Genomic DNA, 57,116 nt, shown 5'->3' with positions numbered 1-57,116 from the left:
TGTCTGAAGCAGAACGTGGTTATGTGCGAAATGAACATTTAGGTTTCGTGTACCAGTTCCATCACCTGTTGCCAGAATTTACTGCGCTGGAAAATGTGGCGATGCCACTAATGCTACGTAAAGGCACTAAATTTAAAGATGTCAAACCGCAAGCGGAATATTTGCTGGAACGTGTTGGCTTAAGCCATCGTCTTACTCATAAGCCGGGTGAACTATCTGGTGGTGAACGTCAGCGTGTTGCGATGGCTCGTGCCTTGGTGGGTAAGCCTAAACTGATGATGGCGGATGAACCAACGGGTAATCTGGATCGTAAAACGGCAGTGAAAATTTATGAATTGCTCAGTGAATTACGTCAGGAATTTAATATGGCGATGCTGATTGTGACCCATGATGAACAGCTGGCAAAATCAGCAGATCATATCCTGCATATGCAGGATGGCCTATGGGTCAATGATTAAACACATCAACAAAATATTGGAATAATCCTGTTTGATTGAAGCTCACTTCGGTGGGCTTTATTATTGCCTGTAAGAAAAATAATAATGAAAAAATGATGCTGCTTTGGATTTGTGTGGGCTGGATTTTAGGCCTTACGACAATGGGGTGGGGAAAGACCGAATATTATATTTCGGCGGGTTTTGCCTGTCTGATTATGTTGCTATGGATAGCCATCTACCGCATTTTTCTTTCCAGAATACATCTGGTTTATATCCGTTTTTTCATTATTCTTTTATCAATAGGCTTAAGTTTCATCTTGGGACAAGGCTATGCCAATCAGGCTTTGGATCAGCGATTACAGCGAGTTGAACGAGAACAAAAGCCACAAGAAGTGATTGTTCATATTTCTCGGCTGAATAAAATCAGTCCTTATAGTATCCAGCAACCGCTCACTGTATTAAAAGCTGATGGAACAACGGTGCAATGGCTGGGAACACTGAAACATGAAGGTCCGGTTCAGGCAACTTATCTTGATAAAGAGCCTTTGGCTTTAGGGCATTATTACCGGTTGTTTGGCGAAATTCGTCCAGCTCATGCCTATGCCACTCCGGGTGCCTTTGATGTTGAGAAATGGTATCTGGAGCAGAATTATATGACTGGGTTTCGTATCCGGCAGATTCAACCTTTAACTCAGCAAGAGCTCTATGCACTCGGTTTTTCTTCACATCTCAGGCAACAGCAGAGCTTAAGTTCCCAGTTTTTACTCTGGATTGAGCGGAAACGGCTCGAGCTCAGACATTTTATTTATCGGCAACCCCTTAATAATAAAGGCTTAACATTAGCTTTGCTGACAGGAGATGAAAGTCTACTGAATCCAGAAACTGAACAACAGTTTCGCCGTTTTGGCATGAGCCATTTATTAGCGATTTCTGGACCGCATGTTGTGATTTTTGCCCTGATTTTTTGCGCCAGTTTACAGTTTCTGGTTGCCAAATTTGTGCCACATCTCTATCTGAAATGGCCCAAACAATATTTTCTAAGTCTACCCTTTCTCTTGTGTGTTTTGCTGTACTGTGCTTTTGTGGGGTTTGAAATTCCTGCACTGCGGACATTGCTGATCTGCGTTATTGTGACTATATCGATTTGGTTCAGGCTGCATATTCAACCATTGAAACTATTGATCCTGAGTGCAGCAATATTATTGTTGTTTGATCCCTTTAGTATTTTATCTGCTGCCTTCTGGCTGTCCTATGGCGCCTGTTTTGTTCTGTTAAGAATTTATCAGACTCTAGAACGACAACCACTGGGTGAGGTTCAGAATTTAAAGCAACGGTTATTCTTTGCTGGCAAGATTCTGGTGGAATCACAGTGGAAAATTTTTATAGCCCTTTTTCCGTTGATGATTATTTTCTTTAAGCAGATTGCCTGGATTGCGCCAATCAGTAATCTGTTTGCGATCCCTTGGATTGGCTTGCTGATTGTGCCGCTAGATATTATCGCAGCTTTATTTTTCTTTATGGCTGAACCGCTGGCTGCTTTGGTCTTTCAAATAAATAACTTGTTTATTAGTGGCTTATTAGGCTTGCTAAATTTTCTTGATCATTTATTTTCACCTGAATTAATTTCTGTCGCGATGACACCGTGGATGCTATTGCTTAGTATTCTGATACTTTTGATTCTCTTTATGCCACAAGGTCTAGTTCCAAAAGCATGGGCTGCTTGCGGGATTTTTCCTATGATTGCATTGCCATTTTATAGCCATCCATTTCAACTGGCTGTCTTAGATGTAGGGCAAGGTCAGTCGATTTTTGTCCGCCAAGGTCAACACAGCATGTTAATTGATACGGGTGGGAATTATGATGAAAACCGTTTTAGTGTGGGGGAGCAGATCATCCTACCATTTTTATCTGTGCAAGGTGTTTCCAGACTAGATCAGCTGATCTTGACCCATTTGGATCAGGACCATAGCGGTGCCTATCTGCATATTCGTGACCGGCTAAAGGTAAAAGAAATTCTGTCTAGTGAACGACCTGAACTGAATACAAGTATGAAATTTCAATACTGTCGGCAAGGGCAGACCTGGGACTGGAATGAAAAGATTTATTTTCAGATCTTGTCCCCAAAACCTGAAGCATTGAATTCTATTTATGCGAATAAGAATGAAAATTCTTGTGTGATCCATCTTCAGGTCAAGGATGCTTGGCCTTATCAAAACTTTTTATTGATGGGAGATGGTGGTTGGGAAACTGAATATCAATTATTACAACAATATGCCGATTTAAAAGTGGATGTGCTGGTCTTGGGGCATCATGGCAGTCAGCACAGCTCATCCTATCAGTTTTTGCAGCATTATCGTCCACAGTTAACAATAGCATCAGCTGGACGCTTTAATCGTTACGGACATCCTAGTAGCCTGACTCAGGCTAGATTAAATGATCTGAATATTCCCTTACTTAATACAGCACAGCAGGGAAGTGTTGAATTTATCTTAAATAGTAATAATAAAATGCAACTAGAAGCCTATCGAGACAAGTATAAATGGCTAAAACACAAATCGGCTAGATTTCAGCCTGAGTAGAAGCAATAGGATTTTGTTTTGTTTCTAGAGCAAGCTGTGCTTGTTTATCTTGGTAAGCTTTACGGAGATCATTGATTTTTATCAAGGCTTCTTCATGTGGAATATTATAAATATTACCTAGCAAATGATGGGCTTTAAAACGTTTATAGCTCCAGTGATAATGTTCTGGATAACGCTGGATCAGCTCTTCCATTTTTTTAAAGATAATTTCCGTACCTTGATTTGCTGTGGCTGTATAAATTTGCTCATCCAAGGGTTCTATAAACATGTCAAACCCACCATTATGGTTACGCATGGCATAGAGGAACAGGCACTTGGCCTTGGTTTTCTGAATCAGTTTGGCAGTAAGATTACTGGAACTGAGTGGGACACCAAAGAAAGGAATATATTCACCCCCGACATTTGGTGTATGATCTGGCAAAATCACAGTAGTACCGCCTTGCTTTAAGGCTTTAAAAATCTGACGAACTCCACTTTCATCAGTCGGCAGTAAGCTTGCCTGTTCACGGCTACGTGCTTCACGTACAAATTCATCGGCAGCAGGATCTTTGACTGGCTTATACATGATGCTCATTTGGGTATACTGGGCCATATAAGCATTCATGATTTCCCAGGTACCAAAATGTGGAACGACCAATACCAATCCTTTTTGAGCGGATAAAGCTTCTTTAAGTAGACCTTCACCTTCTACTTTATGGATACGCTCAATATTCTTTTCATTACTACTTCCCCAAATATTGAAAAACTCGAAATAAGACATCAGCTCATTGCGGATTGCAGCACGCGTTACCCTTTCGCGTTCTTCTTCTGAAAGTTCAGGTAAACTGATTTTCAGATTGAATCGAATCTGTTCAGAGGTTTTAGAGGTCTTTAATAAATTTACAATGCCTGCAAGACTGCTTGCCATGAATCGCATGACAGGAAGCGGAAGTCGGCTGACAAATTTAAGCAAACCATAGGTGGAATTGTTTGAGCTTGATGCAGACATTGAGGTTAAGTGAATCACAAATAAGGAATAATAGAAAATTATTATAGGATAAAACGATCCATTTAGACAGAATTACCTCAATCAGTGTATATAATGGGCATAATATAATTATGTGTTGGATTGTTTATGTCCGATTGGCCACCAAAACCTGATAATCAAAAACAAACTACACCACAGCCTCAACAACCGACAGGCCCAGAGTGGAAACTGCTGGAAAAAGCAGTACTTGCTTCAGTAGAAGAACAGCGACGCGCCCGTCGTTGGGGGATCTTTTTTAAATTCCTGACTTTTGCTTATTTGTTGTTTATTATTCTGCTAATGGGTAAAAGCTGTAGTACCAGTTCGACGGATGTCAGTACCACCTCGGGTGAGCATCTCGCAGTGATTGATATTATAGGTACCATCGCAGCCGATAAACAAAGCGTAAATAGCAACAACACGATCAAGTCGCTGAAAAAAGCTTATGCCAATAAACAGGTCAAAGCTGTCGTATTGAATATCAACTCTCCGGGCGGTTCACCGGTACAGTCTGATGAAATCTGGCAGGAAATCCAGTATCTGAAAAAACAGTATCCGCAGAAAAAACTTTATGCAGTGATTGGTGATACAGGTGCTTCAGGTGCTTACTACATTGCTTCAGCAGCAGATGAAATTATCGTCAATCCATCGAGTCTGGTCGGTTCGATCGGGGTAATTATGCCGAACTATGGTGTGAATAACCTGATGCAGAAATTGGGTGTGGAAGACCGCACGATGACCTCAGGTGAAAACAAAGCAATTTTATCCATGACCCAACCAGTCGATGCTGCTCAAAAGGCACATGTTCAGGGGGTGCTGGATAATGTCCATGCTCACTTTATCAATGCGGTGAAACAGGGGCGTGGTGCCAAGCTGAAATCGAAAGATCCAGCTATTTTCTCTGGCCTGTTTTGGACGGGTGATCAGGCAGTTAAACTCGGTATTGCAGATCGTACCGGTAGTTTGCAGACACTGAAACGCGAGCTAAAAACTGAAAAAGCCCTAAATTACACCATTGAATATAGTCCATTGGAGTCTGTTCTTGGTCGTATGGGTGCTTCTTTCGGTGAAGGTATTGCAACCTCTGTTGCACAAAAACTCAGCACAGAAAGTCAAGCTAAAATGCAATGAAGCCACTGATTCATTTTGCGCACGCCAATGGGGTACCTTCTCGCGTCTATCAGAAACTTTTTGATAGCTTAAAAGGTGAGTTTGATATTATCTATGTGCCACTTTTGGGTCCAGACAAACGTTATCCGATCGATAATCACTGGAAAAGCCTCACCCAGCAGGTAGTGGATAGTATCGTCCGTCAAGCTAAAGGTCGACCGGTCATTGGATTGGGGCATTCATTAGGTTCGGTGTTAACTTTTCAGGCAGCTTTAAAACAGCCTGAACTGTTTAGTCAGGTGGTTATGCTGGATCCTCCGATGATTATGGGTAAGGAAGCATTTGCTTTGCATATTGCCAAGCTATTCAAGCTTAGAGCACTGGATCAGATGTCTCCGGCAGGATTGTCCAGACGCCGTCGTGATCATTGGGAATCACGTGAACAGGCAGCTGAATTATTGCGTCCTAAAGGTTTCTATCAGGATTTTGATCCAGATTGCTTTCAAGCCTATATGGACTATGCGTTAGTTGAAGACCGAGTGCGGGGCGGAGTGGAGCTTACCATCCCGAAAATGGACGAAGTAAAAATTTTCCGAACCAATCCATCGCTATGGTGGCTTCCTCAAGCCAAACCTCAAGTACCTGTACAGCAGATTGTTGCGAAAAAAGGGCCATTTTTAGCACGCAATTTTCCACAAAAAATGCAGAAAAAGTTTGGGATTCCTTTTGAAGTGTTTCAGGGAGGACATATGTTCCCGCTGGAGCAACCATTGGAAGTCGCGGAACTGATTAAACAGCTAATTCAAAAGCAGTCTTAAAGTATTCTGTTTTGACATCCTCTCCGACCTAAAGGACGGAGATTCCTCCTGCGAGACGCCCATGTCCGAGCGCAAGAATATTCAGTGCTGAGTTTATATCTCTATCGTGGAATGTACCGCACTCCACACACTGCCATTCTCTTATTCCAAGTCCTGCTCTACCTTTCAGACTACTGGAGCGTGAGCCGCAGCACGAGCAAGTTTGGGTGGTATAGGCTTCATTGACTTCTTCATACCATACCCCTGCGTTCTCGCATTTATACTTGAGCATGGTTCTTAAGGTCGTCCAACCTGCATCGAGTACAGACTTAGCTAATTTTGTCTGTGCCAATGCTTTGGCATTCACATTACCAACGAAGATGGCTGCATGTTCATTCACCAGTTTATGACTGAATTGATGCAGCATATTTTGACGTAGATTTTTGATCTTGGCATGAATCGCTTTGACACGTTTTTTATTTCTTGCTCTTTGAGCAATACCAAGTTTTTGTTCATATTGACGATAGATTTTAGGCGCTTTGAACTTTACACCATCTGAGCAAGTCGCAAGGTCTTTGAGTCCTAGATCAATGCCAATTGAGGTTTTAGCGGTGGTTTTCTCTGTTTTAATTGAATCAACCACAAGACATACATACCAACGCCCTCGGCTATCCTCGACAAACGAGCCTGTTTTAACATTGTATTTACTTAGTCCGTAACTATCCCATAGCATGAATTGATGCTTGCCGTATTGGACATACCCATCGGCATATTTCACCGCCACTTTTTTAAATGGAATCCAACCGAGAGAACGTCTAGCATTTTTTTTGTTACTGACACGCCATTTTAGCTTGGCTTTTTTAAATTGCTTTCTTCGAGTAACTAATTCTTCCGCAACTGCCTGTATGGTTTGGCTGTGCAAATTGCACTCTTTTGATGTACCTTTCGTGTATTTAGCAATATCGTAAGCTGAAAAGAATTGTTGTTTTCTTTGCAAGTGTTTAAAACACAAATCATTGACATAGTTCCAGACAAAATTAACTTCAGATGCCAATTGGTCTAGCACCTTGCAATGTTTGTCTTTTATGCGTAATTTAAGTGTCTTCATCACTAAAATATATTTGGTCTATGGATAATAGTCAAGAGATTAGAACAGGTCGTCACTGTGTTTTTAATATGCACGTTCATTTAGTCTTTGTGGCTAAATATCGTAGAGATGTTTTTACCAAAGCTATGCTCGAAACTATGAATGAAGTATTCAAGCGCATTTGCTTAGACTTTGAAGCTAAGTTGGTAGAATTTGATGGTGAGCATGATCATGTTCATTTACTTGTGAACTATCCACCAAAAGTAGCTATTTCTAGCTTGGTTAACAGCCTAAAAGGTGCATCTAGTCGTATTTTAAGAACTAAACACCCTGAAATTAAAAACAAATTATGGGGGAATGCTTTGTGGTCGCCTAGTTATTTCGCTGCATCGTGTGGAGGTGCTCCCATTGGGATTATTAAACAATATATCCAACAACAGCAAACACCGCATTAGCAATCCTAGCTAATCCCCACAAGGGGGACTAGCGGATTGCAGCCTTATATCCCCGCCCTGAAGGGCGAGGTTTTACGGCTAAAGGGATAAATAAAAAACGCATCCTCGGATGCGTTTTTTATGCAGTTTAAAACTTAAAATTTACAGAACTGTACCGGCTCATGCATCGGCTGACCGCGATAAGTCACCCCAGTTTCCGTATGCTGAATGGTACCTGTACAGATCCATTCCACCACTTGAGGGTAAATCAGATGTTCAAGTACATGTACTCGCTGCGCCAAGCTATGTGCAGTATCCTGATGGGATACTTTTAACACGCCTTGTGCCAGTGCCTGACCAGCATCCAGTTCTGCTGTCACATAATGTACGGTACAGCCATGCAGGACATCACCAGTATTCAGTACCCGTTGATGGGTATGCATGCCTTTGTAGTTTGGCAATAGGGAAGGATGGATATTGACCATTTTCCCTTCCCAGGCTTTGACAAATTTTTCACTTAAAATTCGCATAAAGCCTGCCAGTACTACCAGATCCACATTCCAATCTAACAGTTGCTGATGCATGACATCATCAAAAGCTTCGCGGTTTGGATACTGTTTGTGTTCAATCACCGCAGTCTGGATCCCAGCCTGTTGGGCACGGGTTAAGGCATATGCTTCAGGCTTGTTGGAAATTATCCCGACAATTTGCCCTGAGAGATTGGCATCAATCAGGGCCTGCAGGTTGGATCCACTGCCTGAAACAAGAACAGCAATTTTAGTCATGCGATTATGCGAAGATCACGCGGATTTTTTCATCAGCGCCTTCTACAGACTCAGCATTGTCCACAATGTGACCCATTGCCCATGCTTTTTCGCCTAAGTTGTTTAGCACTTCAATGGATTTATCCGCATCAGCGGCATCTACAGCCAGTACCATGCCCACGCCACAGTTGAAGGTGCGGTACATTTCAAACTGTTCTACACCACCTTCGCGTTGTAACAGTTTGAACAGTTCTGGCCATTCCCAAGAAGATTCATTAATCACTGCTTGAGCACCATTTGGTAGTACACGCGGTAGGTTGCCTGGCAAGCCACCACCAGTGATGTGTGCCATGGCATGCACATCAACCTGTTTTAGCAGTTTAAGAATCGATTTGACATAGATACGGGTTGGTTCCATTGCTGCATCAGCAAGAGGACGCCCATCTACGAGCTGGTTTAAATCAACATTCTTCACTTCAAGAATTTTACGTAGCAGCGAGTAACCGTTAGAGTGAGCGCCTGAAGAAGCTACACCAATCAGTACATCACCTGCTTTGACTTTAGAACCATCAATAATTTTGCTTTGCTCAACGACACCGACACAGAAACCTGCCAGGTCATAGTCTTCGCCTTCATACATACCTGGCATTTCAGCAGTTTCACCGCCTACCAATGCACAGCCTGCAAGCTCACACCCTTTACCGATACCAGTCACGACATTTGCAGCAACATCAACATTCAGGTGACCCGTTGCATAGTAGTCCAGGAAGAACAGTGGTTCAGCACCACACACCAGAAGATCGTTCACACACATTGCTACCAGATCCTGACCAATGGTGTCATGACGGTTTAAATTCAGTGCTAAACGTAATTTTGTACCAACACCATCGGTGCCAGATACGAGAACAGGCTCTTCATAACCTTTAGGGATTTTACAAAGTGCACCAAAGCCACCTAGGCCGCCCATAACTTCAGGACGGGAAGTACGCTTTGCGACAGATTTGATACGGTCGACTAACGCGTCGCCCGCTTCAATATCGACACCTGCATCTTTGTAGCTTAAACCAGTGTTTGGGGTAGAAGTTGAGTTGCTCATAATGAAGTCTCCGCATTCGCGGCGCTGATTATACCTGAATATACGAAACTCTTATGTTATTTATGCCCTAAAATGTTATCTTTATTAAAATATTTTACTTTTTATAACGATTAATAGAGAAAAGGCGAGATTAGATGGTAGATCGTACCTTACGTCGCATTTTTATCCTGGCTGGTATTGCCTTGATTGCGTGGGTGTTATACCTGCTGAAACCTGTGGTCATTCCGTTTGTTGGTGCATTTTTGCTCGCTTATCTCTTTAGTCCTTTAGTTAATCGCCTACATCATATTGGTCTGCCGCGTTGGCTCTCTATCAGTATTGTTTTTATTGGGATTGGTGTGGTTTTAACTTTAGCAATGTGGTATCTGGTGCCATTGGTGTGGAAACAGCTCATGTATGCGCGTGACAGTATTCCAGCCGGAATTCACTGGATTAATTATACATTTTTGCCTTGGTTATCTAGCACTTTTAATCTGGTTCCAATGGAAATCGATACTGCACAGATTTCTGATATGGTGATGGATTATGTGCAAACTAACTATAGTGCTGACAGTATTCAGGCCGTGGCACTGAAACTGGCTCAATCTGGGATTAGCTTTATTCAGGTTGGTGGAACCATTGTTCTGATTCCGATTATTGCTTTCTATTTCTTGCTGGACTGGGAGCGCATGCTCGATAGCTTACGCCGTCTCATTCCACGACCTTATGAAAAAAGCACAATGGAAATTGTGGGTGAATGTCATGAAGTCCTGGGTGCCTTTGTGAAAGGCCAGTTTTTGGTGATGGTTCTACTTGGGGTGGTTTACGCGGTCGGTTTGCAGCTAATAGGTCTGGAAGTTGGTCTAATCATCGGTATGGTGGCTGGTCTGTGCAGTATTATTCCTTACCTCGGTTTTGCCGTAGGTATCATCGCAGCGATGGTTGCGACCTTATTCCAATTTGGCATCGACTGGTGGCAATTAGTGCTGGTAGGGATCGTGTTTATGGTTGGACAGGCCGTAGAGGGTTATATCCTGCAACCATTTTTGTTGGGTGATAAAATTGGTCTATCACCGGTTGCTGTAGTATTCGCGGTATTGGCTGGTGCGCAATTAGCCGGTTTCTTGGGTATGCTGATTGCTCTGCCGGTCGCAGCTGTAATCGTTGTATTACTTCGTCATGCACGTGAATTCTATGAAAAAAGTGCGATGTACGGCCAACAGGCTATGGTAGTACAGGATGCTTCTACCGGATCAGTGAATATCGAAACCTCAGACATGAATGTAGATGTTGAACTGAAACCATCCGAAGTGAAAACACTGCAAGCTGATGAAAAACCGAGTAAGATTGAAGAAAACTAGCTTAAAGATGGATAGGCCAAATAATAGATATGCGTCAATTGCAACTTGATATTGAACCCCAGCTCGATGCCCGAATCAGTGATTTTTCGGGTCCCGGATGGGGACATGTGATTGATGCAATCCGTCAGTTACATGCAGGCCTGATTAAACAGTTTTATGTTTATGGTGGAGCAGGTACGGGGAAAAGTCATCTGCTCTCTGCGATCTGTGATTCGTATCTGGAAGTAGGTAAAACTGCAATTCAGGTTTCCTTGCTCGAACTCTTGGATGCACCAACTGAAGCGATTACTTCATTAGACCGATATGATCTGGTTGCTTTGGATGATATTGAGGCCATTAGTGGTGTACCACACTGGCAAAAAGCAGTTTTTCATTTGATTAATAACAATAATGAGGGGGGAGGGCAATTGGTCTTTTCTTCTCGTGTAGCACCGATTGAGCTGAAATTGGAACTTCCGGATTTACAGTCACGTTTGACACAAGCAGTGAGTACCCGTGTACCGAATGGCAGTTTATATGCGGACCGTTTTGCTTTAGTGACTTCTGTACTTGATCGACGTGGAATTCATTTAGATCAGCAAATTCTTGATTACTTATTAAATCATGGCCCTCATCAAACTTCGGTTCTTTTACAAACTTTAGAGCAGATTATTCAACTACTTAAAGGGGAAAAATTGAAGGTCAGCAATGCGAATTTGCGCCAGATTTATGCTTTGATTGATGAATATCGTTAATAAATAAAAATCTTGAGTAATTAATCAAATTATGACAAATTAGAGCAAAATAATTTAAATTTCGCCAGGATAGGCGATGTTTTGAATAAAAAATAAAGAATTTAAAAACAGGAGAAAGTCATGCTCAAGAAGAGCTTAGGCATTGGTTTGCTATGCATGATGGGGCATGCTTACGGTGCTGACATTGTTGTTACTACGACTGAAGATATTGTTAAGGATGATAAGGAATGTTCACTTCGTGAAGCTATTGAATATGTGAATCTCGGTTTGGCCAAAGAAGGTTATATGGGCTGTGGTGGGGAAAATTCAACAGCAAATATTTTACTTACAGATAAAAAAAACTACCTCCTGAATAAACATATAGAAATTAAAAAATCTCTAAATATTAAGTCCGTTGATGAAGATAGTAATGTAGTGACAGACCGTAACCGTGTTCAAGGTCTATACAATGCACGCATTAAGATGAAGGGAAAGGATAATATTTTCCGTATACTAAGTGGAGATGACTTTGTTTCAGTGACATTTAAAGAACTTGATTTAGAAGGGTGTGGGCAATCAAGTTGTGCTGTAGAAGGGGGGATAGTCTATAACAAAGGTAAGGCAACATTTGAGTATGTGAAATTAAGCCACGGCAATGCATCTAAAGGTGGTGCGATTTATAATGTGGGTAATTTCGGAAATTATCTAGGTTCCATTGAGGTTCGCAGTAGTTTAATCATTGAAAATGAAGCGACCGAAGGTGCTGTGCTCTATAGTGAACATCCGAGCTATTCAATTCAACAAAGTGTCATACGTAAGAATAAAACGACTGCTTCAAACAGTGTAAACATATTTACTAAAGCCCCTTTTTCAGCTTTAAATCCTGATGATTTACGAGTAGGCGCAGCTCGTATTGTAAGTAGTACTCTGGTACAAAATACAGGAAATATTTTAAATCTGGTCGATGGTATTATAGCGAATAATCTTACAATTGTTGATAACCAAGGTGCAGGGGTGCTTTTACAAGCACCATATGCTAAGGCATATCTAGCAAATAGCATTATTTTAAAAAACCATCAGGACTGTGTTTTTAATAATGATAAATCTTTAATACAAAATAACTTGACTAGTATAAGTTGTGGTGATGGTAGCAATGAAGCACCAAACCAAATTTATAAAGGGACACAACTAATCGCAACTAAAGATGGTAGCAGTCAAGGTAGCTGTTTAAGTTTAAGAGAGAATAATCGTTCAGAATTGTGTCCATTTGAAACAGCTGAAAATACATTTTTAGGTTATATGCGTCCCCGTATCTTATTAAATTATAGGTCAATTAAAGAATCACCAATTGTGAATGCTGGTAGTTCAACAATAGCAGAAAATGTATTATCTTGTGAGTCTTCCGATCAACGAGGCACGAACCGGTCCTTTAATAATGCAGAATGTGATAGAGGTGCGATTGAAATTATAGTCCCAACATCTGGTCAGTTGACAGGTCAGGATTTAAAAGCTGGAGAAATTGCAAAATTTTCTATTGCAAAATTTTTAGGGGATAGCGATCTGATTCCCAAAGAAGAATGTAATTCCATTATTGGTAAGAATCCAAATAATGAGCCGTGGCAAGATGGTTGTTTGCGTATAGTACAAACCAAAACTCCATCAAAAGGGTCAACACAAATCGATATTCATGGCAATTTAGTGTATACCCCAGATTCGGCTTGGCATGGTGCAGATATTTTTGAAGTGCAAGTAGTTACGAGTTCGACACGCTTTAACGTCTCAAAACCATATTTACCTATCACAACACAAATTGTGCAAGAACCCGATAATAAATTTGAAGATAAGACAGTAAAAACATCGGGCGGTTCATTAGGTATATTGGGAATACTAGGATTACTGAGCTTAATTAGCTTACGTGGTTTGCGTAAAAATTAAGGATAAAATAATGCAAAATTATAAAAAAGGAATATTAGCGCTAGCTGTAGTTTCGGCAATGAGTTTGATGGCAGCTGAGGATAAAACTATTCGGGTCACAACATTGGTAGATGAAGATGGGGAAAATGCCAGTGCTTGTTCATTACGTGAAGCAATTAAAACTGCAAAATTAGACAAATCATATGGTGGTTGTAATGTTGGTCGCACACTTCGTTTAGATGGAAGTGCACCTGACCAAATCCAGCTCAAAGCCGGTACTTATAAAATTGACCGTGAACTCGTTGTTGAATCTGCAATCAACATTTATGGTGAAAGCGCATTTAATTATACAGAGCGTAGCCCAATTACCCTACTTTATCCAAAAAAAGAAGCGCTTAAAACAGTCATTGATGCACAAGGCAAATCCCGTATTTTTAATACGGTTGAAAGCCAAGCTGCTCTAAATGTTTATCAGATTTCTATCCGAAATGGACGAGCTGTCAAGAATTCAAATGTAGTCAATAGTGGAAATGGTGGTGCTTTATATGTTGCAGGGCCACTTGGTATTTATAGCAGTGAAATTATCGGTTCATCTGCCGATGTGAATGGCGGTGCCATTTATGCGATAAGTCAGAATGGACAAAAGACAGTTACCATTAATGACAGTCGTATTGAAAAAAACAAGGCTCAACAATTCGGCAGTGTATTTGCAATGGAATGTAGCGCCAATTTAGCAAATACAGAGTTGGGGTTGCAGGTATCCAATTCAAGCCTTATTCGTAATGGTGCACTATCAGATCAAAGTATTTTTGATTTCTGTGGTTACGCTACAAGCAGTTTCTTAAATTCGACAATTGCTCAGAACCAGACAGGGGGCTATGTATTTAATTTTGTGAATAGAGCAGATAAACCCCTTCATTCAAGTTCTAATTTAAGTTTAAGCAGTAATACCATTGTTGAGAATACTGCGAAATCAGTATTGTTCTATGACAACGTCGGTGCAAAGCTTTTAAGTTATAACGTGCTCGCGTATAACGCTGGAAAATCTTGTGAATATGCTTTAAATGGAGGCAATCCAAGTCTAAATCAAAATATTCTTTTCGCACATGTGCAAAATGCTTTCGAATTAACAGGCAAGTCTCAATGTGTATTACCAGAACGATCATCAGAACAGACTGCAACGCAGCTTATTGACTTATCTGCTGTCAGCATGAGTAGTGTACTCAGTAAGTTCTTGGAACCTGCGGTAGATAATCGATATCTTGGTATTTACTATCCACGTGATAATAAAACGGCAAATGATTTAGTGGATGTGAAAGGCGAAGGTTGTGAAGCAACAGATCAACGTGGTATCAGCCGAGATGTAGGTATGTCTCTGAGATTGAACCCCGATCAGGCCAATAGCTGTGAGATTGGTGCGGTTGAAATACGTAATTTAATGGCAGGTGATGTTGAAGACTTAAAAAATTCATCACATATAGAGCTGATGGACTTTTATCAATCCAATATCGATGAATTGGAAGCATTAATTGAAGATCAAAATACACCAAAAGAAGAATTGGCAGGATTAAAAGAGGAGCTAAAAGAGTATCAGGATCTCAAATCCTATACGGAGAAGTTCCGAAAATATCGTGCAATTTATATTGATCCATTTAAACAGTCGACTTTACAAGAAGCTTTTGATGGTTCAAACATTAAAGTTACAGCATTAAATGCCTCGAATTATAATGTAAGTACGAAAGTACTAGGTGTGGGTGCACTTGCAGGTGAAGGGAATTCCTTAAAATTAGATGGCTATGAGGACCCTGCGCTGAAGTGTGAATGGAAAACGGGCCTTAATCGTATAATGATGTATCGTACGGATGGCAAAGTTACCAGTGCAACCGATCAGGAATTCTGTACTTATACCTTAGTTGATAAAAATACCAATGCGAAAAGTTCAGGTGTTCTTGCAGCATCTTTTGTCAACATTGCACCGATTGCAAAAAATGATTTTTACAAAATTAGCCCTGATAGTGGTTTAACGATTACAGTTAATCCTTTAGAAAATGACAGTGATGAAGGGGATGGTGATCGTAGCACAGCACAAGGAAAGCCAGCCTTTTATAAAGACAAAGATGGTAAGGAAATTCCAATCCGTATTGTCAGTTTACCTTCTGGTGTAACTTTGAAAGCTGAGCGTGAAGGGCCATGTCCTGGTGACTATCAGCGAGAAACTTGCTATGGCGGCAAGCTTACTTTTAGTGTAAATAATAACCTGAGCCAGTTTAGCTATAGCATGGACTATAATGTCTTTGATGCAGATGAAATGATGTCAAACACAGCAACAATTGTATTAGAGAATACTGCAAAAAATACGAATACTTCATCTAGTGGTGGCGGCTCATTTGGCATCTGGGGATTATTTGGATTGTTGGGCTTAGCTGGATATCGTCGATTCAAAAATTAATATAATAATATTAAATAAAAAGCCTCCAGATGGATAATGCCAGTCAGTTAAGCAAATATTAGTAAAATGTAGTAAAAATGAGTGTATGTAAATACGCTCATTTTTTTTATGACTTTATCTGAAAATTTAGATTGCACCCTTCAACATTCTTTACCTTCACTTAGCCATTTTAGTGAATTTATTGATTTCAACTGGATTGAGGAAAGTCTGAATCAAACAGGTAAGGCATCAATTAGAAGAAGGAAGTTACCCGCTGAACATGTGGTATGGCTTGTCATTGGACTCGCTTTATTTCGAAATCAACCTATCGGATATGTCGTAGAACAACTAAAACTTGTATTTGGTACAACAGGATATTGTGTTCCTAGCGCAGTAGTACAAGCACGACAACGTTTAGGATCAGAACCTTTAAATGCGCTATTTTCTTTACTTAGCCAAGCCTGGTTTGAAGAATCTCAGCAGCAATACTCAAACTTTCACGGTCTGAGTGTGTGCGCTGTTGATGGTGTTGTTTGGTCTATGCCTTATACAGATGAGAATTTTGCACACTTTGGTTCATCTAAAGGAAAAACTGCTGATGCTCCTTATCCACAAGTGAGAGCAACCTGCTTAGTAAATACCGCGACCCATGAAATTATAGATGCTCAAATAGGCAGTATGGATCAAGGTGAACTCACACTGGCAAGCCAATTATCTCCTTGTTCACACAGTATTACCCTATTTGATCGAGCCTATTTCTCTGCAGATTTTCTCATCGGGTGGCAAAAACGTGCAGAAGAAAGTCATTGGCTTATGCGTGCAAAAGATAATTTACGGTATGAGATTGTGGAGCGTAATTCGCAACATGACTTTCATATTAGAATGCCGATATCAACAAGAGCTAAAAAACTTAATCCAGCCTTAGGAGATTATTGGGAAGCACGTCTCATTGAGGTTGAGCAGGCAGGTAAGATTAGACGTTATATCACTTCACTAATAGATTCAAAGAGATATCCATTATTAGCTTTAGCAAAACTCTATGCCCAGCGTTGGGAAATAGAAATGTGTTACCGAGAAATCAAGAGTAACTTACAGGAAGGGAAGCATTTAAGGAGTAAACAACCTACCTTGATTTATCAAGAGTTATGGGGAGTCTTTATTGCCTATAATATTCTAAGAAGACAAATGAAATATATGGCTCAACGTGCAAAAGTCAGTCCTTTGAGAATGAGCTTTCATATTACCTCTATTGCTATCCTTAACCTATTGAAGTTTGATTCTTTGGCTTCCGCAGGCAATTTGCCTAAACATCTAGAAAGTTTAATGGAAAAATCTAAAAGGTATGTTTTACCGAAAAAAAGAAGTAGAAACTACCCACGAGTTGTGAAAGGGAAACCACAGAAATACCCAAAAAAATGCCAGTCAATCTCTTAACTGACTGGCATTACTCCAGATGGAGGCTTTTTTATTACTTATTTAGAGGGAGATGAATTCTATAAATGAAGATAAATGTAAGCATCCGGCTAACACAGCCTTACCAAGCGATCCTATAAGCCTTAATTTAGTCCCCACTTAAAAACAAGTGGGGACTAAAATTTATGACTACAAATCACCAGACATCCATCGCATCTCTTGCGAAAAAACGAAGAACATACAGTGCTGAATTTAAACAGCAGATCGTTCAGGCTTGTAAAGCACCGGACGTTTCAATTGCTTCGGTCGCTTTGCAACATGGATTGAATACAAATCTTGTATCCAAATGGATTCGCTTAATTGATGGTAAGCCAGGGAATGATCGCTCACCACTACCGAATAAACCTGCATTTATTGCCTTATCTTGCTCTGCACCATTAGATCCTACTCCTGCTGACATGTTAACGGTTCAAATTACTTTACCCCACTCAAAAGTAGAAATTGGCTTGAAATGGCAAGTATCAGAAATATCTGCTTTAGCAGAATTACTCAAGGCACTTGCAACATGATCCGCATTGATGAAATCTGGCTTTCTACCCAACCTCTGGATATGCGAGCAGGGATGGATACTATCATGGCTCAGGTGGTGAGAGCCTTTGGCTACATCAAACCGCATTGTGCTTACCTGTTCTGTAATAAACGTGGCCATCGCATGAAAGTACTGGTACATGATGGACTGGGCATCTGGCTGTGTGCCCGGCGGCTGGAACAGGGCAAATTTCACTGGGCTCAAGTTCACCAAGGTGAAACCGTGGCCCTCAGCCCGGAACAGTTACAGGCACTGATCCAAGGTTTGCCCTGGCAGCGCATTGGACGACAGCAGGTGGTGACGATGCTTTAAACCAGGCTGTTCCATTCTGCTATTCTCCAAACGTTCTATTTCATTCTTCTCATGACCTCAGGCATACTGCGGTCATGAATACGCTGCCTGACTTAAGCCAACTGACCCATGAACAACTGCTGGAATTCACCAGGCAGTTGGCGCTGCAGCATCAGTCTCTGGCACAATCAAACCAGCAATTAGATGCCAGAGTTCAACATCTTGAAGTCACCAATCAGCAATTAGATTCTAAAGTTCAACATCTTTCTATTCTCAATCAAAAATACGAGCATGAACTCGCACTATTTAAACAGCACAAATTCGGCAGTAAAAACGAACATCTCACTGCAAAACAAATCCATCTCTGGGATGAAGCGGTCGAAGAAGATATTGCAGCCGTTGATCTAGAATTAGAACGATTAAATGCAGATAAAACCGATGCAGCGACACACAAAGCCAAAACCAATAAACCTAAACGTCGACCACTGCCAGATCATCTACACACCATCCGTATTGAGCATGAACCTGCATCAACCCAATGCGCTTGTGGCTGCCAACTCCGTCGTATCGGCGAAGATGTCAGTGAAAAACTGCATTTCAGACCGGCACAGTTCTATAAGGAACAGCATGTCCGTGGCAAATGGGTCTGTGATCAGTGTGACACCCTGACTCAGCAAGCGATGCCCGCCTATGTGATTGATAAAGGCATTGCTTCACCTGAACTGCTCAGCCATGTGTTGGTATCGAAATATGCCGATCATTTGCCGCTGTACCGTCAACGTCTGATCTATCAGCGGGCGGGAATCGAACTTTCTAGATCAACTTTATCTGACTGGATAGGTCGCTGCGGTGTAGAACTGGAACCTCTGGCCAATGCCTTAAAAGAGGTGGTACTACAACAGCAGGTGCTGCATGCAGATGAAACACCGGTCACCATCATGCGGATGGGTGAGAATGATAAAAAACCGAAGAAAGGTTATGTCTGGGCCTATGCCACTACACAGTACAATCCAGTTCAGGCAGTGATCTATGACTTTCAGGATAGTCGTTCAGGCCAGCATGCTGCAGAGTTCTTGAAAGGCTGGCAGGGCTATCTAGTCTGTGATGATTACAGTGGTTATAAAGCACGCTTTAAATCAGGCCAGGTCATAGAGGTGGGCTGCATGGCCCATGCACGTCGTAAATTCCATGAACTGCATGTGACCGGGAAAAGTCAGGTCGCTGAACAGGCATTGGTGCTGATTCAGAAACTGTATGCGATAGAAGCAGAACTCAGGAAAAAGACCGATGGTACAGCGGAAGACCGCCGCGAATACCGACAACAGCATAGTCAACCAGTGATGCAACAACTATATGAATGGCTCAACCAATATCATCTGACAGTGCCATCGAGTTCTCCCACCGCCAAGGCGATCAATTACACTCTGAAGCGTTGGCCAGCTTTAAGCCGCTATCTGGATGATGGCAATCTACCTATTTGCAATAATTGGGTCGAGAATCAGATGCGTCCCTGGGCGTTGGGGCGCAAGAACTGGCTGTTTGCAGGTTCGCTGCGCAGTGGTCAGCGAGCGGCAAACATCATGACGTTAATCCAGTCAGCAAAGCTGAATGGCTTGGATCCGTATGCCTATTTAAGTGATGTGCTGAAAAGGCTGCCGACGCATAAAGCGACCCAAATAGAAGAATTACTACCACATCGCTGGAAACCTAAATCGAATTAAAAATTGGTATGGGATTCAGCGGACGCTTACAGATAAATTAATGCTCAGTAACTATAAGATGTTTGTTGATATACTCTTCTCGAATAGCCTGGCGCTGTTCTGGAGAGGCTTTTTGCATACGTGATGCCAGTTCTCTACGTTCATGGGTGCTCATGCGCTGCCAAGTTTCACGCATTTTCTGTTTTTCAGCTTCAGGTAGCTGGGTAAACCAGTCCATGCGTTGCTGCAGGTTTACACTTTGTTGTGCTGGAAGTTCTTTCAAAGTTTGATAACGTTTGATTAATGCTGCCTGTTCTGAATCAGATAAGCTATCCCAGGTTTCACTGACTTGTGTATTGGCATCTTTAGAAAAAATCCAGAAGCGTTCGAAGCCTGCAAAACTAGTTTGCAGAAAGCCAAAAGCACAAAAAGCAATCGCCAGTTTCTTAGCTGCCATGTGGCACCTTGTCCTCACCTAAAACCATGAGCATTTCCAAGTCCTCTACCATTTGAGGAGAAAGCTTAGGAGTGGAAACAACCTGAGTTTGAGGTTCATCATGAGTGGCAATATTCGGTAATACAACTATGCCAGCAATAGCCGCTGCGAGAGCAAAGCCCGACATTTTCAGAAAGGCAAAACGGGATTCTTTAGTGTCCTGAATTTCTTCAAGTACACGGTTCATCACAACAGCTTTGCCCTTGTGCTGTTGTGCCATACCATCAAGTTTGGAAGTTACTTGCTTTAAGAAATCATCTTGATTCATTCGGATGACCCTCCCAGAAATGGATCGAGGTGTGCAAGTGAGGCACGTAGACCTTGGATTGCACGGTGATAGTGGGTTTTTACACTGCCTTCGCTGCAGTTCATAATCTGTGCGGTTGTGTGGGTATCAAAGCCTTCCCATGCCCGGAGCATAAAGGCCTGTTGTTGACGGACAGGCAACTGTGAAATTGCCTGTTGAATTTCTTCAGCAGTCACAGCCTGATCCAGAAATTCCAGAGGTGAAGGCGTAGTTTCATCGACGAGATCATCGAGTTCTGACTCATCATCTAGCTGAATTTTCTTGAAAAAGGAAAATGGCTGAGCACGACGGGCTTCTTTCCGCCGCCAGTCCTGTAACTTGTGATTCAAAATGGTGTAAAACAGCGGATACCATTCTTCGGTCGAACGGTCGGCATATGATTTATGCAGGGAAATGAAGGCTTCCTGAACCAGATCCATGGCAATGCCATGCTGGCCTTGAGTGGCACTTTCCATCATCACTAAGGCACGACCCGTCACATCCTGCATGAAATTCTTCAGGCGTGACTCAGCCGTACTCTTAAGAGTACTCGCATCTTGAGCCTTCAGCTGTTTTGGTGCTAAATCCATAGAGATGGAAAATCCCGTCATTGGATACCCACCATTATTTCCAAGTACATATTCATATAACGTTAGAAATAATGGTTCGGTTGACATTACACATGATTATTTTTCTAGTGTAATCTATTTTTTATACAGGTCGCTGAGAAATACAATAAAGTAACTGAAAATGCAGGTTTAGATGCGTTGACGGACCATTTCAAAGAAGCAGATGGAACCGGCAATCGCCACATTCAGGGATTCCTGACCACCTGGTTGTGGAATGGTCACGGCTTCTGCGTGTTCTAGGGCATAGTCAGAAACGCCTTGGCCTTCATTGCCTAAAATCCAGACACAAGGTTTACGCAAGTCTTTACTATACAGGCTGCTAGAACGGTGTGAACTGGTCACATAGACTGGAATTTTGAAATTATCTAATACATCTTTAAGTTCCACATTTTCAAAGCATTGCAATGAAAAATGCGCACCCATCCCGGCACGTAACACACGTGGCGACCATAGTGACGCCGAACCTTTGGTGCAGATGATCTGGTCAATACCCGCAGCAGCAGCAGAGCGGAGCAGGGTGCCGACATTGCCTGGATCCTGTACGTTTTCCAGAATTAGGGTATCCGCCGTGTAATCGACTGCTTGGCTAGAACTTGGAATATCGACAATCGCCATACAGGCCAGTGAAGTACCGAGGGTACTCAGGTCCTTATAAAGTGATTCGCCAATCACAAAAACCACACCGGTGTATTTTTGCAGAATGGTGTCAAAGTCTGGATGTTTCAGGGCATTTTCTGTCGTGAAAATAGAGTTAATTTTCTTATTTTCATGTAGCCATGCAAGACACAGATGTGTACCTTCCAGTACGGTTTGTCCTTGTTTTTTTCGATACGAATTCTGCTCAATCAGCCCCCTAAGGTGCTTGATTTTCGGATTGTCTTTGGATTCAAGGAAGATAGTTGGCATGGGAGAGAAGTCCACGGCAGTCAGTAGCGTACCAACTGCCGTTTAAAAAGATTAATTGTGGTAGCTGGTTACAAGATCAACTTCGTTTTTAGAACCGATGATCACAGGAACACGCTGATGCAGCTCAGATGGCTGAATGTCCAGAATACGCACACGACCAGTCGTTGATGCACCGCCAGCCTGTTCAATCAGCATACTCATTGGGTTTGCTTCATACATCAGACGCAGACGACCGGCTTTTTTCGGATCTTTAAAGTCGTATGGGTACATAAAGATCCCGCTACGGCACAGGATGCGGTGAATATCACCCACCATACATGCAACCCAACGCATATTGAAGTCTTTTTCACGTGGACCAGTTTTACCAGCCAGCAGTTCGTCGATATAGCGTTTTACTGGAGCTTCCCAGTGACGTTGGTTTGATGCATTAATCGCATATTCTTTAGTATCTGCAGCAACCTGAACGCCTTCAGCAGTCAGCAGGAATTCTTTGGTTTCAGGATCAAAGGTGAAGAACACGGTACCTGCACCGACAGTCAGCGCCAGCATGGTTGAAGGGCCATACAGAACATAACCTGCAGCAACCTGATTTACACCGGGTTGCAGGAAGTCTTCAGCCTGAGTCACCGCATTTTTTGCCGGCAGGATCGAGAAAATCGTACCGACACACATATTGATGTCGATGTTGCTGGAACCATCGAGTGGATCAAACAATACTAGATACTGACCATTTTCCTGAGCAGTAGTGAATTCATCCAGTTCTTCAGAAGCTAGGCCACCAACGTTTGGATGCACTTTTAATGCATTGATGAGATAGTCATTAGAAATAACATCCAGTTTCTTCTGCTCTTCACCTTGCACATTTTCATGCTGAGCACTGCCCAATACACCAGCCAATGCACCCTTTTGTAAAGCCTGATCAATTGACTTACAAGTATTTGCTATTGTTTCAATTACTTGTGCAAGTTCAGGGGTGAGATTCCCAGTTTTATTCTGTAAAAATTGGGAAAGGCTGAGGTTAGACATGTCAGGAAAGCTCCGAATCAGGATTTATCAGAATGATAAAAATGTTATTGCGTCATATTTTAGATGAGAACGGAGTAAAAGAAAAATTAAACTGCGACTATTTGCTATGATTTTACACTTGCAACTCGGCTAGAAAATGCTATGTTGATGGAGAAAGGAAAATATCGGTACAGGAGCACAAAGATGACGACATTAAAATTTGATGCGACTCCAACGCCAAGCGAAGCCATTAATTTAGACGAAATTTCTGAAGAAACGATGAAGGAAGCCTGGAAGGCTTACGAGGCTAAACCGGAGTACAAAAAGTTCAACAAACATGACATGATTGAATCGCTGCAGCCCAAAAAAGAAAATGCAGTAAAATAATCATTCAAAATTTTCAACATCCATAAAAAAGCACTCATTGGTGAGTGCTTTTTTATTTTCTGACTGAAAATGCTTATTTCAGCAGAGGTGGTACCGCTTCGTAGTTAATTTCTACACGGCGGTTCTTCTGCCAAGCGCTTTCGTCATGGCCTGGATCAACCGGCATTTCTTTACCATAGCTTACCGCTTCCAGTTGGCCCGCATTCACACCGGTGGTGATCAGGAAGCTTTCTACAGCCTTGGCACGGCGTTCACCGAGTGCCATGTTGTATTCACGGGTACCACGTTCATCGGTATGGCCAGTTAAAGCCACACGTGAGTTGGCGTTAGCCATCAGGAACTGTGCATGTGCTTGCAGAGTACGGATGTCTTCATTTGACAGTTCGCTGCTGTCATAGTCGAAGTACACCACACGTTTTGCCAGGTAAGCTTTATTTTCAGCAGTCACACCTTTAGAAGATGCACCAGCCAGGCTTTGTGCATTCAGGGCTGCATCTTCACTTAAGCCTTGGGTATCAACAGTGGTTGCTGAACCTGGTGCAACGTCACCAGTTTGAACTTCGGTTGCAGGTTTACGGCTGGCACAGCCGGTCATGACCAGTGCAGCAGTCAGTAATGGAAGTGCGAATAGTTGTACTTTTTTCATCTTCATCTCCATGAAGTTTGATTAATGTTAAAGCATGAAATTATTTTGGTGCCCAAGCTGGTTCACGAACTTCACCTTGTTCGCTAGGCAGGTTCATACGGAACCGGCCGTCCAGTGACATGATCGATAACAGACCACGTGAACCTTCACGAGTGGCATACACCACCATTTGACCATTCGGTGAGAAGCTTGGCGATTCATCCAGACTGGTTGGAGTCAGGATATTATTCACGCCTGAGTTCATATCTTGGATGGCAACTTTGTAATTGCTACCGCTAGGACGATGAACTAATGCAAGTTTCTTACCATCAGCACTTAAAGAACCACGGGCATTGAACGCACCACGGAAGGTAATCCGTTTGGTGCTACTGGTATTAAAATCGTAACGATAAATCTGTGGTGTGCCACCGCGGTCTGATGTGAAGATGAACGATTTTCCATCCGGCGCATAACGCGCTTCAGTATCAATGGCTGAGTCATTGGTCATGCGTTTCAACTGACGGGTTTCCAGATTCATTTCATAGATTTCAGGATTGCCATGCATCGATGCGGTGAACAGCATGCTCTTGCCATCTGGTGAGAAACTTGGTGCACCATTCAGGCCACGGAAGCTGGCCAATTTTTCACGTTGACCGGTTGCCAGATTCTGCAAATAAATGGCTGGGCGCTTAGTTTCAAATGAAACATAGGCAATCTTTTTCGCATCCGGTGTCCAGGCTGGAGACAAGATTGGATCACGTGAAGTCAAAATGGTTTTTGGCTGTTCACCATCTGTGTCAGCAATTTGCAGGGTATAACGCTGATCGGGAGTTGCAGGGTTACGCAGTACATAAGCGATACGGCCACTAAAATCACCCGGAATGCCGGTTAATGCTTGGAAAATCGCATCACTGATCATGTGGGCAGCCTGACGGGTACGGGTTGCCGGAACTGTCAGCAGTTCATTTAATAAGTACTGTTTTTTCTCGATGTCATACAGCTGGTACTGGATTTCATATGAGCCATCAGCATTGGTCTTGGAAGAACCGGTCACTACATAAGGTACACCGGCTGCAGCCCAGGCATCCGCATTCGGGTTATTCAGGCTCGCTGTTGCCGGCAGGTTTTTTGAAGCACTGGTAAACTTGCCAGAACGGTTCAGGTCATTTTCCACAATTGGATAAATGCTCTGGTCTTGACTAAACGGGACAATCGCAATCTTCGGCGCCGCTTCCGGTGCTTTGGTAATTTCCAGATGTAATTGCGCCTGAGTCTGGGTGGCAGTGATTGAACCCAGAGCAGTGAATATGGCAAGGCAGAGTAGGTGTTTACGCGTTTTTTCCATCATTCGTTATTTACTCAAATCAACGGATTTATTCTGAATATGATTGCGTCACATCATCGCATGGATTTCATAAAAATAAACTATCCAGCCATGATCAAACTGTTATAACACTGTGAAAAGTGAATATTATTTTGCCGCTTTTCACTGCAGTTTATCTTAAAAAAGCAAAAGCCATAACCGTTTTGCTGGTTATGGCTTAAATTTTTATTGTGCAGTGAAGGTAGAGGTGAAACTCCGAGCTTCACGGCGTGCATCCGGATCGGACGGCATTGGGTATGGTGCAGCAGCACGAACCGCAGCTTCCACACTGGCTTTCATGTCTGGATCGCTGGCATTGACGATTACAGAAACCACGGAACCGCTGTCACTCAAGGTCACTCGGGCAGTGGCCTTCTGACCGGAAGATCCCGCTGGAATATCCCAGGCACGTTTAATCTTGTTCTCGAAGTCGCGTTTTGCACTGGAGGCGATGCGTTTAGCTTCAGCCTTTTTGTGTGCAGCTTCTTCAGCAGCTTTTTTAGCGGCAGATGCTTTGGCTTCGGCTTCCGCATGAGTCTTTGCCTCAGCATCTGCTTTACGTTTGGCCTCGGCTTCCGCCGCAGCTTTACGTTTGGCATCCGCATCGGCTTTGGCTTTTGCCTCTGCAGCCGCTTTATTTTTCGCGGCAGCATCTGCTTTAGCTTTTGCATCTGCTTTTTTGTGTTTCGCTTCAGCTTCAGCAGCAGCTTTTTTCGCAGCATCCGCTTTTTGCTTGGCTTGTTGTTCAGCCTTATGCTTCGCTTCCGCATCTGCCTTAGCTTTTGCCTCAGCAGCCGCTTTTTGTTTTGCGGCAGCATCTGCTTTAGCTTTTGCATCTGCTTCGGCCTTGGCTTTGGCCTGAGCGTCAAGTTTCTGTTTGGCTGCTAAATCGGCTTTACGTTGTGCTTCGAGGCGAGCTTTTTCCGCAGCATCTGCTTTTTGCTTGGCCTGCTGCTCAGCACGACGCGCGGCTTCCTGCTCAGCTTTAGATTTTTGTGCTGCCTCGGCTTTTGCTCGAGTGGCTTCCTGTTTAGCCTGTTCCGCAGCTTCGGCACGTTTGGCTGCTTCGGCAGCCTGCTGTTCAGCTTTCTGTTGCGCTGCTGCAGCTGCCTTGGCTTCCTGGATAGCCTTTTGGGTATCCACTTTTGGTGCTGGTGGCGTTACAGGAGGAACCTCAGCAGGCGCAGTGGTTGGAATTTCCGGTGCTGCTTCCGGTGTTGGTTCAGCAGTCTGGGTGATCTGTTCTGCGACATTTTCATGCGCAGTTTCATCAAATTCAGTTTCTTCACGTGTGACCGGTTTCAGGTCTTCCGGATTGACCAGGATGGTTTTGATCTGCTTCGGTGGTTGAGGCGGTTTACTCATGCCCAGATAAAGCAATCCCACCACAGCGATTGCATGGATGCCGATGGTAAATCCGATTGCAAGCGCTTTCTGTTGAGAAGGTGGCTTATTGAAATCTTTCATATATTACTTTAAAGGTGCGGTGAGTAAGCCGACTTGTGCCAGACCAGCATCCTGGAGAGCGGACATCAACTGCATGACTTCGCCATAAGGACGTGACTGGCTACCGTTAATGAGCACGCTGAACTGTTTATTGTCTGCTTGAGCTTCATTTTGTGCATTGGTCAGCACAGTTTTCAGCTCGTCCAGTGTCAGGGTTTCATTGTTGTGATTTTTATCTTCAAGTTTTAAAGAACCATCTTCCATTAAAGAAACAATGGTCGGTTTTTCATTCGCTTGAATAGGGTTGTTATTGGCCTGAGGTAAATCGACTTTTACTCCGGTGGTAATCATCGGTGCAGTCACCATAAAAATCACCAGCAGCACCAACATGACGTCAATATAAGGCACGACGTTCATGTCACTTTTCAATGGTTTTTTAATACGCTCAAAGCGTCCTGAACGTTGAATTGCCATTAGTCTTGGTCCTGAGTCTGGCCAAGTGACTGACGTTGTAACAGGGCAACCATTTCTTCGGCAAACAGGGCACGGTCAGAGTAAAGCGCTTCACCTTTAGCAGTGTAGTGGTTAAATGCCAGTACCGCTGGAATTGCTGCAAACAGACCAATCGCAGTTGCAATCAGGGCTTCAGCAATGCCGGGTGCTACGGTTGCCAGTGTCACCTGATCAACTTCTGACAAGCCAATAAAGGCATTCATGATGCCCCAGACTGTACCAAACAGACCGACATAAGGGGCAACTGAACCAATACTTGCCAGTGCGCCTAAACCTTGCTCTAAAGTGCCCTGATCACGGCTTAAACCGACACGCAGAATGCGTTCAGTGCCTTCAATGGTCTGGGCTTGAGAAGCATTGCGTTTTTTTAGTTTCAGGAATTCCCCCAGACCTTGATAGAAGATATCTTCCAGGCCAGTACGTTTGGAATTCAACTGGGCATTGTTATACAGGGTATTCAGTTCAGCACCAGACCAGAAAATTTTCTGGAAATGTTCATCTTCTGCCTGGGCCTTTTTATAACTCATGTAGAGCCTAGCAATCAGGTACCAGCTGTAGAGCGATGCCAGTAAAAGAGACAGCATAACCAGTTGTACGACAGGGCTTGCTTGTAAAATCAGATCTGATACTTGTAGGGATGATGCTAACTCGGTTGCCATAGTGCTTACATGTGCCAATTCATTTTTTTAATCTTGTTCCAATTCTTTTCGAATCAGGTCGCGTATTTCATCAGGCAGGCGACGTGGACGCATATCAGCGCCGATACAAGCCAGCTCGACCTCACCCGATGCAAGCATGATTTCACCACGATAAATATTCTGTTGCAATACAAAAGATGAAGCTTTAAGTGAAATTACACTTGCAGTGACGGTAATTAAGTCATCCATCAGAATTGGACGCGAATATTTGACGTTAATTTTGTGCACGACAAAGTTGTAATCTTTCTGATGCCAGTAATGGCTGATGCCAGAAGCGCGTAACCATTCGGTACGGGTGCGTTCCATAAAGCGAATATGATTGGCATGATAGACAATGCCGCCTGCATCTGTGTCTTCAATATAAACGCGGATATTGAATTCAAATTTATTCGCCATAATGATGTTCCATTGGTTTTACTGCAGATTGATGCTGCTTTCTTCACCTAATTTTGCGTGTAGAATTTGCTCAAATTAGGCTACAAGTCAAGTGATATGAGGCTTGGCAGTTTAGCACACTGACTTTTTTGACCAATGGCACAAGATTTCAAAGACGTGAGAAATTTTGCCTATGAATGGTTTTGATTGGTAATCTTTTTAAGATGATCTAGAGCTTTATAAACTTATAAATATTTTTCACTTTCTTTAAGCAGATTTTAGAGGCTTTACTGATCTAAAAAAAATAATAGTGTTCAGTACACCTGTTGCTTACGGATAACAGGTGTATTTTTATTTAACTCATTTTGATTCACAAATAAGCGGAAGAATAAACCCAGAACCTAACAGGTTTCCTAGTTTTGTAGTTTTATCTATAGTGATAGAAAAGCTTTCATCTTTTGTTTCACCATTATTCCAAATGAGTTGTTGAGTAAAATACTGATCAAATTTTTTTGAGTTTGTATATGTTACTGGTCCACGCCAGCAACCTGAATAAGCACAAATGCTTATTTCTTTATTGCTATCTATAAGAAAGTTAAAAGAAGTGAAATCTTCAGTTTGTACCTGGCAGTTCTGTTGGGTGCAGGAAATCTCAGCATGCTTATTTGTGCATTGCCAAGAAGTTTGTGCATAAGAAGATGAACAGAGTAAAACTAAAGTTAAGGCTAAAAACTGACTATTTTTCATATGATATTTGGTTTTGAATAAAGAAAAGGGAGAATTAACTCCCTTCCAAATTATTTGTCTTTTGGTTCAGGAGGTGTCATACCAAACTGCAAATAGGCCATATTGGTGGCAATACGACCACGCGCAGTCCGCATTACATAACCTTGCTGGATTAGGTATGGTTCAATAACATCTTCCAATGTGCCAGAGTCTTCTGCCATTGCTGCTGCCAAAGCTTCTACACCGGCAGGACCACCATCAAACCGTTCAAGAAGCATGGACAAGTAACGACGGTCAAGCGTATCCAAACCATCTTTATCCACGTTCAACATATCCAGTGCACGTTGCGCCATGTCCTGAGTCACTTCACCAGTACCTTTGACTTGTGCATAGTCGCGGACACGACGTAGCAGGCGGTTGGCAATACGCGGTGTACCACGCGAACGACGAGCCACTTCACGTGCACCTTCTTCCGTCATTGGTACATCCATAAGACTCGCAGAACGTTTCACAATATGGGTTAGATCATCAACTGAATAGAATTCCAGACGTTGCACGATACCGAAACGGTCACGTAATGGAGAAGTCAGCAGGCCTGCGCGTGTGGTTGCAGCCACTAAGGTAAATGGTGGTAAGTCCAGTTTAATTGAACGGGCAGCCGGACCTTCACCAATCATGATATCCAGCTGATAGTCTTCCATCGCTGGATACAAGATTTCTTCAATCACTGGAGAAAGACGGTGAATCTCATCAATAAATAGTACGTCACCTTCTTCAAGGTTGGTCAGCATCGCCGCCAGATCACCGGCACGTTCCAGTACTGGGCCAGAAGTTGATTTCAGATTGCCACCCATTTCACGGGCAATAATATTGGCAAGCGTAGTTTTACCCAGACCTGGAGGCCCAAAGATCAGGGTATGATCCAGTGCTTCTTCACGGCCACGTGCGGCACCAATAAAGATTTCCATTTGTTCACGAACCACAGGCTGACCGATATAGTCATCGAGGGAAGTTGGACGGATGGCACGATCAAAGTGATCTTCGGGTTTTTCAGAACCACTGATGAGACGGTCTTGCATATCTATTAACTTAATCTCTTTATCGAAGCTGTTTGATGCTGTGGGAACAGCCTCAAATAATGATTTGTGTTTAGCTGCCATTGTGTAGGCGTTGTTTTACTTTTGAAAGATCAAAAGTAACAAAAATCTTTTGTTGAGTTGAGGGCACATCCTGTACCCCAACTCAACAGGCGACCTCCATGTCGCCAGTCAGTTATTCATAAACCGAGAATAATTACTCTTTTAGATTTGAGTCATCTTCCTGTTATTTATTCATTGATTTTAAAGCCGCACGGATAATGTCGCTGGCTTCAGTAAAGTCACCTTTAGCTGCATTTACCAATTTTTGTGCTTCAGCAGGTTTATAACCTAAAGATTGTAATGCCGCTTCAGCTTCAGCAACTGCAGAGTTGCCCATAAACTGGATTTGTGGAGCTGTCGAATTGGTTGGAGCGCTACCTGAAACCATGGCTTTAAAGCGGTCACGCAGTTCAATCATCAGACGTTCAGCAGTTTTTTTGCCGACTCCAGGCACTTTGACCAAGGTATTTACATCTTCATTTTCAACGGTGTGAATCAGCATGTCCACACTTAAAGTAGAGAGAATGCCGAGCGCCATTTTGGGGCCGACGCCATTAACCTTTAATAAAGTACGGAAAATGGTTTTTTCCTGCGCATTTAAAAAGCCATAAAGTAGTTGTGCATCTTCACGAACGGATAAATGCGTCCATAGGGTAATTTTCTGGCCTTTTTGTAACTGGCAGAACGTGGTCAGGGGAGTATCAATCTCATAACCCACACCATTTACATTTAACAAAACAGTTGGTGCTTCAAGCGCCAGCACTTCACCAATCAGGCATCCAATCATTTTTTATAAATACTCAAATTCAATACGGGCATAGTAGTCAGCATTTGCGTTAAAGGCAAAATACTACGGTTCAAAATTCGCAGATTTGCTGAGATTATCAACAAATTTGCATCTAGTTAAAGTAATCCCGCTTTATTGCCATGCAGTTCCTGCGCCAGGTTATAAGCCTGATGGTCGGACAGCTTGGAAATAATATCCAGCACCTGCATGATATTGTCATAATGATCAGCATGGAACTGTGCGCCAGAACGTTTCAGGATTGCCATTAGACGCTGTTCCTTGAAACTCAGATTCTTGTGCGGTGTAGTCAGTGGAATAAAGGCATCCAGAATGGTTTGCAGGCTTTGATGGGCAATAATTTCCAGTCCCGCCTTTTGCGGATGCTCAAAGATCCGATCACGCGCCAGTTCCTTGGCACGGGTAATGCCAAGCTCGATATCTGGGCTGCAATAACCCAGTAAGGAACCTTTGAGCTGACCCATCAGGATTTCCTGCTGATGATGGGCAAAAGCAGTGGTTACTTCTGCGACCAGACGCTTCATCACCCGGCCACGCAAAGCTGCAATCTTCTGTTGCCAGGTGGTATCCGGCATGCTGATTTCAGAAGGCGTGCCATAATCACCCAGCAGATTTAGAAACACCGGTTCAACTTCAGCATAACTCAGCATATTCAGGCTAATACCATCTTCCAGATCAATCAGGGCATAACAGATATCATCAGCGGCTTCGAGCAGATAAGTCAGTGGATGACGACAGTAGTGATAGTCACCCAGTTGAATCAGGCCAAGCTGTTCAGCGATCTCTTTGAGAATCTCTTTTTCGGATTGATAGCAGCCAAATTTCGGACGTCGGCTAGCAGGCGTGTTACCAGTTGGATCAATGGTCTGTGATAGCCACGGATATTTTAAATAGGCACCCAGCGTGGCATAGGTGAGACGCATGCCGCCATCATTCGGATGATAATCAATCTTGGTCAGCAGGCGCAGGCCTTGGGCATTGCCTTCAAACTGACGCACATCGGCTTCCTGTTCCGGACTCAGATTTTTCAGGAAATCGGTATGCGATGCATCATCAAACCATTCACGGATGGCATATTCACCGGCATGACCAAAAGGTGGATTGCCAATATCATGCGCCAGACAGGCGGCCTGAATAATCGCGCCAACATCGGCTGGGGAAATCCAAGGTGGTAATTCATCTTTAATTTTTTCTGCAGCGAGCATGCCAAGTGAACGACCAATACAGGAGACTTCCAGCGAATGAGTCAGACGGGTATGAATACCGTCATGCTGGGTCAGTGGATGCACTTGGGTTTTACGGTTTAGCTGACGGAAACTTTGCGAAAATATAATCCGGTCATAGTCCTTGTGAAATGGACTACGTGCCAGTTCAGTACTTTGTTTTTTGCTGCCAATACGGACAGTGGAAAGTAATTCCAGCCAACGCATTTGAGTCATTTATCATTATTCATTCAGTTCTTTGGCTGCATCATGCCAAAAAAGTGCAGAAAAATATACGGACTTGCGACATAAGTTGCCGTGTAGAAATAAGAAAGTGAAGACCAATATTAGAACTGTATTTTTATGGATCAGCTAAATTGGCAATGGGAAATATATTCTTGCAAATAAAGTGCATTATTTAAGCGGTATTTTAACTCGACAAGCCTGTCGGATCGCTAAAAATTAGGATGAGCTTGTTGTTGAAAATTAATACAATTTTGCATGTGAAAATAAAACTTTGCCGGTTTTGATTTTTCTGCAAGAAAATGTGTTAACCTAATCGACTACATTCAATTTTTTTAACTGAAAATAAAAGTATTATTTTAAAAATCCTGACAGAATAGCGGTCAGATTTCTGTATTCCTCACTAGCTGATTTAATCTTTTCACAGTAGAATATGCGCTCTCTCAAGTCACATTGTGGCATGGTCGCTCGATCATCCCGTGGAGCCAAAATCAGCATGTTTATCGTTGCCGGTGCACCTGCACATTCTTCTTTCAAGAAAACTCAACTACTCTCACGTTTATCGTCAAATAGTTCTGTTCAATCACTAGAAAGTCAATTTGTTTATCTCTTTGACCAAGCGCTCAACGAGCAACAACAGCAATCCGCTTTACAGCTTCTCAACGATGGTCAATCTTTTGAACTGCGCCAGCCAGCAAGTGATGAAATCCAGATTCTGGTGACGCCACGTGTCGGCACGATTTCACCATGGTCTTCGAAGGCGACTGACATTTTTGCCAACTGTAATACACCGGTTCATCGTCTTGAGCGCGGTGTTTTGTTTACTCTAAAGGGTACAAAAGAGCTTTCTAAAGAAGCGCTGCAAGTTCTGCATGACCGCATGACTGAAAGTGTGTTCAACACGATTGAAGATGCTGCGGCACTGTTTGTTGAAACCGAACCAAAACCGCTGAACTCGATTGATATTCTGGGGCAGGGTAAAGAAGCACTGGTTAAAGCTAACAATGAATTCGGTTTTGCATTGTCTGAGCAGGAAATTGATTACCTGACAGATGCATTTACCAAACTGGGCCGTAACCCGAACGACATTGAACTGATGATGTTTGCACAGGCAAACTCAGAACACTGCCGTCACAAAATCTTTGGTTCTGAATGGACGATTGATGGTGAAGTTCAACCATTGTCATTGTTCCAGATGATCAAAAATACCTATAAAGAATCACCAACAGACGTATTGTCGGCTTATAAAGACAACGCATCGGTGATTGTTGGTTTTGATACGCAACGTTTCTATCCAACTCAAGAAGATAACGGTCAACACGTTTATAAATACAAAAGCCAGGCCGCTCACATCTTGATGAAAGTGGAAACTCACAACCACCCAACAGCGATTGCACCATTTGCCGGTGCTGCGACAGGTTCAGGCGGTGAGATTCGTGACGAAGGCGCGACTGGTCGTGGTGGTAAACCGAAAGCTGGTTTAACGGGTTTCACCGTATCTAACCTGAATATTCCTGGCTTCGAACAGCCTTGGGAAGAAAACTATGGCAAACCTTCACGTATGGCATCTCCACTTCAAATCATGATTGAAGGTCCATTAGGCGGCGCAGCGTTTAACAACGAATTTGGTCGTCCAGCGCTGACGGGTTATTTCCGTACCTTCGAACAAAACGTCAATGGCGAAGTGAAAGGCTTCCATAAGCCAATCATGATCGCGGGTGGTTACGGTAATATCCGTCCGGACCACGTTGAAAAAGATGCGATTCAACCAGGTGACTTACTGATCGTGCTTGGTGGTCCAGCCATGCTGATCGGTCTTGGTGGCGGTGCAGCATCTTCTGTAGACAGCGGTAAACTGGGTGAAAACCTGGACTTCGCTTCTGTACAACGTGAAAACCCTGAAATGGAACGCCGTTGTCAGGAAGTCATCGACACTTGCTGGCGCATGGAAAATGAAAATCCAATCGTATCTGTGCATGATGTTGGTGCGGGTGGTATCTCGAATGCCATGCCTGAGCTGGTGAATGACCATGAGCTGGGTGCAGTGCTTGATCTGCGTAAGATTCCGTCACTTGAGCCAGGCATGTCACCAATGGAAATCTGGTCTAACGAAGCGCAAGAACGTTATGTACTGGCGATCCGTCCAGAATCTCTGCCGCTGTTTGAATCGATCTGTGCGCGTGAACGTTGTCCATTTGCAGTATTGGGTGAAGCGACTGAAGCACGTCATCTGACTGTTGAAGATCCATTATTCGGCAACAAGCCAGTGGATATGCCAATGCAGGTGATGCTTGGCGGTACACCACGTATGAGCCGTTCTTATGAAACTGCTCCGCGTAAAGGCGATGACTTTGACGCAGCTCAAGTCACTGATCTGAAAGATGCGATTTACCGCGTGATCAAAAACCCAACAGTGGCGTCTAAATCATTCCTGATCACCATCGGTGACCGTTCAATTACCGGTATGGTTGCACGTGACCAGATGGTGGGTCCATGGCAAGTACCTGTAGCGGATGCTGCGGTAACAACGACTAGCTTGCAAGGCTACACTGGTGAAGCAATGGCGATGGGTGAACGTCCGCCAGTGGCATTGTTAAATCCAGCAGCATCTGTACGTTTGGCTGTAGCTGAAGCGATCTCCAATATCATGTCTGCGAAGATTGAAAAAATCAGCGACATCAAACTATCAGCAAACTGGATGGCTGCTGCAGGTCAACCGGGCGAAGACCAGGCACTGTTTGAAGGTGTGAAAGCTGTTGGTATGGAAATGTGTCCGGCACTGGGCATTGCAATTCCAGTGGGTAAAGACTCATTGTCAATGCGTACCACCTGGAACGACGAAGGCGAAGACAAATCTGTAACTTCTCCAATGTCAGGTGTGATCACTGCATTTGCACCAGTGACTGATGTTCGTAAGACGCTTACACCTGAACTGAAAAATGTTGAATCTGTACTGGTACGTATTGACCTGTCTAAAGGTCAGTTCCGTCTAGGCGGTTCGATCCTGGCTCAGGTGTACAAAGCGATTGGTTCAGTAACTCCAGACGTTGATAACTTTGAAGATTTCAAAGCATTCTTTGCACTGGTACAAGACTGGAACAACCGTGGCCTGATCAAGGCATACCACGACATCGGTGATGGTGGTTTACTGGCGACTGTTGCAGAAATGATGTTTGCTTCACGTCTGGGTGTAGCGCTGGAACAACAGACAGTTGCTTCATTATTCGCTGAAGAAATCGGTGCGGTTCTGCAAATCGCGAAAGCAGATTGGGAAGCGCTGCAAGCTGAAATCGCAGCTTCTACACTGAAAGATGCGATCTCTGTGGTGGGTACAGTAAATAACTCTGACCAGTTATCTGTAAATGGTCTGGTACTGGAACGTGCTGACCTGCAAGTGGCTTGGACTGAAGTATCTCACCAAATCCAGCGTCTGCGTGACAACGAAGAAACTGCGGATCAAGAATTTGCTCTGATCACGGATAAGTCTCACAAAGGTCTGATTGCTCAACCGACATTTGATCTGAACGAGCCAGTTGAAGCGCCATTCATCAATTCACGTCGTCCAAACATGGCGATCCTACGAGAGCAAGGTATTAACGGTCATGTAGAAATGGCGGCTGCTTTTGACAAAGTAGGCTTCAATACCGTTGACGTTCACATGAGCGACCTGTTGGCTGGTCGTGTCAGCTTGGATGACTTTGAAGGTCTAGTCGCTTGTGGTGGCTTCTCTTATGGTGACGTTCTGGGTGCAGGCGGCGGCTGGGCGAAATCAGTGTTGTTCAACGCTCAACTGCGTGACCAGTTCGAGAAATTCTTTAACCGTGAGGAAACCTTCTCTCTAGGTATCTGTAACGGTTGTCAGATGTTGTCTCAATTGGCTCCACTGATTCCAGGTGCTGAACACTGGCCACGTTTCCACCGTAACAAGTCAGAAGTGTTTGAAGCGCGTAGCGTGAACGTGCGTGTGGAAAAATCCAATTCTGTATTGTTGGAAGGTATGGAAGGTTCAATCCTGCCAATCGCTGTGGCACATGGTGAAGGTCGTGTGGTGTCATCAGCTGAAAATATTGCTGCATTGAATGCGGGCAATCAGGTGATCCTGCGTTATGTGGACAGCCAAGGTAATGCTACTGAGCAATATCCACTGAACCCGAACGGCTCGCCTGAAGGTATTTCTGGTGTGACTTCGAAAGATGGTCGTGCAACCATTATGATGCCGCACCCTGAGCGTAACTTCCGTGCGATCCAGCACTCTTGGAAACCAGAAGACTGGGATCAGGATGGTGCATGGTTACGTATGTTCCGCAACGCACGTAAGTTCATTGGCTAATCTGCTTTAGCTTGAGAAAGGGTCGCAACAGCGGCCCTTTTTTTATAGATAGAATTTAAGGAAAATCAGCAAAACTAGAAAAATCATTCACTTTTGTTTAAACTAACGCCCTCGATTGCCACCATGGGGTGGCTTTTTGCTTTTTAAGCAGTTTGAAATATTTTTTTAATTTTCTCCTACTAAGCTGGTTTGAATTTTGCTTTTATCTATGTATAGACGTGATATTGTGTAGTGAATGCTCAATATTTATGCACTTTAAAGGAAAGATGGTATAGATCAGTTCAGTATCAACGCTCAAGAATGAGGTGATCACATGGCTAAAACGTTAAGAATAATGGACAGAACGGCACTGCGTCAGAAAGGTTGGTGGTTATTTGGTTTTGTTGTGAGTTTGCAGGTGCTGTTTTTGGTTGGTAGTTATTTGTTGCAGGGTTCTTGATATCAAATTTTAAAAAGCCACCAGAAGGTGGCTTTTTTATCATTAAACAGTTAATTGAACCTGCTTAAACACAGCCTTTAACGTATTTACATAATCAAACTGATCATTGGTGCTGTCTTGATAACGCCAAGCCACATAACCATCCGGACGAACTAAAACAGCCCCTGATTCATGGATTTCAGACTTGGCATTCCATGTGCCATACACATCACGATAATCACGTGAACCAATCTGAATTACATCCAGATAAGGCAGATTCAATGATTCAGCCGCCTGTTTCCAGCCTTTTCCTGATAAACCAGTCAATAGGGTAAAACGGCCTTTACCAGTAATATCCAGTGTTGAGACTTTTTGTCCTTTGGCATTCACCAGCCAGGTATGTGGCACTTTTGCACCCGGACGTGTCGTGGCTTGCAAATACAGCTGCTGATCGCGTTCGAACACTTCAGGTTCAGATTCACTAATGACTGCATTGGAGGTATAACGCTGATTTAATTCCACACCTTGTGCATTAAACTCATAGTTTTTCACCGCCAGTGCCTTAAACAGTCTTTGACGGATTTCAGCACCTTGCTCATCTTCAGCAAAAATACGTTCCAGCATCTGCTTCTGGGTAGTAACGCCTTGATCAAAACCAAAGACATCTTTCAGATACTTATAGTCAAAACGTGACTGATTAGCGCGTGCTACGATTTGCTTGCCTACAGGTGCACGTTCAGAAGTATAAGAATCTAACAGAGAAGGGGCCGCCCAGCCTTTGATGGCATAGGCCAGTTTCCAGCCCAGGTTAAAGGCATCCTGCATACAGGTATTGGAACCCAAACCACTTGAAGGCGGATGACGGTGTACTGCATCACCACCACAGAACACGCGACCTTTGGAATATTCAGTGGCCCAGGTCTGATTCACATACCAGTAAGACAGTTTCTGAATCTCAACGTCTTCAACTTCTGCACCAACAAAGGCATTGAGACGAGCACGTACCTGTTCCTCGGCCACTTGTGGCTCACCTTTGGAAATGTCGAAGCCCCAACCCATAATCCATTCATTCCATGGGGTAATGGCACGTAACAGCCCCATCCCAAGGTCACCAAAGCTGGCTTCAGGATTAACAATCCATTGCAGAATTGCGGGGCGGTGCTGCACATATTTGGTCAGGTCAGCTTTGAAAGTCACATACACTGTGCCCGCACGAGCCATCACGCCTTCGAGTGGCAAGCCAAGTTGCTCTAGCACGCGTGACTTAGCACCATCCATACCGACCAGATATTTGGCTCTTAAGCTGAATTCTGTGTTAGTAATTCGGTTCAGGAAGGTTGCAGTTACACCATTTTCATCCTGTACATGCGACAGATATTCAGTGTTGAAATTATAGATCGCACCACGTTCACCGGCATTCTTTACCAGCAAGGCTTCCATTTTCGGCTGGATCAGATCGACCAGCGGACATGGACTGCCTTTGATATAGTCACCATGACGTTCATCTCCAGTACCCCAGGCACTCATGCGGGCAATTTCTTCACCAACTAAACTGGTAGTAATCAGGCTTTCACCCATCTGATCCCAAGGGGTGGCAATTTCCTTAACCTGTTCTTCAACGCCCAAATCACGTAATACTTCTATAGCACGCTGGTTGGTAATGTGGGCACGTGGACTATTGGCCAGCCAGTTAAACTGGGTAAAGAGCTGGACTTTTACACCATAATTCGCCAAGGCTAAACCCAAGGTTGAACCAGCAGGACCAGTACCAATAACCAGAACATCAGTGTCGTAATGCTGTGTCATACAAGACTCCATGTGTATGCGTGAAGAGCTGACAAAATATTTTGCATTGGAGTCTAGTTAAGCCTGATGAACTGATATATGAGTATTCATATAAACTATTAATCTATTTTTATTTTCAATATTTCGATCCAGATCGTAAGATATTGGCCTTTCCGTCAAGCAGGCAGTCTATGGAACTTCGACATTTACGCTATTTTATGACCGTGGCGCAGGAGCAGAGTTTTACCAAAGCTGCTGAAAAACTGTTTACGGCTCAACCTTCTTTAAGTCAGCAGATTAAAGATCTGGAGCAGGAAGTCGGCGTAAACCTGTTTGACCGATCTTCGCGAAAAGTAAAGCTAACAGAGGAAGGACAGGCCTTTTTAATCTATGCGGAAAAGGCTTTGGAAAATGCCAAACTGGCCGTTGCGGCAGCACGACAGGTAGCGCAGCAGAAAAATAACCAGATTCATATTGGCTTTCTGAATGTCGCCGAACTAAAAGTCATGCCACAAATTCTGGCAAAGCTGAAAAAGACCATGCCGGACTTAAAGATTCATTTGCACAGCCTGACCTGCATGGAACAGATTCAACGCTTGAAAAATGCCGAGCTGGATCTATGTATTACCCGTTTTCAGCTAGATCATCCGAATTTTGAAAATATCCATTTATTGACCGAACAATTAAATTTGGTTGCAGCGAAGCATTTGCATCCGACTGATCGGGTATTAAAATTACAGGAACTGAAAAATCACACGATTATTATGTGTGAAGAAAATGCTTCCCCGTATTTTACGACCGATTGAATGCCTTGATATCTTTTGATCAGCTAAAGCATGATCAGGTGTTATGGGTGACCAATGTGCTGCAGCATATTAACCTGATTAATATGGGAATGGGCTTTAGTTTCGCTCCAGATTATTTGCTTCGTTTCCTGAATGATGAAGTGAAAGTTATTCAGACTGATCGACCTCTACCCAAGCTGGAGCTATATGCAACATTTAACAAGAATTCTCAGAATCCAGCATTGAATATTATTACCCAAGCCCTTAACAATACGACAAGTACTTGAAAAAATTGCAGGGAAATATGCTGAAATTGATTTATTACGTACCCGATGAACATCTAGAAAAAACCAAACAGGCCGTATTTGCCGCGGGTGCTGGTGGTATTGGTGATTATGCAGAATGTGCCTGGCAGGTCTTAGGAAAAGGTCAATTTAAGCCTTTAAAAGGTGCGGATCCTTTTATTGGAGAAGTGGGGGAGCTGGAAGAAATAGAAGAATGGCGTGTGGAAATGATAGTGCCAGATGAAAAGGCAGTTGATGTCGCCAAGGCTTTAAAAGCCAGTCATCCTTATGAAGAGCCAGCATTTGAATTTATTCAGCTGTTGGATATCAAAGTCTAAACCTGTAAATAACTTATTTATTAGTAAATTGCGGCGTGTCTATTTAACACGCCGTCAGTCTACATTTTGAAAACATCTAATCTGCTTTTGTTATTATAAAATCCGCCATAATAAAAAATAAAATAAGGAAAATAACAATGCCGTGGCCAAAACCGCTGAGCAGCATGCTCAAGAATACGCTCAGTAAATCGATACAATATAGTGCGGACATTCTGCATAGTCGCATTCCATACTCCCATGACAATCCTTATCTGGACGGTATTTTTGCGCCGCAGCGGCAGGAACATTTTTCGACTCAACTAACCGTAGAAGGGCAGATTCCTGCAGAACTAGATGGTGCCTTGATGCGGATTGGCCCGAATCCAATTACTGTTAAAAATCCTCGAATTTATCACTGGTTCACTGGCGATGGCATGATCCATGCGCTAAGGCTCAAAGGCGGTGAGGCGCACTGGTATAAAAGCCAGTATGTCGGTGCGGATAGCGTACAGAAGAAATTACACCGACCGCTGATTCCCGGTAAAAGCCGTGGCGTGGCTGATCCGGTGAATACCAATATTATTAACTTTGCCGGAAAAATCTGGGCTCTAGTAGAAGCGGGTGCTTATCCAATCGAAGTGAATAGTGAACTGGAATCGAAACGTCATCACCTATTCGAATCTGATGATCCCGATCTACCATTTAGCGCACATCCGCATATTGATCCGGATACCGGCGATATTCATGCCGTTTGTTATGATGGCCTAACACATAACAAAGTTTTTTATCTACATATTGATGCAAAGGGTAAATTGAAAAATCACGTTGAGATTCCAGTGAAGCATGGCCCGATGGTGCACGACTGTGCTATCACCAAATCTCAGGTTTTGATCCTCGACTTAAACGTCAATTTTTCGGTGCGTAGTGCCTTAAAAGGTTCACTGCTGCCATATCAATGGAACCCGAAACATCAGGCACGTATTGGTTTGTTGCCTTTTGGTGGAAGTGCCAAGGATATACGCTGGTACAACATCGATCCTTGTTTTATTTTCCATACCATGAATGCCTATGATCTGAATACGGGGGATGTGGTCATGGATGCTGTAGTGCATTCCAATGCCATGCTGCATTCAATTCAGGGACCGATTGAAGAGCATGATATTCGACTGGAGCGGTTTATCTTTGATCAGGGCACAGGCAAGGTCAGCCGGACGGTGTTATCGGATACCAAACAGGAATTTCCACGCATTAATGACGCCTATACCGGGCGACAATATCGTTATGCCTATAGCATTTCCTTTGGCGAATTTGATGATCCTTATAAGGTCAGTGGCAACAGCGTGATGTGCCTAAATTTAAGAACCCGAACTACGGAAAGCTATTTCTTTGGCGATAACTGGGTAACAGGTGAAGCGATTTTTGTGGCAAGGGAAGGGGCTGAAGCTGAGAATGATGGCTGGCTGATGTCTTATGTACATGCTGTAGATTGTGGTCCATCGAAAGTGGTGATTTTGAATGCGCAACATATTGCAGATGGGCCGATTGCCACGATTCATTTGCCGGTTCGCGTGCCAGTGGGATTTCATTGCAATTGGATTGATTATCGGAAATTAAGAGCGAACTATTCTTAAAAGATTATATCTTTCCAAAAAGGCATTAAATTCACGTAAGGTGACATGGATGTCACCAGCCAGACAGAGGTACAAGGATGAACCTTCTGTCTGGCAAAGGCTTTGATTACTTTGGCCTGTCAAAGTAACGAAAAAGCCTGCGTGGATATCAATGATTCTAGAGAACAATTCAGGCCGTGATTTGCACTCCAAAAAGTGATTAAATCTTTTGGATAAACAGCTCACGATCAAAACGATATTGAGGGAAGAACACGCCATCTTTCGCACGTTCGCCAGCTCCAATCACCATCACTGGATATTGCTGGTCATTCAGGTCCAGAATGTCACGCACCATCGGTTCATCAAAACCTTCCATCATGCAGCTGTCAAAACCGTAGGCACGTAAAGCCAACACCAGATTTTCACAAGCCAGCGCCGTAGTTTTGGTTGCCCAAAGTTTGGCATCAGCCGGGCTAAAGGCTGACACTGGCAATTGTTTATCTAGTGTACGAGCAACTTTGAAAGCCACTTTTTTAAAGTTACCAAACGCGTTTAGATAACCAGTTTTATAGTTATAGGGAATGAACTTGTAGTACTTCTTCACCGCTGCTGGTGCTTCAGGAAATGGAAATTCACTAATATTCAGTTTGGCCATTTCATCAATGCGATCAGTACGTGCAATACAAACGATGAGTTCAGCTGCCGTTTTGGCTGCCAGCTGACCTAGGCAGGCTTTGACCAAACGTTTTTTCTTGGAAGGGTTCTGCACTACATAGAAGGTCCATGGTTGCAGATTGGAGGAGTTTGGTGCCAGCAATGCCAGATCCAAACAGGCATCCAGGACTTCGGCAGGAATTGGCTTCTTGGTGAATTTACGTACTGAACGGCGGCTTTCAATGACCTTACGGAAATTCTCTACATCAATATCCTGAGGAGCTGGTTCGTAATAACGTTGCTTTTCAGGATTGGCAGTATCTGTGGTTTGGGAAATCGTTTGGGAGTTTTCAGTCGACATAATTCAGTTTCTTGGCAAGACAAGTGATTGAGGCAGTTTAAACTGCCTCAATGGAAATAGAAGTTGCAATATTAATTGAATTGTGTGAAATCTGGTTGGCGTTTCTGCATAAAGGCTTGAACTGCCTCCATCATTTCTGGTGAACCGACACGCTTCATAAAAATGTCTGCTTCATTATCAATACATTCAATGATTTCAGCCAGATTGTGCTTCATCAATGCTTTGGTTTGCTTCAGTGATGTCAGTGGTAAAGCAGCGAGGGTTTGCGCCTGTTTAGCTGCTGCAGCATAGGCATCTTCTTCAATGCTATTTACTAGACCCGCATTCAAGGCTTTTTCACTATTAAACTTTTGAGCCGTGAGTAAGAGTTCAGCAGCTTTATGATAGCCCGCCTGTTGTACCAGTAACTTGCTGGAAGCTCCTTCAGGGGATAGACCAAGGCTTACAAATGGAATCTGGAACAAGGCTGTATTGTCGCTATAGACTAGATCGGCATGCAGCAGGATGGTTACTCCAATACCAATCGCGACACCACGCACGGCAGCAATCAAAGGTTTGGAAAATTTGGCCGCAGATTTTAAAAGAATAAATGGAGGTGTATCGCCAGCTTTTCCTTGTAGCGGAGTTTTAATGAACTTCATAAAGTCCTGCATGTCATTGCCGGCACTAAAGTCCGCATCTTGACCGCGCAGAATCACCACACGCACGCTGCTGTCCTGATCCGCTTCATCTAATGCTTGGGCAATCCACAAATATAACTCGCCGTAGAGGGCATTTTTGGCTTCAGGGCGGTGAATGGCTAAAGTCAGTACGCCATTGTCTAAATTCGCATTTAAATGCTGGTGTGGTTGTTGAATACAGCTCAGTGTCATCGTACTATCCTTGCTTTATTAATATGAATTTATTGGCGCTTATTATGTCGTAAAAATTTCTGCGCGGCATAACTGATGCGTTCATAAAAGTAAGATGGCTATGAAATATAAATTTGATTATCTAGTGTTTATTGGTCGCTTCCAGCCTTTTCATCTGGCCCATATGCAAACCATTAAAATTGCTTTGCAACAGAGCCAGCAGGTGATTCTGGCTTTGGGGTCAGCACAGCTAGAACGTAATATCAAAAATCCATTTCTAGCCGCTGAACGTGAACAAATGATCCTGTCGAATTTTTCCGAAGCTGATCAGAAACGGATTAAATTCGTACATGTGATTGATGTCTATAATGATGAAAAATGGCAAAAACTGGTGAAATCACTCGTAGCTGACGTAGTAAAACCAGATACCAAAGTCGGCTTGATTGGGCATTTCAAAGATGAATCGTCTTATTATTTAAGGCTGTTCCCGGAATGGGAAATGGTGGAGCTAGACAGTTTGGTCGGCGCCATTTCAGCAACGCCATTACGTGAAGCTTATTATCGTGGTGAAGTGGTGGAATCGGCTTTTCCTTTGGGAACCAGTGAGTTTTTACACAAGTTTAAAAATACAGCGATTTACCAACAATTGGCCGATAAGTTTGCAACGAATGATAAAACAAATCTGAGCTAAATCTGATCTAATGTAGAAAGTTCATTGGATTACTATGGAGTAACACGATGAATCTATTTCTGAAAAATGTTGCCTATGCAGGGTGTCTGTCAGTTATAGGGATGACGGCTGCCTATGCCAAAAGCTGGACATTAACTCCACAAAGTGAGGTTAGTTTCACTATCAACTCCCTGGGGCTGACTGTAGTGAAGGGAGTTTTCCCGCAATTCAAGGGGCATATGCAGTTTGATCCAGAAAAACCGCAGCAAGGGTTAACTGAATTTACTGCGCAGGTGGATAATCTACAGGTCTCCAAGCCCAGCCTTAGAAATATGATTATGGGAGAAGACCTGTTTTATGCTTCACGTTATAAAACAGTAAGTTTTAAAAGTACCCAGTTTAAGCCGAAGGGGAATAATCGCTATCAGATTTTGGGGCAACTGACGGTACGAGGGGTGACTCGCCCGGTGGTGTTTGATACCACGTTAACCCCAAATAAAAGCAATCCGAACGTACTTGATATACGATCAACCACGGTGGTAAATCGTTCTGATTTTGGCATGAAAAAAGCCACTGCAGGACTGGGTGAAAAGGTCCATATTCATCTGATCGGACAGTGGAAAGCTGAATAATTTAATTTCTCAGTTTTGAACTTAAGATTAAACAGTTTAGCTTGAAATAGGATGATTTAAGTGTTGTTTGGCTTGTTCCAGAATGACTGTCGTAAGTTGTTGTAGGGCTGGTGATTGCTGCTTCCAGTGATGCCAATATAGTTTTACATCTGTTCTACATTCGGGAAGAATTTCTACCAATGTATTACGCTGTATTCGATCCGCAATCTGATAGTCCGGAACCAGTCCATAACCCAAACCGGCAAAGATCGCTTCGGCAAAAGCCGTTGAAGAGGGAATATAGTGAAAAGGATAGCTCTGTTGCGTCAGACCAAAGTGCGTTAATAAGATCTCACTATGCAGCTGATCCTGATCATTGTAAATAATTGCAGGTGCTTTACGCAGGGATTCGCGATGGAGGCCATGATTAAACCAGCGTTGAATAAAATCTGGTGTCGCAACCATTCGATAAGTCATTGCGCCAATCAGCTGGGTCTGACAACCTTTCATAGCCTGTGACTGTGAGCTGATACAGGCGCTAACTTTCCCAGTTTCCAGCAGCATATGGGTCTGGCTCTGATCAGCCACCTGAAATTTCAGGCTGATTTTCTCTTGCAATAATAACTTAGACAGGGTCGGCAATAGCCAGGTCGCGAGTGAGTCTGCATTAGTCGCAATATGCAGCACACTAAATTCATCAGTATCCAGACCATGAAATTGCTGTAATAGCTGTTGTTCCCGCAGACGCTGGCTTTGCAGATATTCCATCAGCATCTGTCCGGTATGAGTCACTTTGCAGGGACGTTCCCGCAGGATCAGGACTTGGCCTAGAGATTTTTCCAGGCTTTGTACCCTTAAAGTCACAGCAGAAGCAGTAAGATTCAGTACCTTTGCTGCAGCTTCAAAGCTTTGGGTTTCCGCGACAGCCAGAAAGGCATCACAATATTTTGAGTTAAGCGACATAAGTGTCTTAAAATTATTTTAGTTATATTTATATTTTCTTAATTTTATTTAATTTTCAAGTGCTCACGCCATAATTACACCTATCAAAAATGGAACCGGGGTAGTGTAATGTGGAATGCTTATCTGCAAGGACTGGCAATGGGGTTTAGCCTGATCCTTGCCATTGGTGCACAAAATACCTTTGTCCTGAAACAGGGATTAAAACAGCAGTATATATTTTGGATCTGCCTGATCTGTGCTTTATCGGATGCGATTCTGATTGCACTAGGGGTATTAGGTTTTGGGCACTGGATTCAGCAACATGAGGTTTTTACCCAACTGGCACGTTATGCGGGCGCAATATTTCTGCTGGTCTATGGTGGAATTCACTTAAAACAGGCCTTACAGGCAGGGCAATCTTTGCTGATTCCTGAAGAGCATCCAGCCAAATCGTTAATCAAAACCTGTCTAATCTGCCTAGGCTTTACTTGGCTGAATCCGCATGTGTATCTGGATACAGTGGTGTTACTGGGTTCAATTTCAGTCAAATTCTATGAGATGAAACCCTACTTTGCCTTGGGCAGTATGACCGCATCGGTATTGTTCTTTTTTAGTCTGGGCTATGGAGCCAAACTGCTATTACCCCTATTTAAAAGCCCACGTGCCTGGCAGATTCTGGATGTATTGATTGCGATCGTGATGTGGGGAATTGCATTGTCACTGATCTTGGCATGAGCCATAAAAAAATGAGTCCAAATCGGACTCATTTTTTTATTTCAGATTAGAGAATCAAGCAGCTTGTAGTGCTTTTAGATCTTCTAAAACTTGTTCAGCATGACCGGCTGCTTTTACTTTACGGTATTCTTTCACCAATTTGCCGTTATGGAAAATGAACGTTGAGCGTTCAATGCCCATGACTTTTTTACCATACATATTCTTTTCTTTAATTACATCAAAGTGATTACACAAAACTTCTTCTTTGTCACTAATCAGGTTAATGGTCAGATTTTGTTTCTCGGTAAAGTTCTGATGTGCTTTTACGGAGTCACGAGAAACACCGAGAATTGTGGTGCTGAGTGCATCAAACTGGTCTTTCAGGCAAGAAAAACTCACTGCCTGAGTGGTACAGCCTGGAGTTGAATCTTTAGGATAGAAATAGACAATCAGCCATTCTGCATCAAGTTGAGCCAGGTTGATTTCACCGGTTGTGGTTGGAAATGTTTGGTCGAGCAAGCTGATGTCAGACATATAAACTCCATTACTATTGTAATTTTTACAAAAAAATAAGCCACATTATAGTGGCTTATTTCTGCTAAGAATAATCAGAAATTATTTTTTAGCAGCCGCTGCTTTTTGCGCCTGTTCAGTCAAAGTTTTCAGCTTGTTGGTTAGCTGAGGACCGAAACATGCTTGCAGGTCTTTATTCTGTTTTTGCACAAAAGCTAGAGTTGAAGGGCTTTTTTTCTGGTTAATTGCGCTCTGGATTTCCCATTTTTGCGCATTGGTCAGTTTGCCATCCGCTTCTACAGCACAAGTACAATATTTACTAACTTCAGCAGAGGTCAATTGTTTGCCTTTACCAGTTTCTTCTTTACAAACATTGATCAGTGCAGCTTTCACGTTAGTGCTTTTATAAGCATTTTGCAGTTTGCTGTCATTTGCTTGAGCAGTTGTCGCGAATGCAGCAGCTGAAACTAAAGCTGCAAGAACAATATTTGATTTTAAATTTTTCATAAACTCTACCTTGTTATTACGGTATATAACGTGTCGGATCCTCGACACCCGCATCTGCAAAGCCCTGTTTGCGTAGACGACAGCTGTCACATTTACCACAAGCACGTCCTTGGTCGTCTGCCTGGTAGCAAGAAACCGTTTGGCTATAGTCTACGCCATGCTCAATGCCTAAGCGAATAATATTTGCTTTGGATAAATGTAACAAAGGTGTTTCAAACTTGAGCGGTTTACCCTCAACACCCACTTTAGTCGCCAAACGCGCCATATTGGCAAAGGCTTCAATAAATTCCGGACGGCAGTCTGGATAACCTGAATAATCGACTGCGTTAATTCCGATGACAATGGCTTCTGCACCAAAAACTTCTGCTGCCGCCAGTGCATAAGACAGGAAAATGGTATTACGTGCAGGTACATAAGTGACCGGAATACCTTCCTGTAATTGTTCTGGCACATCAATGCTGTGATCGGTCAGAGCAGAACCACCCAAGTTACCCAGATCAATATTGATGACACGATGTTCTACACCTGCACGTTGCGTCAATGCACGTGCTGCATCCAGTTCCGTGGTCGAACGCTGACCATACATAAAACTGAGAGCGATACATTCATAGCGTGCCTGCGCCCAAGCTAAACATGTGGTTGAGTCTAATCCGCCAGATAACAATACAATGGCACGAGGGCGCATAGCTAAATCTCCAAAATATTTGATAAATAATTAACGACCAGTTTCATCGTTCCAGAGCAGTTTATGCAGCTGCAGCTGGAAACGAACAGGGAGATGATCTTCTAAAATCCACTGGGCCAGATCACGAGCCAGCTGTGGCAGGCGAACTGAACCTTTTTCAACAGCAAAGGCAGGGGAGAACCAGACTGTACTGACTTTTTCATTCAGTTGGTACTGTTCTACCTGCTGTTTGGACCATTCATAATCCTCACGGTTACAGATCACAAACTTGATCTGGTCGTGTTGGGTTAAATGGTCGAGATTGGTAAGCAAATTTCGTGCAACTTCACCAGAAGTTGGGGTTTTTAAGTCTAATACTTTTGATACGCGAGGGTCTACCTTGGACACATCCAGCGCGCCACTGGTTTCGAGCGACACTTCACAACCGGCATCGGCCAGACGTTGCATCAATGGCAGTGCATTCGGTTGCGCCAGTGGTTCACCACCAGTCACACAGACATAAGGGGTTTTAAAATCCAGCGTGGTTTGAATAATGTCATCTAAGGATTTACGTTCACCACCTTCAAAAGAATAAGTGGTATCACAATAAGTACAACGCAGTGGGCAACCAGTCAGACGGATAAACACAGTTGGCAAACCAGCAGTATTGGCTTCACCTTGTAATGAATAGAAGATCTCCGTGATGCGTAAACCCGCAGACGGATCAGTAACAGGAATAGCGGAAGATCGAAGCGTACTCATAACAAAATTAACCGAGAGATAATTAACAGTATATAAAAATAAAAATCCCTACGGTTAGGATTAACCGTAGAGACAAGGAGCAGTTAAAGCTCCGGGGAACAATCAATGTTCCGTAGAGATTAGATCTTAGTCTTCGCGAAGCAGGTCGTTCAGGCTAGTTTTAGCACGAGTTTTCGCATCCACTTTTTTCACGATGATTGCAGCATATAAGTTGCAAGTACCATCTTTAGAAGGCAATGTACCAGACACAACAACTGAACCTGCAGGAACACGGCCGTAGTGGATTTCGCCAGTTGCGCGGTCATAAATCTTGGTAGATTGACCAATGAATACACCCATTGAAATCACAGAACCTTCTTCTACGATTACACCTTCTACGATTTCAGAACGTGCACCGATGAAACAGTTATCTTCAATGATGGTTGGGTTTGCTTGAAGCGGTTCAAGAACACCACCAATACCAACACCACCTGACAGGTGAACGTTTTTACCGATTTGCGCACATGAACCTACAGTTGCCCATGTATCCACCATTGTGCCTTCGTCAACATACGCACCAATGTTGACATAAGAAGGCATCAAGACCACGTTTTTCGCTTGGTAAGAACCTTTACGTGCAACAGCAGGAGGTACAACACGTACACCAGCTGCTTTAAATTGTTCATCAGTCCAGCCGTTAAATTTGGTATCTACTTTGTCATAGAAGCGAAGATCACATGCTTCCATTGGTTTATTGTCATTCAGTTTGAATGATAAAAGAACCGCTTTTTTCACCCATTGATGAACAACCCATTCACCATTGATTTTTTCAGCTACACGTAGAGAGCCATTGTCCAGGCCAGCAATAACTTCCTCAACTGCCTGACGAACTTCAGCAGGACAGTCTGCTGCAGTGAAATTCGCACGGTCTTCAAACGCTTGTTCAATGATTGTTGAAAGCTGAGACATGATCTTCCTTCCAGAAAAAAAATTTCCAAGATTTTACACTATATTGAGCAAAGATTAGATGTAAAACACGACAGATATTGAAATTAATAATAAAGAAGTCAGAAAAATCAGCAAGATCAAGGCTCATTCATTAATTAATAAATATATTCAGGTATATAAAGCATGATATGGGAAATATTCTAGAAAAATGCCTGTAAAAGCATCTAATTAGCAGCAATATGCAAAAAACCTTATAAAATCATAGAAAAAGCACTATTTGTATCAAAACCTTACATAAACTTAGCAAAACTTGAATAAAGAATGATCAAGATATGAATTAACATGCAAGCATAACGAAGATTAAAAACGTTAAAAATAATTTATTGAGGAGATCTAAATGAAAACTTTTGCTAAATATTTTGCGCTGTCGGTACTCACTGCGGCAACGACTTCTGTGATGGCTGCTGATGAGGTTGTTGTTACTGATGAGGGTGTTGCTGAATTCTCTTTCTTTAAACCAGCTTCAGTCCGTGCTGAAGTCGGTACTACAGGATACGGTGGTGCAATCTCCTGGAGTGCAAACCCATATGTAGGTGTAACCTTGGGTTATAACGGTGGTGATATCTCTTGGTCAGATGATTTATCTATTAACGGTAACAAATATGACCTTGATATGGATAATAACCTAACTTATCTAAATGCTGAAATTCGTCCATGGGCTAACTGGTTCTATATGGCTGCTGGTGTAGGTTATATTGACAACGACTATAACTTAGAACGTCGTTCAGGAACTAATGCATCATTTACAGTTGGTGGAGAACGCTTTAATGCAGGAACAACAGAGGCCCGTATTACTGGTGATTTATCTTATAAAAACAATATCGCTCCATATGTAGGTGTTGGTTTCTCTCCAGCGATTACAAATCGTTGGGGTGTATTCGGTGAAATTGGTGCTTACTACAATGGAAATCCAACTGCAAATTTAAGCGTGAATCCAGAAGCCGCAGGTTTAATTGGTAGTGAAGGAAATAGGTTAGATGTAGCACTTGCAGAAGAAGAGCGTGATATCCGCACTGACAATAAATATGAATGGCTACCGGTGGCTAAACTGGGTGTAAGCTTCCGCTTCTAATCCTTCAAGGCAAAAAAACGAGCTTCGGCTCGTTTTTTTATAGTTCAAAGATAATGCAAGAGAAACAAAAAACTTATAATCTTTAGATTTCAATTGATTAAAAATAAGATTTTAAAATTAGAAAGCTCTTTGCATTTATACAAGGCTCTAGACTAGCAAAATGATTATATTAGTCTAGAATCATGATAGAAAACAGTAAATTAAGTCACTACAAGATTAAAAAAATTATTCAATGCTTTTGTGTTGATATTCCTGCTTCCAAAACAGCCTTATTACTCAATTTAAATCGTAATACGATTAACTATTGGTACATGCTTTTTAGAGAAACTATCTATGATCATCAAACAGATTTAAGAGCTAAGTTTGTTGCTTCAATAGAAGTAGATGAAAGCTATTTTGGAGCGAAAAGGCAACGTGGGTTTCATGGAAAGTTAAAGCGTGGTCGTGGGACTCTAAAACAGCCAGTATTTGGAATATTCGAACGTAATGGGCGCGTCTATACTGAAATCGTACCTGACTGTAAAATGAAGACTTTACAAGAGGTTATCATTGGTAAAGTTTCACTTGAGAGTGTGATTTATAGTGATGGATGGCGTGGCTATAATGGTCTTGTTGATGTGGGTTATTCAAAGCATTTTAGGGTAAATCACGGAGCAAATGAGTTTGCTAGAGGAGAATGTCATATAAATGGAATAGAATCATTTTGGAGCTTTTGTAAAAGAAGGCTAGCAAAGTTTAACGGCATATCAAAAGAGTACTTTGATTATCATCTTAAAGAAACTGAATGGCGTTGGATGAGGGAACCTAATGAGTTAGCAACTGAGCTGTGGAACCTCATTAGGTAAAATTAAGTGTAAATCTGCTAGTCTAGAGCCTATACAAAATTTAGTGGATATAAACAGAAAAAAGAGGCTATTCAAGCCTCTTTCTATAAACTTTATAAATCACGAATTATTCGTCAGGATAAGCTACTTTTTTTAGTGCTTTAATATCGGCATCTGGTGAGCAAAGTGAGATAAATTCATAGCCATAGCCACGTAGTAAATGACCTTTACGCACAGCAATCCAAGTCGTATTCACACCAAAAATATCAGTTTTGATCTGTTTTAAGCGGTAGTCACGTTCAGGATCATAAGCGACATCATTGACAATACCGACACCCATGTTCAGTTCAACATAGGTTTTGATTACATCAGCATCCAAAGCTGACATCACGATATCTACATCAAAACCGGCTTCCTGGAAGGCAATGTCAATTTTCGAACGGCCGGTAAAACCACCGTGATAAGTGATGATTGGATAATTAGCCAGGTCTTCAATCGTGATTTTTTCTTTTTTGGTCAACGGGTGATTTTGTGGCGTAATAATGCTGTGCTGCCAGTTATAGTACGGCACACTTGCCAGATTCTCTTCGGTAGTCAGGGCTTCAGTTGCAATACCAATATCCGCTTCACCTTGTAGCAGCATTTCAGTAATTTCTACCGGGCTTGCCTGTTGCAGAATCAGGTGAACCTTTGGAAATTCTTTCTTAAACTGATTCACGATTGGTGGCAACACATAACGTGCTTGAGTATGTGTTGTGGCAATGGTCAATGTCCCTTCATCAACCTTGTTAAAGTCATCTGCCAGACGTTTGATATTGTCTGCATCGACCAGCATGCGTTCTACAATGCCGAGCAATGCCTGACCTGGTTCGGTCAAACCCAATAAACGTTTACCTTTACGAATAAAAAGCTGTACACCTAGTTCATCTTCCAGGTCTTTAATATGCTTGCTGACACCAGACTGAGAAGTATAAAGTGCCGCAGAAGCTTCAGTTAAATTAAAGTTCTGTCGAACAGTCTCTCGAATAATTCTTAATTGTTGGAAATTCATAATTCTTTCTACCCTATAAGCGGATGGGGCTGCTCTGGCCCCATCTGGTATGTCTTAAGCGACCTGATTTGCAGAGAATAAATGCAGGTTAAGCGGGCTTAACCATACGGTCTGATTTGGTCGGAACTGATGTGCTCGAGCTTCTTCTGGGGTCAGGGAAATCTCAATCAGGTTGCCTTGACGGTCATTCAGTTCTGCAACCACTTTCCCGGCAATCCACAATTCACGAATGAAAGTCGCCTGAATTGCATTGTCCTGTGGTTGAGCATGGATACGTAGTTCGTCTGGACGCGCGAATACAATCACATTGCCTTGCGCTTGCTGTTTCGCAGCATCAAACTGAACACGATCTTCACCAAGTTGAAGGATGCCGCCATTGTTCTGGCCTTCAAAACGGTTGGCTTGGCCCAGGAAGTCGAACACGAATGGTGTTGCTGGTGTCTCATAGACTTCACGAGGTGAACCAATTTGCTCGACATTACCCTTGTTCATCACTACGATCTGATCGGCAACTTCGAGTGCTTCTTCCTGATCGTGGGTTACGAAAATAGACGTGATGTGCAATTCATCATGCAGGGTACGTAACCAGCGACGCAGTTCTTTACGAACTTTGGCATCCAGTGCACCGAATGGCTCATCCAATAACAATACACGTGGTTCAACGGCTAATGCACGAGCCAAGGCAATACGCTGACGCTGACCACCAGAAAGCTGGGCAGGATAACGATCAGCAAGGAAACCCAGTTGAACCAGATCTAGAAGACAAGTCACACGTTTTTTGATTTCTGCTTCAGATGGACGAGTAGAACGTGGACGTACACGCAGACCAAAAGCCACGTTGTCAAACACAGTCATATGACGGAACAGGGCATAGTGCTGGAATACAAAACCAACTTCACGTTCACGTACATGAACATTCGTTGCATCTTCACCTTCCAGAATTACCTGGCCGCCGTCCGCAGATTCCAGACCTGCGATAATACGTAATAGTGTAGTTTTACCGCAGCCTGATGGACCAAGCAGGGCAACTAACTGGCCATCTGGGAAATCCAGGGAAATGTTTTTCAGTGCATGGAATGCACCAAAGTGTTTTTCAATATTTTTAACTTGAATACTCATGTGGACATTCCTTAAGAAACTGTTGAATCTTCTTTACCTTTGTTTTGTTTTTCCTGGCGCAGCTCGACCCAGGTTTTAAGTACCAAGGTGACAATCGCAAGGAAAGCCAGCAGCGAAGACACAGCAAACGCAGCACTGAAGGTATATTCGTTATAGAGAATCTCGACGTGCAGTGGCAGGGTGTTGGTTTCACCACGGATATGACCAGATACTACTGATACCGCACCGAACTCACCCATGGCACGGGCATTACACAGAATCACGCCGTAGATCAGACCCCATTTGATATTTGGCAGGGTCACTTTCCAGAAGGTTTGCCAGCCAGATGCACCGAGAACAATCGCAGCTTCTTCTTCTTCGGTGCCTTGTGCTTCCATCAAAGGAATCAGCTCACGGGCAACGAATGGAACAGTAATAAATACAGTTGCCAGGACAATTGCAGGCACGGCATAGAGGATCTTGATGTCGTTATCCATCAACCATTCACCCATCCAGCCTTGAGTACCAAAAATCAGTACAAGCATCAGGCCGGCGATCACTGGAGATACCGAGAATGGCATATCAATAATGGTGGTCAGAATCGATTTACCTGGGAAGTTAAACTTCGCAACTGACCATGCCGCTGCAATACCAAAAACCACGTTCAGCGGCACTGAAATCGCTGCAGTAAGTAATGTCAGTTTAACGGCTGACAGCGTATCTGGATGTACCAGTGCCTGTGCATATACACCAACACCTTGTTTAAAGGCTTCAACGAAAACCAGAATCAAAGGCAGAATCAGGCAGCTCAGGAAGAAAATCAGCGCAATCACAATCAGGGTATAACGCACCCAGGTTGGTTCACGGGTTGCATCACGGGATTGCAGCTTTTCAGCAAGCGCATTGCTGTTGGTATGTAAACTCATCGTGCAGTTCTCCCTGTGCGACGGCTTGCCCAAGCTTGTAAGAGGTTAATCAGGAATAGCATCACAAATGAAATCAAAAGCATCACGACAGCGATAGTAGTTGCACCAGCGTAGTCATACTCTTCCAGACGGGAAATAATCATCAGCGGTGCAATTTCAGTCTCGAAGGGCTGGTTACCGGCAATAAAGATGACTGAACCGTATTCACCTACGCCACGAGCAAAGGCCAAAGCAAAGCCTGTGATGAGTGCTGGTAGCAAGATCGGGAAAATGATTTTAGTCACGATCTGAAAACGGGTAGCACCGAGTGCAGATGCAGCTTCTTCCAGTTCGGTTTCCAAGTCTGACAACACAGGCTGTACCGTACGTACCACAAATGGAATCCCGATAAAGATCAACGCCAGCGTGATACCCAACGGGGTATAAGCCACTTTAATACCAATAGGATCCAGATACTGACCGATCCAGCCTGTAGGGGCATACAGTGACGTTAATGCAATACCGGCAACGGCAGTCGGCAGGGCAAACGGCAAATCGACCAGGGCATCGACAATACGTTTACCTGGGAAGCTGTAACGTACCAGACACCATGCCAGTAACAGGCCAAAGACTACATTGATCAGGGCAGCAATAATAGCTGTCGAGAAACTGAGCTGGAGTGACTTGAGAATACGTTCAGAGCTCAGGATTTCCCATAAGCCGTCCCAGCCGATGCCGAGTGATTTAATAAATACGGCAGACAGCGGGATCAAGACGATTAATGACAAATACGCTAGGGTAAAGCCTAGAGATAGACCAAATCCTGGCAGCACTCGGGATCGCTGCGACATGATTACTCCTCAAAAGAGAGAATGCTAATTGAATACAACCAGCGAATATTAAAAATGAAATTTGGGACAAGCATAAGTTCCAGCATCTAAAATGCAAATTTAAAAAAATACTTGCCTTCATCAGTATTATTGATATGTTGCATCGACATCGCTGAATTTAGATATTGTTTAATCTCAGGGAAGGGACCGAAGCCCGAAGCAACATTCACATGACCGACCTGACCTAGGTTGATTGGCTTAATCTTCCAGGATTTGGCAAAGTGATGCGCATCCTCAAAGCTCAGCCAAGGGTCATTTTCACTGATCAGCAGTACCGTTGGAACCTGTAGCTTGATTTGATGAAAATAGGCACTGTAGTCATTTTGACTATCGCGGGCAAAACCGTTCTCGCCAAAGCGACCAGGGTTTGCCGGTGCCACAAGAATCAATTTTTTAATTTTTTTACACAGTTCAGGATGCTGATCGAGTGCTGCCAGGCTGGTTAGACAGCCAAAGCTATGGGCAACTACTTCGATGTCATCCTGAATATTCTGAACGGTAGCAGCAAACTGCGCTACCCAGGTATCCAGAACAGGATGATTCCAGTCTTGCTGTTCAACGCGGGAGCATTGCATCAGACCACGTTGCAACCAGGATTGCCAGTGCTCATATTCACTGCCGCCCACACCTGGAACAATGAGGGTATGTGTCATGCGAATGCTCCTTATTGATTAGCTGCGAAACTTATTTCGCAGTATTAGCTTTTACGATCTGGTCGAAAACTCCACCATTTTCAAAGTGGGCTTTTTGAACTTTGTCCCAGCCACCAAATTCCTCATCGATGGTCACCAGTTTCAGTGGTTTAAATACTGTGTTGTATTTTGCCAGTACTTTGGCATTACGTGGACGGTAGAAGTTACGTGCTGCAATTTCCTGACCCAGTGGTGAATACAGGAAGTTCAGGTAACCTTGAGCCAAGTATTTGTTACCTTTTTTCGCAACAGTCTTTTCTACAATAGCCACTGGTGG

57 protein-coding genes and 1 pseudogene (2 of these 58 cut by a window edge) are annotated in these 57,116 nt (G+C 43.1%); 24 read left to right on the top strand and 34 right to left on the bottom strand.

The features are described from left to right. A protein-coding gene (gene lolD / locus ABEF84_RS10830) for a lipoprotein-releasing ABC transporter ATP-binding protein LolD (protein ID WP_347452957.1) crosses the window boundary here: on the top strand, positions 1-458 show its 3' portion. 226 nt of this gene lie to the left of the window's left edge; the window shows 458 of its 684 coding nt (coding positions 227-684); the start codon falls outside the window, past its left edge; the stop codon is at positions 456-458. Between the two features lie 95 nt (positions 459-553). After that, positions 554-3,016, top strand: coding sequence for a DNA internalization-related competence protein ComEC/Rec2 (locus ABEF84_RS10825; RefSeq protein WP_347454170.1), 2,463 nt, complete (start codon positions 554-556; stop codon positions 3,014-3,016). On the opposite strand, the gene ABEF84_RS10820 is transcribed toward ABEF84_RS10825, so the two are convergent. Then, complete coding sequence (locus ABEF84_RS10820; protein ID WP_347452956.1) at positions 2,997-4,004, bottom strand: lysophospholipid acyltransferase family protein; 1,008 nt, start codon at positions 4,002-4,004, stop codon at positions 2,997-2,999. The genes ABEF84_RS10825 and ABEF84_RS10820 overlap by 20 nt on opposite strands. Positions 4,005-4,130: 126 nt before the next feature. Between ABEF84_RS10820 and sppA the strand changes: the two genes are divergently transcribed. Then, complete coding sequence (sppA, locus tag ABEF84_RS10815; protein ID WP_347452955.1) at positions 4,131-5,153, top strand: signal peptide peptidase SppA; 1,023 nt, start codon at positions 4,131-4,133, stop codon at positions 5,151-5,153. Further along, complete coding sequence (locus ABEF84_RS10810) at positions 5,150-5,950, top strand: alpha/beta hydrolase (protein WP_347452954.1); 801 nt, start codon at positions 5,150-5,152, stop codon at positions 5,948-5,950. Before sppA ends, ABEF84_RS10810 begins: the two co-directional genes overlap by 4 nt. Positions 5,951-5,978: 28 nt before the next feature. Here ABEF84_RS10810 and ABEF84_RS10805 read toward each other — a convergent pair whose 3' ends face one another. Beyond that, complete coding sequence (locus ABEF84_RS10805) at positions 5,979-7,037, bottom strand: transposase (protein WP_347454816.1); 1,059 nt, start codon at positions 7,035-7,037, stop codon at positions 5,979-5,981. 20 nt (positions 7,038-7,057) lie between these two features. Between ABEF84_RS10805 and tnpA (ABEF84_RS10800) the strand changes: the two genes are divergently transcribed. After that, entirely contained in the window at positions 7,058-7,471 is a 414-nt protein-coding gene (gene tnpA / locus ABEF84_RS10800) for an IS200/IS605 family transposase (RefSeq protein WP_075167884.1), read from the top strand. Between the two features lie 134 nt (positions 7,472-7,605). On the opposite strand, the gene purN is transcribed toward tnpA (ABEF84_RS10800), so the two are convergent. Both purN and purM read right to left on the bottom strand, forming a co-directional pair. After that, positions 7,606-8,235: a phosphoribosylglycinamide formyltransferase gene (gene purN / locus ABEF84_RS10795; RefSeq protein WP_034582674.1), complete on the bottom strand. Its 630-nt coding sequence runs from the start codon at positions 8,233-8,235 to the stop codon at positions 7,606-7,608. A 4-nt stretch (positions 8,236-8,239) separates the two neighbouring features. Beyond that, positions 8,240-9,310, bottom strand: coding sequence for a phosphoribosylformylglycinamidine cyclo-ligase (gene purM, locus ABEF84_RS10790; RefSeq protein WP_034582671.1), 1,071 nt, complete (start codon positions 9,308-9,310; stop codon positions 8,240-8,242). A 134-nt stretch (positions 9,311-9,444) separates the two neighbouring features. Here purM and cxpE point away from each other — a divergent pair, with 134 nt between their 5' ends. The 8 genes from cxpE (at position 9,445) to tnpC (ending at position 19,719) form a co-directional block, all read left to right on the top strand. After that, positions 9,445-10,650, top strand: coding sequence for a chloramphenicol efflux transporter CxpE (gene cxpE / locus ABEF84_RS10785; RefSeq protein ID WP_347454817.1), 1,206 nt, complete (start codon positions 9,445-9,447; stop codon positions 10,648-10,650). 29 nt (positions 10,651-10,679) lie between these two features. Beyond that, positions 10,680-11,384 (top strand): DnaA regulatory inactivator Hda, encoded by a 705-nt coding sequence (hda, locus tag ABEF84_RS10780; protein ID WP_034582666.1) that lies wholly within the window; start codon positions 10,680-10,682, stop codon positions 11,382-11,384. A gap of 120 nt (positions 11,385-11,504) precedes the next feature. Continuing rightward, positions 11,505-13,298 carry a rhombotarget A gene (rbtA, locus tag ABEF84_RS10775; protein WP_034582663.1) on the top strand — a complete coding sequence of 598 codons (1,794 nt, stop codon included), beginning with the start codon at positions 11,505-11,507 and terminating at the stop codon, positions 13,296-13,298. A 10-nt stretch (positions 13,299-13,308) separates the two neighbouring features. Further along, entirely contained in the window at positions 13,309-15,726 is a 2,418-nt protein-coding gene (locus ABEF84_RS10770; RefSeq protein ID WP_034582660.1) for a CSLREA domain-containing protein, read from the top strand. 108 nt (positions 15,727-15,834) lie between these two features. Then, positions 15,835-17,139, top strand: coding sequence for an IS4 family transposase (locus ABEF84_RS10765; protein ID WP_347456315.1), 1,305 nt, complete (start codon positions 15,835-15,837; stop codon positions 17,137-17,139). 164 nt (positions 17,140-17,303) lie between these two features. Then, positions 17,304-17,687, top strand: coding sequence for an IS66-like element accessory protein TnpA (gene tnpA, locus ABEF84_RS10760; protein WP_347454818.1), 384 nt, complete (start codon positions 17,304-17,306; stop codon positions 17,685-17,687). Beyond that, positions 17,684-18,019: an IS66 family insertion sequence element accessory protein TnpB gene (gene tnpB / locus ABEF84_RS10755; RefSeq protein WP_171455698.1), complete on the top strand. Its 336-nt coding sequence runs from the start codon at positions 17,684-17,686 to the stop codon at positions 18,017-18,019. The genes tnpA (ABEF84_RS10760) and tnpB overlap by 4 nt, the downstream gene beginning before the upstream one ends. A 74-nt stretch (positions 18,020-18,093) precedes the next feature. Next, the gene (gene tnpC, locus ABEF84_RS10750) at positions 18,094-19,719 is read left to right on the top strand and encodes an IS66 family transposase (protein ID WP_347454819.1); all 1,626 of its coding nucleotides are present in this window, start codon (positions 18,094-18,096) and stop codon (positions 19,717-19,719) included. A gap of 37 nt (positions 19,720-19,756) precedes the next feature. Here the strand turns inward: tnpC and ABEF84_RS10745 are convergent, their stop codons facing one another. The 5 genes from ABEF84_RS10745 to ABEF84_RS10725 all read right to left on the bottom strand — a co-directional run bounded on the left by ABEF84_RS10745 (position 19,757) and on the right by ABEF84_RS10725 (position 23,041). Next, complete coding sequence (locus ABEF84_RS10745) at positions 19,757-20,155, bottom strand: DUF3106 domain-containing protein (protein ID WP_034582657.1); 399 nt, start codon at positions 20,153-20,155, stop codon at positions 19,757-19,759. Beyond that, entirely contained in the window at positions 20,145-20,462 is a 318-nt protein-coding gene (locus ABEF84_RS10740; protein ID WP_034582654.1) for a hypothetical protein, read from the bottom strand. Before ABEF84_RS10740 ends, ABEF84_RS10745 begins: the two co-directional genes overlap by 11 nt. Then, positions 20,459-21,070 carry an RNA polymerase sigma factor gene (locus tag ABEF84_RS10735; RefSeq protein WP_034582651.1) on the bottom strand — a complete coding sequence of 204 codons (612 nt, stop codon included), beginning with the start codon at positions 21,068-21,070 and terminating at the stop codon, positions 20,459-20,461. The genes ABEF84_RS10740 and ABEF84_RS10735 overlap by 4 nt, the downstream gene beginning before the upstream one ends. Positions 21,071-21,238: 168 nt before the next feature. After that, the gene (locus ABEF84_RS10730; protein WP_034582648.1) at positions 21,239-22,015 is read right to left on the bottom strand and encodes an RNA methyltransferase; all 777 of its coding nucleotides are present in this window, start codon (positions 22,013-22,015) and stop codon (positions 21,239-21,241) included. A gap of 51 nt (positions 22,016-22,066) precedes the next feature. Beyond that, positions 22,067-23,041, bottom strand: a complete 975-nt coding sequence (locus tag ABEF84_RS10725) for a class 1 fructose-bisphosphatase (RefSeq protein WP_034582644.1) — start codon at positions 23,039-23,041, stop codon at positions 22,067-22,069. A 183-nt stretch (positions 23,042-23,224) separates the two neighbouring features. Here ABEF84_RS10725 and ABEF84_RS10720 point away from each other — a divergent pair, with 183 nt between their 5' ends. After that, entirely contained in the window at positions 23,225-23,407 is a 183-nt protein-coding gene (locus ABEF84_RS10720) for an NF038105 family protein (RefSeq protein ID WP_034582643.1), read from the top strand. A 73-nt stretch (positions 23,408-23,480) separates the two neighbouring features. On the opposite strand, the gene pal is transcribed toward ABEF84_RS10720, so the two are convergent. The 10 genes from pal to ABEF84_RS10670 form a co-directional block, all read right to left on the bottom strand. Next, entirely contained in the window at positions 23,481-24,053 is a 573-nt protein-coding gene (pal, locus tag ABEF84_RS10715) for a peptidoglycan-associated lipoprotein Pal (RefSeq protein ID WP_034582642.1), read from the bottom strand. A 40-nt stretch (positions 24,054-24,093) separates the two neighbouring features. Beyond that, complete coding sequence (tolB, locus tag ABEF84_RS10710) at positions 24,094-25,377, bottom strand: Tol-Pal system beta propeller repeat protein TolB (protein ID WP_171077647.1); 1,284 nt, start codon at positions 25,375-25,377, stop codon at positions 24,094-24,096. A 204-nt stretch (positions 25,378-25,581) separates the two neighbouring features. Next, entirely contained in the window at positions 25,582-26,862 is a 1,281-nt protein-coding gene (tolA, locus tag ABEF84_RS10705; RefSeq protein WP_347454820.1) for a cell envelope integrity protein TolA, read from the bottom strand. Between the two features lie 3 nt (positions 26,863-26,865). Continuing rightward, on the bottom strand, positions 26,866-27,315 hold the full coding sequence (tolR, locus tag ABEF84_RS10700; RefSeq protein ID WP_347454821.1) for a protein TolR: 450 nt from the start codon (positions 27,313-27,315) through the stop codon (positions 26,866-26,868). Further along, on the bottom strand, positions 27,315-28,013 hold the full coding sequence (tolQ, locus tag ABEF84_RS10695) for a protein TolQ (protein WP_034582633.1): 699 nt from the start codon (positions 28,011-28,013) through the stop codon (positions 27,315-27,317). The genes tolR and tolQ overlap by 1 nt, the downstream gene beginning before the upstream one ends. A gap of 27 nt (positions 28,014-28,040) precedes the next feature. Then, complete coding sequence (ybgC, locus tag ABEF84_RS10690) at positions 28,041-28,448, bottom strand: tol-pal system-associated acyl-CoA thioesterase (RefSeq protein WP_034582631.1); 408 nt, start codon at positions 28,446-28,448, stop codon at positions 28,041-28,043. A gap of 339 nt (positions 28,449-28,787) precedes the next feature. Then, entirely contained in the window at positions 28,788-29,174 is a 387-nt protein-coding gene (locus tag ABEF84_RS10685) for a hypothetical protein (protein WP_152598522.1), read from the bottom strand. A 50-nt stretch (positions 29,175-29,224) separates the two neighbouring features. Next, positions 29,225-30,232, bottom strand: a complete 1,008-nt coding sequence (gene ruvB / locus ABEF84_RS10680; RefSeq protein WP_034583915.1) for a Holliday junction branch migration DNA helicase RuvB — start codon at positions 30,230-30,232, stop codon at positions 29,225-29,227. A 244-nt stretch (positions 30,233-30,476) separates the two neighbouring features. Then, entirely contained in the window at positions 30,477-31,079 is a 603-nt protein-coding gene (gene ruvA, locus ABEF84_RS10675; RefSeq protein WP_347452946.1) for a Holliday junction branch migration protein RuvA, read from the bottom strand. 116 nt (positions 31,080-31,195) lie between these two features. Further along, the gene (locus ABEF84_RS10670) at positions 31,196-32,536 is read right to left on the bottom strand and encodes a deoxyguanosinetriphosphate triphosphohydrolase (RefSeq protein ID WP_034583910.1); all 1,341 of its coding nucleotides are present in this window, start codon (positions 32,534-32,536) and stop codon (positions 31,196-31,198) included. 502 nt (positions 32,537-33,038) lie between these two features. On the opposite strand from ABEF84_RS10670, the gene purL reads away from it, so the two are divergent. After that, the gene (gene purL, locus ABEF84_RS10665; RefSeq protein ID WP_347454168.1) at positions 33,039-36,872 is read left to right on the top strand and encodes a phosphoribosylformylglycinamidine synthase; all 3,834 of its coding nucleotides are present in this window, start codon (positions 33,039-33,041) and stop codon (positions 36,870-36,872) included. Between the two features lie 313 nt (positions 36,873-37,185). Next, a complete protein-coding gene (locus ABEF84_RS10660) occupies positions 37,186-37,311 on the top strand; it encodes a KGW motif small protein (RefSeq protein ID WP_264673517.1) in 126 nt (41 codons plus the stop codon). Positions 37,312-37,353: 42 nt separating this feature from the next. On the opposite strand, the gene ABEF84_RS10655 is transcribed toward ABEF84_RS10660, so the two are convergent. Next, a complete protein-coding gene (locus tag ABEF84_RS10655) occupies positions 37,354-39,096 on the bottom strand; it encodes an FAD-dependent monooxygenase (protein ID WP_034583905.1) in 1,743 nt (580 codons plus the stop codon). A gap of 170 nt (positions 39,097-39,266) precedes the next feature. Between ABEF84_RS10655 and ABEF84_RS10650 the strand changes: the two are divergent. The 3 genes and pseudogenes from ABEF84_RS10650 (at position 39,267) to ABEF84_RS10640 (ending at position 42,092) form a co-directional block, all read left to right on the top strand. After that, positions 39,267-40,147: pseudogene (locus tag ABEF84_RS10650) on the top strand (LysR substrate-binding domain-containing protein). A 17-nt stretch (positions 40,148-40,164) separates the two neighbouring features. Beyond that, the gene (locus ABEF84_RS10645; RefSeq protein WP_347452944.1) at positions 40,165-40,482 is read left to right on the top strand and encodes an NGG1p interacting factor NIF3; all 318 of its coding nucleotides are present in this window, start codon (positions 40,165-40,167) and stop codon (positions 40,480-40,482) included. A gap of 137 nt (positions 40,483-40,619) precedes the next feature. After that, positions 40,620-42,092, top strand: coding sequence for a carotenoid oxygenase family protein (locus ABEF84_RS10640; protein WP_347454828.1), 1,473 nt, complete (start codon positions 40,620-40,622; stop codon positions 42,090-42,092). Between the two features lie 199 nt (positions 42,093-42,291). On the opposite strand, the gene ABEF84_RS10635 is transcribed toward ABEF84_RS10640, so the two are convergent. Both ABEF84_RS10635 and ABEF84_RS10630 read right to left on the bottom strand, forming a co-directional pair. Continuing rightward, entirely contained in the window at positions 42,292-43,086 is a 795-nt protein-coding gene (locus tag ABEF84_RS10635; protein ID WP_034583898.1) for a nitroreductase family protein, read from the bottom strand. 71 nt (positions 43,087-43,157) lie between these two features. Continuing rightward, complete coding sequence (locus ABEF84_RS10630; protein WP_347452941.1) at positions 43,158-43,958, bottom strand: enoyl-CoA hydratase-related protein; 801 nt, start codon at positions 43,956-43,958, stop codon at positions 43,158-43,160. A 100-nt stretch (positions 43,959-44,058) separates the two neighbouring features. On the opposite strand from ABEF84_RS10630, the gene ABEF84_RS10625 reads away from it, so the two are divergent. Both ABEF84_RS10625 and ABEF84_RS10620 read left to right on the top strand, forming a co-directional pair. Further along, on the top strand, positions 44,059-44,628 hold the full coding sequence (locus ABEF84_RS10625; RefSeq protein ID WP_347452940.1) for a nicotinate-nicotinamide nucleotide adenylyltransferase: 570 nt from the start codon (positions 44,059-44,061) through the stop codon (positions 44,626-44,628). Between the two features lie 47 nt (positions 44,629-44,675). Further along, the gene (locus ABEF84_RS10620; protein ID WP_347452939.1) at positions 44,676-45,239 is read left to right on the top strand and encodes a YceI family protein; all 564 of its coding nucleotides are present in this window, start codon (positions 44,676-44,678) and stop codon (positions 45,237-45,239) included. A gap of 36 nt (positions 45,240-45,275) precedes the next feature. On the opposite strand, the gene ABEF84_RS10615 is transcribed toward ABEF84_RS10620, so the two are convergent. Further along, the gene (locus ABEF84_RS10615) at positions 45,276-46,181 is read right to left on the bottom strand and encodes a LysR family transcriptional regulator ArgP (protein ID WP_347454829.1); all 906 of its coding nucleotides are present in this window, start codon (positions 46,179-46,181) and stop codon (positions 45,276-45,278) included. A gap of 108 nt (positions 46,182-46,289) precedes the next feature. Between ABEF84_RS10615 and ABEF84_RS10610 the strand changes: the two genes are divergently transcribed. Further along, positions 46,290-46,895 (top strand): LysE/ArgO family amino acid transporter, encoded by a 606-nt coding sequence (locus tag ABEF84_RS10610; RefSeq protein WP_347452937.1) that lies wholly within the window; start codon positions 46,290-46,292, stop codon positions 46,893-46,895. A gap of 54 nt (positions 46,896-46,949) precedes the next feature. Here the strand turns inward: ABEF84_RS10610 and ABEF84_RS10605 are convergent, their stop codons facing one another. The 5 genes from ABEF84_RS10605 to dapD form a co-directional block, all read right to left on the bottom strand. Next, positions 46,950-47,408, bottom strand: a complete 459-nt coding sequence (locus ABEF84_RS10605; protein WP_347452936.1) for a peroxiredoxin — start codon at positions 47,406-47,408, stop codon at positions 46,950-46,952. Positions 47,409-47,489: 81 nt separating this feature from the next. Beyond that, positions 47,490-47,894, bottom strand: coding sequence for a hypothetical protein (locus ABEF84_RS10600; RefSeq protein ID WP_034583886.1), 405 nt, complete (start codon positions 47,892-47,894; stop codon positions 47,490-47,492). Between the two features lie 16 nt (positions 47,895-47,910). Then, the gene (queC, locus tag ABEF84_RS10595; RefSeq protein ID WP_347454830.1) at positions 47,911-48,579 is read right to left on the bottom strand and encodes a 7-cyano-7-deazaguanine synthase QueC; all 669 of its coding nucleotides are present in this window, start codon (positions 48,577-48,579) and stop codon (positions 47,911-47,913) included. Positions 48,580-48,609: 30 nt separating this feature from the next. Further along, on the bottom strand, positions 48,610-49,320 hold the full coding sequence (gene queE / locus ABEF84_RS10590) for a 7-carboxy-7-deazaguanine synthase QueE (RefSeq protein WP_347454831.1): 711 nt from the start codon (positions 49,318-49,320) through the stop codon (positions 48,610-48,612). 126 nt (positions 49,321-49,446) lie between these two features. Next, positions 49,447-50,268 carry a 2,3,4,5-tetrahydropyridine-2,6-dicarboxylate N-succinyltransferase gene (gene dapD / locus ABEF84_RS10585; RefSeq protein WP_034583878.1) on the bottom strand — a complete coding sequence of 274 codons (822 nt, stop codon included), beginning with the start codon at positions 50,266-50,268 and terminating at the stop codon, positions 49,447-49,449. Between the two features lie 376 nt (positions 50,269-50,644). Between dapD and carO the strand changes: the two genes are divergently transcribed. Both carO and ABEF84_RS10575 read left to right on the top strand, forming a co-directional pair. Beyond that, positions 50,645-51,379, top strand: a complete 735-nt coding sequence (gene carO, locus ABEF84_RS10580; protein ID WP_347454832.1) for an ornithine uptake porin CarO — start codon at positions 50,645-50,647, stop codon at positions 51,377-51,379. 182 nt (positions 51,380-51,561) lie between these two features. Beyond that, positions 51,562-52,224, top strand: coding sequence for an IS1595-like element ISAcra1 family transposase (locus ABEF84_RS10575; RefSeq protein WP_347453899.1), 663 nt, complete (start codon positions 51,562-51,564; stop codon positions 52,222-52,224). Positions 52,225-52,330: 106 nt separating this feature from the next. Here ABEF84_RS10575 and ABEF84_RS10570 read toward each other — a convergent pair whose 3' ends face one another. From ABEF84_RS10570 to ABEF84_RS10545, 6 genes are all read right to left on the bottom strand, one after another. Further along, on the bottom strand, positions 52,331-53,254 hold the full coding sequence (locus ABEF84_RS10570; protein ID WP_034583874.1) for a CysB family HTH-type transcriptional regulator: 924 nt from the start codon (positions 53,252-53,254) through the stop codon (positions 52,331-52,333). 54 nt (positions 53,255-53,308) lie between these two features. Then, positions 53,309-54,373: a sulfate/molybdate ABC transporter ATP-binding protein gene (locus tag ABEF84_RS10565; RefSeq protein ID WP_034583872.1), complete on the bottom strand. Its 1,065-nt coding sequence runs from the start codon at positions 54,371-54,373 to the stop codon at positions 53,309-53,311. An 11-nt stretch (positions 54,374-54,384) separates the two neighbouring features. Further along, entirely contained in the window at positions 54,385-55,278 is an 894-nt protein-coding gene (gene cysW / locus ABEF84_RS10560; RefSeq protein WP_034583870.1) for a sulfate ABC transporter permease subunit CysW, read from the bottom strand. Continuing rightward, entirely contained in the window at positions 55,275-56,108 is an 834-nt protein-coding gene (gene cysT / locus ABEF84_RS10555) for a sulfate ABC transporter permease subunit CysT (RefSeq protein ID WP_034583868.1), read from the bottom strand. Before cysT ends, cysW begins: the two co-directional genes overlap by 4 nt. 86 nt (positions 56,109-56,194) lie before the next feature. Beyond that, entirely contained in the window at positions 56,195-56,800 is a 606-nt protein-coding gene (locus ABEF84_RS10550; protein WP_034583866.1) for an alpha/beta hydrolase, read from the bottom strand. A gap of 31 nt (positions 56,801-56,831) precedes the next feature. Then, on the bottom strand, positions 56,832-57,116 hold the 3' end of the coding sequence (locus ABEF84_RS10545) for a sulfate ABC transporter substrate-binding protein (protein WP_034583864.1). The gene runs 729 nt beyond the window's last position; 285 of the gene's 1,014 nt are visible here — the last part of the coding sequence; the start codon falls outside the window, past its right edge; the stop codon is at positions 56,832-56,834.

Source organism: Acinetobacter sp. ANC 7912 (genome assembly GCF_039862785.1).
Lineage (GTDB): Bacteria > Pseudomonadota > Gammaproteobacteria > Pseudomonadales > Moraxellaceae > Acinetobacter > Acinetobacter thermotolerans.
The sequence above is the reverse complement of the archived record's forward strand: the minus strand, read 5'-3'. Positions and strand labels throughout refer to the sequence as shown.

Bases quoted from the DNA above. Each gene is read 5' to 3' on its own strand.
- ABEF84_RS10825 (WP_347454170.1), top strand. From the start codon at position 554: ATGCTGCTTTGGATTTGTGTGGGCTGGATTTTAGGCCTTACGACAATG.
- ABEF84_RS10820 (WP_347452956.1), bottom strand. From the start codon at position 4,004: ATGTCTGCATCAAGCTCAAACAATTCCACCTATGGTTTGCTTAAATTT.
- sppA (WP_347452955.1), top strand. From the start codon at position 4,131: ATGTCCGATTGGCCACCAAAACCTGATAATCAAAAACAAACTACACCA.
- ABEF84_RS10810 (WP_347452954.1), top strand. From the start codon at position 5,150: ATGAAGCCACTGATTCATTTTGCGCACGCCAATGGGGTACCTTCTCGC.
- ABEF84_RS10805 (WP_347454816.1), bottom strand. From the start codon at position 7,037: ATGAAGACACTTAAATTACGCATAAAAGACAAACATTGCAAGGTGCTA.
- tnpA (WP_075167884.1), top strand. From the start codon at position 7,058: ATGGATAATAGTCAAGAGATTAGAACAGGTCGTCACTGTGTTTTTAAT.
- purN (WP_034582674.1), bottom strand. From the start codon at position 8,235: ATGACTAAAATTGCTGTTCTTGTTTCAGGCAGTGGATCCAACCTGCAG.
- purM (WP_034582671.1), bottom strand. From the start codon at position 9,310: ATGAGCAACTCAACTTCTACCCCAAACACTGGTTTAAGCTACAAAGAT.
- cxpE (WP_347454817.1), top strand. From the start codon at position 9,445: ATGGTAGATCGTACCTTACGTCGCATTTTTATCCTGGCTGGTATTGCC.
- hda (WP_034582666.1), top strand. From the start codon at position 10,680: ATGCGTCAATTGCAACTTGATATTGAACCCCAGCTCGATGCCCGAATC.
- rbtA (WP_034582663.1), top strand. From the start codon at position 11,505: ATGCTCAAGAAGAGCTTAGGCATTGGTTTGCTATGCATGATGGGGCAT.
- ABEF84_RS10770 (WP_034582660.1), top strand. From the start codon at position 13,309: ATGCAAAATTATAAAAAAGGAATATTAGCGCTAGCTGTAGTTTCGGCA.
- ABEF84_RS10765 (WP_347456315.1), top strand. From the start codon at position 15,835: ATGACTTTATCTGAAAATTTAGATTGCACCCTTCAACATTCTTTACCT.
- tnpA (WP_347454818.1), top strand. From the start codon at position 17,304: ATGACTACAAATCACCAGACATCCATCGCATCTCTTGCGAAAAAACGA.
- tnpB (WP_171455698.1), top strand. From the start codon at position 17,684: ATGATCCGCATTGATGAAATCTGGCTTTCTACCCAACCTCTGGATATG.
- tnpC (WP_347454819.1), top strand. From the start codon at position 18,094: ATGAATACGCTGCCTGACTTAAGCCAACTGACCCATGAACAACTGCTG.
- ABEF84_RS10745 (WP_034582657.1), bottom strand. From the start codon at position 20,155: ATGGCAGCTAAGAAACTGGCGATTGCTTTTTGTGCTTTTGGCTTTCTG.
- ABEF84_RS10740 (WP_034582654.1), bottom strand. From the start codon at position 20,462: ATGAATCAAGATGATTTCTTAAAGCAAGTAACTTCCAAACTTGATGGT.
- ABEF84_RS10735 (WP_034582651.1), bottom strand. From the start codon at position 21,070: ATGGATTTAGCACCAAAACAGCTGAAGGCTCAAGATGCGAGTACTCTT.
- ABEF84_RS10730 (WP_034582648.1), bottom strand. From the start codon at position 22,015: ATGCCAACTATCTTCCTTGAATCCAAAGACAATCCGAAAATCAAGCAC.
- ABEF84_RS10725 (WP_034582644.1), bottom strand. From the start codon at position 23,041: ATGTCTAACCTCAGCCTTTCCCAATTTTTACAGAATAAAACTGGGAAT.
- ABEF84_RS10720 (WP_034582643.1), top strand. From the start codon at position 23,225: ATGACGACATTAAAATTTGATGCGACTCCAACGCCAAGCGAAGCCATT.
- pal (WP_034582642.1), bottom strand. From the start codon at position 24,053: ATGAAAAAAGTACAACTATTCGCACTTCCATTACTGACTGCTGCACTG.
- tolB (WP_171077647.1), bottom strand. From the start codon at position 25,377: ATGGAAAAAACGCGTAAACACCTACTCTGCCTTGCCATATTCACTGCT.
- tolA (WP_347454820.1), bottom strand. From the start codon at position 26,862: ATGAAAGATTTCAATAAGCCACCTTCTCAACAGAAAGCGCTTGCAATC.
- tolR (WP_347454821.1), bottom strand. From the start codon at position 27,315: ATGGCAATTCAACGTTCAGGACGCTTTGAGCGTATTAAAAAACCATTG.
- tolQ (WP_034582633.1), bottom strand. From the start codon at position 28,013: ATGGCAACCGAGTTAGCATCATCCCTACAAGTATCAGATCTGATTTTA.
- ybgC (WP_034582631.1), bottom strand. From the start codon at position 28,448: ATGGCGAATAAATTTGAATTCAATATCCGCGTTTATATTGAAGACACA.
- ABEF84_RS10685 (WP_152598522.1), bottom strand. From the start codon at position 29,174: ATGAAAAATAGTCAGTTTTTAGCCTTAACTTTAGTTTTACTCTGTTCA.
- ruvB (WP_034583915.1), bottom strand. From the start codon at position 30,232: ATGCAAGACCGTCTCATCAGTGGTTCTGAAAAACCCGAAGATCACTTT.
- ruvA (WP_347452946.1), bottom strand. From the start codon at position 31,079: ATGATTGGATGCCTGATTGGTGAAGTGCTGGCGCTTGAAGCACCAACT.
- ABEF84_RS10670 (WP_034583910.1), bottom strand. From the start codon at position 32,536: ATGACTCAAATGCGTTGGCTGGAATTACTTTCCACTGTCCGTATTGGC.
- purL (WP_347454168.1), top strand. From the start codon at position 33,039: ATGTTTATCGTTGCCGGTGCACCTGCACATTCTTCTTTCAAGAAAACT.
- ABEF84_RS10660 (WP_264673517.1), top strand. From the start codon at position 37,186: ATGGCTAAAACGTTAAGAATAATGGACAGAACGGCACTGCGTCAGAAA.
- ABEF84_RS10655 (WP_034583905.1), bottom strand. From the start codon at position 39,096: ATGACACAGCATTACGACACTGATGTTCTGGTTATTGGTACTGGTCCT.
- ABEF84_RS10645 (WP_347452944.1), top strand. From the start codon at position 40,165: ATGCTGAAATTGATTTATTACGTACCCGATGAACATCTAGAAAAAACC.
- ABEF84_RS10640 (WP_347454828.1), top strand. From the start codon at position 40,620: ATGCCGTGGCCAAAACCGCTGAGCAGCATGCTCAAGAATACGCTCAGT.
- ABEF84_RS10635 (WP_034583898.1), bottom strand. From the start codon at position 43,086: ATGTCGACTGAAAACTCCCAAACGATTTCCCAAACCACAGATACTGCC.
- ABEF84_RS10630 (WP_347452941.1), bottom strand. From the start codon at position 43,958: ATGACACTGAGCTGTATTCAACAACCACACCAGCATTTAAATGCGAAT.
- ABEF84_RS10625 (WP_347452940.1), top strand. From the start codon at position 44,059: ATGAAATATAAATTTGATTATCTAGTGTTTATTGGTCGCTTCCAGCCT.
- ABEF84_RS10620 (WP_347452939.1), top strand. From the start codon at position 44,676: ATGAATCTATTTCTGAAAAATGTTGCCTATGCAGGGTGTCTGTCAGTT.
- ABEF84_RS10615 (WP_347454829.1), bottom strand. From the start codon at position 46,181: ATGTCGCTTAACTCAAAATATTGTGATGCCTTTCTGGCTGTCGCGGAA.
- ABEF84_RS10610 (WP_347452937.1), top strand. From the start codon at position 46,290: ATGTGGAATGCTTATCTGCAAGGACTGGCAATGGGGTTTAGCCTGATC.
- ABEF84_RS10605 (WP_347452936.1), bottom strand. From the start codon at position 47,408: ATGTCTGACATCAGCTTGCTCGACCAAACATTTCCAACCACAACCGGT.
- ABEF84_RS10600 (WP_034583886.1), bottom strand. From the start codon at position 47,894: ATGAAAAATTTAAAATCAAATATTGTTCTTGCAGCTTTAGTTTCAGCT.
- queC (WP_347454830.1), bottom strand. From the start codon at position 48,579: ATGCGCCCTCGTGCCATTGTATTGTTATCTGGCGGATTAGACTCAACC.
- queE (WP_347454831.1), bottom strand. From the start codon at position 49,320: ATGAGTACGCTTCGATCTTCCGCTATTCCTGTTACTGATCCGTCTGCG.
- dapD (WP_034583878.1), bottom strand. From the start codon at position 50,268: ATGTCTCAGCTTTCAACAATCATTGAACAAGCGTTTGAAGACCGTGCG.
- carO (WP_347454832.1), top strand. From the start codon at position 50,645: ATGAAAACTTTTGCTAAATATTTTGCGCTGTCGGTACTCACTGCGGCA.
- ABEF84_RS10575 (WP_347453899.1), top strand. From the start codon at position 51,562: ATGATAGAAAACAGTAAATTAAGTCACTACAAGATTAAAAAAATTATT.
- ABEF84_RS10570 (WP_034583874.1), bottom strand. From the start codon at position 53,254: ATGAATTTCCAACAATTAAGAATTATTCGAGAGACTGTTCGACAGAAC.
- ABEF84_RS10565 (WP_034583872.1), bottom strand. From the start codon at position 54,373: ATGAGTATTCAAGTTAAAAATATTGAAAAACACTTTGGTGCATTCCAT.
- cysW (WP_034583870.1), bottom strand. From the start codon at position 55,278: ATGAGTTTACATACCAACAGCAATGCGCTTGCTGAAAAGCTGCAATCC.
- cysT (WP_034583868.1), bottom strand. From the start codon at position 56,108: ATGTCGCAGCGATCCCGAGTGCTGCCAGGATTTGGTCTATCTCTAGGC.
- ABEF84_RS10550 (WP_034583866.1), bottom strand. From the start codon at position 56,800: ATGACACATACCCTCATTGTTCCAGGTGTGGGCGGCAGTGAATATGAG.